The organism is Streptomyces sp. NPDC091377 (genome assembly GCF_044757045.1).
Lineage (GTDB): Bacteria > Actinomycetota > Actinomycetes > Streptomycetales > Streptomycetaceae > Streptomyces.
Map to the genome: position 1 here is coordinate 113,114 of NZ_JBIVUE010000012.1, position 56,656 is coordinate 169,769.

At 73.4% G+C, this 56,656-nt stretch carries 50 protein-coding genes and 1 pseudogene (2 of these 51 cut by a window edge); 29 read left to right on the forward strand and 22 right to left on the reverse strand.

Annotated features, from left to right (window positions below; genetic code table 11):
- Window positions 1-948 carry the 5' portion of an ABC transporter permease gene (locus ACIQNG_RS25070; protein ID WP_401487934.1) on the reverse strand. The gene continues 714 nt to the left of window position 1, outside the view, so only the first 948 of its 1,662 coding nucleotides appear in the window; its start codon is at window positions 946-948; its stop codon lies off the left edge, out of view.
- Window positions 945-1,841, reverse strand: coding sequence for an ATP-binding cassette domain-containing protein (locus ACIQNG_RS25075; protein ID WP_401487936.1), 897 nt, complete (start codon window positions 1,839-1,841; stop codon window positions 945-947). The genes ACIQNG_RS25070 and ACIQNG_RS25075 overlap by 4 nt, the downstream gene beginning before the upstream one ends.
- A 140-nt stretch (window positions 1,842-1,981) precedes the next feature.
- Between ACIQNG_RS25075 and ACIQNG_RS25080 the strand changes: the two genes are divergently transcribed.
- On the forward strand, window positions 1,982-2,602 hold the full coding sequence (locus tag ACIQNG_RS25080; RefSeq protein WP_401487938.1) for a GbsR/MarR family transcriptional regulator: 621 nt from the start codon (window positions 1,982-1,984) through the stop codon (window positions 2,600-2,602).
- Between the two features lie 118 nt (window positions 2,603-2,720).
- Here ACIQNG_RS25080 and ACIQNG_RS25085 read toward each other — a convergent pair whose 3' ends face one another.
- Complete coding sequence (locus ACIQNG_RS25085; RefSeq protein WP_401487940.1) at window positions 2,721-3,749, reverse strand: diacylglycerol kinase family protein; 1,029 nt, start codon at window positions 3,747-3,749, stop codon at window positions 2,721-2,723.
- 206 nt (window positions 3,750-3,955) lie between these two features.
- Between ACIQNG_RS25085 and ACIQNG_RS25090 the strand changes: the two genes are divergently transcribed.
- Window positions 3,956-5,239 (forward strand): adenylosuccinate synthase, encoded by a 1,284-nt coding sequence (locus ACIQNG_RS25090; RefSeq protein WP_401436163.1) that lies wholly within the window; start codon window positions 3,956-3,958, stop codon window positions 5,237-5,239.
- Window positions 5,240-5,338: 99 nt separating this feature from the next.
- Here the strand turns inward: ACIQNG_RS25090 and ACIQNG_RS25095 are convergent, their stop codons facing one another.
- Window positions 5,339-6,016: an ABC transporter permease gene (locus tag ACIQNG_RS25095; RefSeq protein WP_401487942.1), complete on the reverse strand. Its 678-nt coding sequence runs from the start codon at window positions 6,014-6,016 to the stop codon at window positions 5,339-5,341.
- On the opposite strand from ACIQNG_RS25095, the pseudogene ACIQNG_RS25100 reads away from it, so the two are divergent.
- Window positions 5,940-6,149, forward strand: a pseudogene (locus ACIQNG_RS25100) (response regulator transcription factor); the annotation flags it as partial. The gene ACIQNG_RS25095 and the pseudogene ACIQNG_RS25100 sit on opposite strands and share 77 nt — an antisense overlap.
- A gap of 10 nt (window positions 6,150-6,159) precedes the next feature.
- Here ACIQNG_RS25100 and ACIQNG_RS25105 read toward each other — a convergent pair.
- From ACIQNG_RS25105 to ACIQNG_RS25115, 3 genes are all read right to left on the reverse strand, one after another.
- The gene (locus ACIQNG_RS25105; protein ID WP_401487944.1) at window positions 6,160-6,810 is read right to left on the reverse strand and encodes a hypothetical protein; all 651 of its coding nucleotides are present in this window, start codon (window positions 6,808-6,810) and stop codon (window positions 6,160-6,162) included.
- A 213-nt stretch (window positions 6,811-7,023) separates the two neighbouring features.
- Entirely contained in the window at window positions 7,024-7,725 is a 702-nt protein-coding gene (locus ACIQNG_RS25110; protein ID WP_401436155.1) for a GntR family transcriptional regulator, read from the reverse strand.
- A gap of 222 nt (window positions 7,726-7,947) precedes the next feature.
- The gene (locus tag ACIQNG_RS25115) at window positions 7,948-9,312 is read right to left on the reverse strand and encodes an aspartate aminotransferase family protein (RefSeq protein ID WP_401436153.1); all 1,365 of its coding nucleotides are present in this window, start codon (window positions 9,310-9,312) and stop codon (window positions 7,948-7,950) included.
- A 183-nt stretch (window positions 9,313-9,495) separates the two neighbouring features.
- Here ACIQNG_RS25115 and ACIQNG_RS25120 point away from each other — a divergent pair, with 183 nt between their 5' ends.
- Genes ACIQNG_RS25120 through ACIQNG_RS25130 form a run of 3 tightly spaced genes read left to right on the forward strand, consistent with a single transcriptional unit; the run spans window position 9,496 to window position 11,876 of the window.
- Window positions 9,496-10,131 carry a DJ-1/PfpI family protein gene (locus ACIQNG_RS25120; RefSeq protein WP_401487947.1) on the forward strand — a complete coding sequence of 212 codons (636 nt, stop codon included), beginning with the start codon at window positions 9,496-9,498 and terminating at the stop codon, window positions 10,129-10,131.
- Window positions 10,128-10,598: a MarR family winged helix-turn-helix transcriptional regulator gene (locus ACIQNG_RS25125; protein ID WP_401487949.1), complete on the forward strand. Its 471-nt coding sequence runs from the start codon at window positions 10,128-10,130 to the stop codon at window positions 10,596-10,598. Before ACIQNG_RS25120 ends, ACIQNG_RS25125 begins: the two co-directional genes overlap by 4 nt.
- A gap of 27 nt (window positions 10,599-10,625) precedes the next feature.
- Window positions 10,626-11,876, forward strand: coding sequence for a helix-turn-helix transcriptional regulator (locus ACIQNG_RS25130; protein ID WP_401487951.1), 1,251 nt, complete (start codon window positions 10,626-10,628; stop codon window positions 11,874-11,876).
- 23 nt (window positions 11,877-11,899) lie between these two features.
- Here the strand turns inward: ACIQNG_RS25130 and ACIQNG_RS25135 are convergent, their stop codons facing one another.
- On the reverse strand, window positions 11,900-13,144 hold the full coding sequence (locus ACIQNG_RS25135; protein WP_401487953.1) for a helix-turn-helix domain-containing protein: 1,245 nt from the start codon (window positions 13,142-13,144) through the stop codon (window positions 11,900-11,902).
- Window positions 13,145-13,295: 151 nt separating this feature from the next.
- Here ACIQNG_RS25135 and ACIQNG_RS25140 point away from each other — a divergent pair, with 151 nt between their 5' ends.
- The 3 genes from ACIQNG_RS25140 (at window position 13,296) to ACIQNG_RS25150 (ending at window position 17,250) form a co-directional block, all read left to right on the forward strand.
- Window positions 13,296-13,850: a DUF6415 family natural product biosynthesis protein gene (locus tag ACIQNG_RS25140; RefSeq protein WP_401487955.1), complete on the forward strand. Its 555-nt coding sequence runs from the start codon at window positions 13,296-13,298 to the stop codon at window positions 13,848-13,850.
- An 85-nt stretch (window positions 13,851-13,935) separates the two neighbouring features.
- A complete protein-coding gene (locus tag ACIQNG_RS25145; protein WP_401487956.1) occupies window positions 13,936-15,708 on the forward strand; it encodes a protein kinase in 1,773 nt (590 codons plus the stop codon).
- A gap of 72 nt (window positions 15,709-15,780) precedes the next feature.
- Complete coding sequence (locus tag ACIQNG_RS25150) at window positions 15,781-17,250, forward strand: M20/M25/M40 family metallo-hydrolase (protein ID WP_401487958.1); 1,470 nt, start codon at window positions 15,781-15,783, stop codon at window positions 17,248-17,250.
- A gap of 116 nt (window positions 17,251-17,366) precedes the next feature.
- On the opposite strand, the gene ACIQNG_RS25155 is transcribed toward ACIQNG_RS25150, so the two are convergent.
- A complete protein-coding gene (locus ACIQNG_RS25155; RefSeq protein ID WP_401436135.1) occupies window positions 17,367-18,116 on the reverse strand; it encodes an SLATT domain-containing protein in 750 nt (249 codons plus the stop codon).
- 253 nt (window positions 18,117-18,369) lie between these two features.
- Between ACIQNG_RS25155 and ACIQNG_RS25160 the strand changes: the two genes are divergently transcribed.
- The 7 genes from ACIQNG_RS25160 (at window position 18,370) to ACIQNG_RS25190 (ending at window position 25,023) form a co-directional block, all read left to right on the forward strand.
- A complete protein-coding gene (locus ACIQNG_RS25160; protein ID WP_401436133.1) occupies window positions 18,370-18,714 on the forward strand; it encodes a YbaB/EbfC family nucleoid-associated protein in 345 nt (114 codons plus the stop codon).
- Between the two features lie 57 nt (window positions 18,715-18,771).
- The gene (gene recR / locus ACIQNG_RS25165) at window positions 18,772-19,371 is read left to right on the forward strand and encodes a recombination mediator RecR (RefSeq protein WP_401436131.1); all 600 of its coding nucleotides are present in this window, start codon (window positions 18,772-18,774) and stop codon (window positions 19,369-19,371) included.
- Window positions 19,364-20,026 (forward strand): DUF5063 domain-containing protein, encoded by a 663-nt coding sequence (locus ACIQNG_RS25170; protein ID WP_401436128.1) that lies wholly within the window; start codon window positions 19,364-19,366, stop codon window positions 20,024-20,026. Before recR ends, ACIQNG_RS25170 begins: the two co-directional genes overlap by 8 nt.
- A gap of 203 nt (window positions 20,027-20,229) precedes the next feature.
- Entirely contained in the window at window positions 20,230-21,507 is a 1,278-nt protein-coding gene (locus tag ACIQNG_RS25175; protein ID WP_401436126.1) for an aspartate kinase, read from the forward strand.
- Entirely contained in the window at window positions 21,504-22,589 is a 1,086-nt protein-coding gene (locus ACIQNG_RS25180) for an aspartate-semialdehyde dehydrogenase (RefSeq protein ID WP_401436124.1), read from the forward strand. Before ACIQNG_RS25175 ends, ACIQNG_RS25180 begins: the two co-directional genes overlap by 4 nt.
- Window positions 22,590-23,014: 425 nt before the next feature.
- Window positions 23,015-23,686: a SigE family RNA polymerase sigma factor gene (locus ACIQNG_RS25185; RefSeq protein WP_401487960.1), complete on the forward strand. Its 672-nt coding sequence runs from the start codon at window positions 23,015-23,017 to the stop codon at window positions 23,684-23,686.
- Window positions 23,683-25,023 carry a hypothetical protein gene (locus ACIQNG_RS25190; protein WP_401487961.1) on the forward strand — a complete coding sequence of 447 codons (1,341 nt, stop codon included), beginning with the start codon at window positions 23,683-23,685 and terminating at the stop codon, window positions 25,021-25,023. The genes ACIQNG_RS25185 and ACIQNG_RS25190 overlap by 4 nt, the downstream gene beginning before the upstream one ends.
- A gap of 72 nt (window positions 25,024-25,095) precedes the next feature.
- Here the strand turns inward: ACIQNG_RS25190 and ACIQNG_RS25195 are convergent, their stop codons facing one another.
- Window positions 25,096-25,896, reverse strand: coding sequence for an SURF1 family protein (locus ACIQNG_RS25195; protein WP_401487963.1), 801 nt, complete (start codon window positions 25,894-25,896; stop codon window positions 25,096-25,098).
- 173 nt (window positions 25,897-26,069) lie between these two features.
- On the opposite strand from ACIQNG_RS25195, the gene ACIQNG_RS25200 reads away from it, so the two are divergent.
- Window positions 26,070-27,920 carry a S9 family peptidase gene (locus ACIQNG_RS25200; protein ID WP_401487965.1) on the forward strand — a complete coding sequence of 617 codons (1,851 nt, stop codon included), beginning with the start codon at window positions 26,070-26,072 and terminating at the stop codon, window positions 27,918-27,920.
- Between the two features lie 68 nt (window positions 27,921-27,988).
- Here ACIQNG_RS25200 and ACIQNG_RS25205 read toward each other — a convergent pair whose 3' ends face one another.
- The 3 genes from ACIQNG_RS25205 to ACIQNG_RS25215 all read right to left on the reverse strand — a co-directional run bounded on the left by ACIQNG_RS25205 (window position 27,989) and on the right by ACIQNG_RS25215 (window position 31,328).
- Window positions 27,989-28,321, reverse strand: a complete 333-nt coding sequence (locus ACIQNG_RS25205) for a DUF6191 domain-containing protein (protein ID WP_401487967.1) — start codon at window positions 28,319-28,321, stop codon at window positions 27,989-27,991.
- 136 nt (window positions 28,322-28,457) lie between these two features.
- Window positions 28,458-29,249: a class I SAM-dependent methyltransferase gene (locus ACIQNG_RS25210; protein WP_401487968.1), complete on the reverse strand. Its 792-nt coding sequence runs from the start codon at window positions 29,247-29,249 to the stop codon at window positions 28,458-28,460.
- Between the two features lie 69 nt (window positions 29,250-29,318).
- Window positions 29,319-31,328 (reverse strand): NAD-binding protein, encoded by a 2,010-nt coding sequence (locus tag ACIQNG_RS25215; protein WP_401488223.1) that lies wholly within the window; start codon window positions 31,326-31,328, stop codon window positions 29,319-29,321.
- 220 nt (window positions 31,329-31,548) lie between these two features.
- On the opposite strand from ACIQNG_RS25215, the gene ACIQNG_RS25220 reads away from it, so the two are divergent.
- From ACIQNG_RS25220 to ACIQNG_RS25235, 4 genes are all read left to right on the forward strand, one after another.
- Window positions 31,549-32,040 (forward strand): GntR family transcriptional regulator, encoded by a 492-nt coding sequence (locus tag ACIQNG_RS25220; protein WP_401487970.1) that lies wholly within the window; start codon window positions 31,549-31,551, stop codon window positions 32,038-32,040.
- Entirely contained in the window at window positions 32,027-32,956 is a 930-nt protein-coding gene (locus tag ACIQNG_RS25225) for an ABC transporter ATP-binding protein (protein ID WP_401487972.1), read from the forward strand. Before ACIQNG_RS25220 ends, ACIQNG_RS25225 begins: the two co-directional genes overlap by 14 nt.
- On the forward strand, window positions 32,953-34,011 hold the full coding sequence (locus ACIQNG_RS25230) for an ABC transporter permease (RefSeq protein ID WP_401436103.1): 1,059 nt from the start codon (window positions 32,953-32,955) through the stop codon (window positions 34,009-34,011). The genes ACIQNG_RS25225 and ACIQNG_RS25230 overlap by 4 nt, the downstream gene beginning before the upstream one ends.
- A gap of 82 nt (window positions 34,012-34,093) precedes the next feature.
- Complete coding sequence (locus ACIQNG_RS25235) at window positions 34,094-34,894, forward strand: class I SAM-dependent DNA methyltransferase (RefSeq protein ID WP_401487974.1); 801 nt, start codon at window positions 34,094-34,096, stop codon at window positions 34,892-34,894.
- A 141-nt stretch (window positions 34,895-35,035) separates the two neighbouring features.
- Here ACIQNG_RS25235 and ACIQNG_RS25240 read toward each other — a convergent pair whose 3' ends face one another.
- Window positions 35,036-35,680 (reverse strand): TetR/AcrR family transcriptional regulator, encoded by a 645-nt coding sequence (locus ACIQNG_RS25240; protein WP_401436098.1) that lies wholly within the window; start codon window positions 35,678-35,680, stop codon window positions 35,036-35,038.
- 105 nt (window positions 35,681-35,785) lie between these two features.
- Here ACIQNG_RS25240 and ACIQNG_RS25245 point away from each other — a divergent pair, with 105 nt between their 5' ends.
- From ACIQNG_RS25245 to ACIQNG_RS25260, 4 genes are all read left to right on the forward strand, one after another.
- Window positions 35,786-37,696: an ABC transporter ATP-binding protein gene (locus tag ACIQNG_RS25245; RefSeq protein ID WP_401487977.1), complete on the forward strand. Its 1,911-nt coding sequence runs from the start codon at window positions 35,786-35,788 to the stop codon at window positions 37,694-37,696.
- Window positions 37,697-37,820: 124 nt separating this feature from the next.
- Window positions 37,821-38,339 carry a hypothetical protein gene (locus ACIQNG_RS25250; protein ID WP_401487979.1) on the forward strand — a complete coding sequence of 173 codons (519 nt, stop codon included), beginning with the start codon at window positions 37,821-37,823 and terminating at the stop codon, window positions 38,337-38,339.
- A 46-nt stretch (window positions 38,340-38,385) separates the two neighbouring features.
- Window positions 38,386-38,583, forward strand: coding sequence for a ferredoxin (locus ACIQNG_RS25255; protein WP_401436090.1), 198 nt, complete (start codon window positions 38,386-38,388; stop codon window positions 38,581-38,583).
- A 41-nt stretch (window positions 38,584-38,624) separates the two neighbouring features.
- Complete coding sequence (locus ACIQNG_RS25260) at window positions 38,625-39,524, forward strand: FkbM family methyltransferase (RefSeq protein ID WP_401436468.1); 900 nt, start codon at window positions 38,625-38,627, stop codon at window positions 39,522-39,524.
- 30 nt (window positions 39,525-39,554) lie between these two features.
- Here the strand turns inward: ACIQNG_RS25260 and ACIQNG_RS25265 are convergent, their stop codons facing one another.
- Together ACIQNG_RS25265 and ACIQNG_RS25270 are read right to left on the reverse strand one after the other, a co-directional pair.
- Window positions 39,555-40,304 (reverse strand): glycosyltransferase family 2 protein, encoded by a 750-nt coding sequence (locus ACIQNG_RS25265; RefSeq protein WP_401487981.1) that lies wholly within the window; start codon window positions 40,302-40,304, stop codon window positions 39,555-39,557.
- 207 nt (window positions 40,305-40,511) lie between these two features.
- The gene (locus tag ACIQNG_RS25270) at window positions 40,512-44,750 is read right to left on the reverse strand and encodes an AAA family ATPase (RefSeq protein ID WP_401487983.1); all 4,239 of its coding nucleotides are present in this window, start codon (window positions 44,748-44,750) and stop codon (window positions 40,512-40,514) included.
- Window positions 44,751-45,529: 779 nt separating this feature from the next.
- On the opposite strand from ACIQNG_RS25270, the gene ACIQNG_RS25275 reads away from it, so the two are divergent.
- The 4 genes from ACIQNG_RS25275 to ACIQNG_RS25290 all read left to right on the forward strand — a co-directional run bounded on the left by ACIQNG_RS25275 (window position 45,530) and on the right by ACIQNG_RS25290 (window position 49,758).
- On the forward strand, window positions 45,530-46,249 hold the full coding sequence (locus ACIQNG_RS25275) for a hypothetical protein (protein ID WP_401487985.1): 720 nt from the start codon (window positions 45,530-45,532) through the stop codon (window positions 46,247-46,249).
- A gap of 116 nt (window positions 46,250-46,365) precedes the next feature.
- A complete protein-coding gene (locus tag ACIQNG_RS25280; protein ID WP_401487987.1) occupies window positions 46,366-46,968 on the forward strand; it encodes a copper resistance protein CopC in 603 nt (200 codons plus the stop codon).
- On the forward strand, window positions 46,958-49,006 hold the full coding sequence (locus ACIQNG_RS25285; protein WP_401487988.1) for a cytochrome c oxidase assembly protein: 2,049 nt from the start codon (window positions 46,958-46,960) through the stop codon (window positions 49,004-49,006). The genes ACIQNG_RS25280 and ACIQNG_RS25285 overlap by 11 nt, the downstream gene beginning before the upstream one ends.
- Window positions 49,007-49,074: 68 nt before the next feature.
- The gene (locus ACIQNG_RS25290; RefSeq protein ID WP_401488225.1) at window positions 49,075-49,758 is read left to right on the forward strand and encodes a DsbA family protein; all 684 of its coding nucleotides are present in this window, start codon (window positions 49,075-49,077) and stop codon (window positions 49,756-49,758) included.
- Window positions 49,759-49,767: 9 nt separating this feature from the next.
- Here ACIQNG_RS25290 and ACIQNG_RS25295 read toward each other — a convergent pair whose 3' ends face one another.
- The 6 genes from ACIQNG_RS25295 to ACIQNG_RS25320 all read right to left on the reverse strand — a co-directional run.
- Entirely contained in the window at window positions 49,768-54,159 is a 4,392-nt protein-coding gene (locus ACIQNG_RS25295) for a trypsin-like peptidase domain-containing protein (RefSeq protein WP_401487990.1), read from the reverse strand.
- 43 nt (window positions 54,160-54,202) lie between these two features.
- On the reverse strand, window positions 54,203-54,511 hold the full coding sequence (locus tag ACIQNG_RS25300) for a trypco2 family protein (protein ID WP_401487991.1): 309 nt from the start codon (window positions 54,509-54,511) through the stop codon (window positions 54,203-54,205).
- 54 nt (window positions 54,512-54,565) lie between these two features.
- On the reverse strand, window positions 54,566-55,426 hold the full coding sequence (locus tag ACIQNG_RS25305) for a hypothetical protein (protein WP_401487993.1): 861 nt from the start codon (window positions 55,424-55,426) through the stop codon (window positions 54,566-54,568).
- Between the two features lie 264 nt (window positions 55,427-55,690).
- On the reverse strand, window positions 55,691-55,909 hold the full coding sequence (locus ACIQNG_RS25310) for a DUF397 domain-containing protein (RefSeq protein WP_401487995.1): 219 nt from the start codon (window positions 55,907-55,909) through the stop codon (window positions 55,691-55,693).
- Between the two features lie 34 nt (window positions 55,910-55,943).
- Window positions 55,944-56,081, reverse strand: coding sequence for a DUF397 domain-containing protein (locus ACIQNG_RS25315; protein WP_401487997.1), 138 nt, complete (start codon window positions 56,079-56,081; stop codon window positions 55,944-55,946).
- Window positions 56,038-56,656, reverse strand: partial view of a Scr1 family TA system antitoxin-like transcriptional regulator gene (locus ACIQNG_RS25320; protein WP_401488227.1) — the 3' portion only. The gene runs 296 nt beyond the window's last position; the window shows 619 of its 915 coding nt (coding positions 297-915); the start codon falls outside the window, past its right edge; it ends in the stop codon at window positions 56,038-56,040. Before ACIQNG_RS25320 ends, ACIQNG_RS25315 begins: the two co-directional genes overlap by 44 nt.

Sequence of the window (56,656 nt, forward strand, 5' to 3'; positions counted from 1 at the left end):
CCAGGCCAGGGCGCCCGCCGTGGCGAGCCGGCCCACGGGCGGGCCCGGCCGGGTCGGCAGGAAGCTCATGCCGACATCGCGGCGGCCGGTCAGCTCGTACGCCACCGCTCCCTGGACCACGACCGCCCCCGCGATCAGCGCCGCCACCCACCAGCGTTCGCCCGCGAACGGGCGCAGATTCTCCAGCCAGCCCAGCGGGGAGAGCCAGGTCAGCACGGACGAGCCGTCGGTGCGCGCCGAGTCGCCCGCCGCGCGCAGCACGAACGCCGCGCCCAGCACGGCGGCGGTCAGCCCCCGGGCCAGCCGGGCGCTCTCGGTGAGCTGGGCGACGATCGCCGCCGCCGTCGCGAACAGCATGCCGGTCCCGGCGATCCCGAAGCCGAGCGCGAACGCGCCGCCCGCGCCCTGTCCGGACAGCCCGGCCGTGACGATCAGGGCGAGGACGCCGTTGGCGAGCGCGGCGGCCAGCAGGGCGGCCGTGAGGGAGGCCCGGCGGCCCACCGTCCCGGAGGCGACCAGTTCGTGCCGGCCGCTCTCCTCCTCGTCACGGGTGTGGCGTACGACGATCAGCAGGCTCATCACCGCGGCGAGCAGCCCGGCGTAGAGGCCGACGCGCCAGGCGGTCAGGGCGCCGAGCGACTCGCCGAAGACCGGGCCGATCAGGGCCCGCAGGGAGGCGTTGGTCTCCATCTGCCGCACCAGGTCGGCGCGTTCGGCGGGCGTGGCGTACATCGACTCCAGGGTGCCCGGCATGGACAGCACCATCACCGCGTTCACCGCGACCCAGACCGGGATCATCACCCGGTCGCGGCGCAGGGCGAAACGCAGCAGGGTCCCGGTGCCGGCCAGCGGGCGGGTGCCGCGGACGCGGGCCGCGCCGGAGGGGGCGGAGGTCACCGGGGGCGCGGGGCTCGGGGAGGTCCCGGGGGTTGGGGAGGTCGGGGTCATCGGGCCGGGACCTCCTCCTGGTAGTGGCGCAGGAACAGTTCCTCCAGGGTGGGCGGCGTCGAGGTCAGGGACCGTACGCCGGACTCGGTGAGGCGGCGCAGGACGCCGTCGAGCCGGTCGGAGTCGACCTGGAGGCGGACCCGGTTGCCCTGGACGTCGAGGTGGTGCACCCCGGGCAGCTGCGCGAGGCCGTCGGGCGCGGTGGCCAGTTCGGCGGTGACGCTGGTGCGGGTGAGATGCCGCAGGTCGGCCAGGGAGCCGGTCTCCACGGTCTGCCCCTTGCGGATGATGCTGACCCGGTCGCACAGCTCCTCGACCTCGCCGAGGATGTGGGAGGAGAGGAGCACCGTACGGCCGCGTGCGCGTTCCTCGGTCACACAGCGCTGGAAGACCTCCTCCATCAGGGGGTCCAGGCCCGAGGTGGGCTCGTCGAGGATCAGCAGGTCGACGTCGGAGGCGAAGGCGGCGACGAGGGCGACCTTCTGCCGGTTGCCCTTGGAGTACGTACGTCCCTTTTTGCTCGGGTCCAGCTCGAAGCGCTCGACCAGTTCCGCGCGCCGGGCCGGGTCGAGACCGCCGCGGAGTCGGCCGTAGAGGTCGATGACCTCGCCGCCGGAGAGGTTGCGCCACAGGGTGACGTCGCCGGGGACGTACGCGATCCGGCGGTGCACCTCCACGGCGTCGGCCCACGGGTCGCGGCCGAGCACCTGGGCGGCGCCGGAGTCCGCGCGCAGCAGGCCCAGCAGGACGCGGATGGTGGTGGACTTGCCCGCTCCGTTCGGGCCGAGGAAGCCGTGCACCTCACCGGCTTCGACCACGAGGTCGAGTCCGTCGAGCGCGCGGGTCCGTCCGAACGACTTGTGCAGCCCGGAGACGCTGATTGCCTTCGCCATATTGCTGAAGCTACGGTAACTTCACAAATTTGTGAAGTTAAGAAAGCGTATGAAGGGCGGATACGCTGAGAGCGGGGGCGTGAGCTGGGCCGATGCTGTGACGCGGCGGGAACAAGGGTGGCAGGGGAGATGATCGGGCGATGAAGGAGACGCGGCGGACGAAGGAGCCGGTACCGGTGCCGGAGCCGGTGCCCGTGCCGGAGCCGGTGCCCGTGCCGGAGCCGGAGCCCGTGCCGGAGCCGGAGCCGGTGCCCGTGCCGGACGCGGGGCGGGATCCGGAGACCGTCTCGAAGTTCGTGGAGGCGTTCGCGGCCCAGCTGGTCGAGGCGGGGATGCAGCGCATGCCGGCCCGGGTGTTCGCCGCGCTCCTCGCCTCCGACGCCGGGGCCATGACCTCCGCCGAACTCGGCGAACAGCTCCAGGTCAGCCCCGCCGCGGTCTCCGGCGCCGTGCGCTATCTCGCCCAGGTGCACATGGTCGGCCGGGAACGGGAACCGGGGTCACGGCGCGAGCGGTACCGGGTGCACAGCGACCAGTGGTACGAGGCGCTCACCAGCCGGGACGCCATCCTGAGCCGCTGGCGGCGGACCCTGCACGAAGGCGTCGAGAGCCTCGGCCCCACCAGCCCGCCGGGGCGCCGCCTCGCCGAGACCGTCGCCTTCTTCGACTTCCTGGAGGGAGAGCTGGCGGCCCTGATGGAGCGCTGGCGCGAGCACCGGCAGCAGAACTTCGGCAACCAGGACCCGCCCCAGGCCCCTTGACCGCCGCCCTTTGACCGCCAGCCCCTTCACCACCCGCCCTTTGACCGCCCGCCCCCGTCACCACCCGCCCCGTCACCACCCGCCCCGTCACCACCCGCCCTTTGACCGCCCGCCCCCGTCACCCCGGCAGCGTGAGCCCCAGCGCCCCGCCCCGTACCGTCCAGGTCCTGCGGCGTACCGGACCGGAGGTCTCCGCGTCGGCCCCGTAGTGGAAGTCCGCGCCGGTGACAGTGACCCGGCGGGCGACGGCCCGCAGCGGGGACGCCTCCGCGCCCACCGAGACGGGCCGGATGACGATACGGGCCGCGCCCGTGCCGTCCGGGGTGATGGAGACCTCGGAGACGGGCTGGTCCAGGTCGATCAGGGTGGTGCCGTCGGCCTCCACCCGCAGCCGGGTCGGTGCCGTCGCCCCCGTGCCCATGAGCCGGGCCGGGCGCGCGGGCACCAGGGTGCGGACCAGGGAGCGGCAGGAGCGCAGCCAGAGGGCCCGGGCGGGCGCCGGGGCACAGTCCCCCGCACCCGCACCCGCACCCGCACCCGCACCCGTCCCACCCTTACCCGGCATACCCCTATCCGTCCCCGTACCCGTCGTCCCCGTCCCCGTGCCCGCACCCGTCGTCTCCGTCCCCGTACCCAGACCCGGCGTCCCCGGCCTGCCCGCCCCCGGCGGGACCGCCGTACCGGACAGGACCGCCGCACCGGACAGCGGCGGGATGGTCAGAGCCCCCAGCACCACCCCGTCACTGTCGTCCACCAGCAGGTCCACCCGGCGCGGGGCGCCCAGCAGCACCGCGCGGGCGGCCGTGACGGCGGTCGTCGGGACGCCCAGAGCCGACGCCAGAGTCAGCGCACTGCCCACGGGAACCACGGAGAGTACGCAGTCGGTCAGCTCACGGCGACGGTGCAGCAGCGCCACCGCCCGCAGCAGGGCGCGGTCGTCGCCGATCACCACCGGCCGCCGCGAGCCGCGCCGGGCCAGGGCGCGGGCGAATTCCTCCGGCCCGTCCGGGAGGCACACCTTCGTCGCCGCACCCGCGCTGAGCACGTCTTTCGCGATTCTCACGGACTCCCCGTCCGTCTGCCGTGCCGCCGGATCGATGACCACAAGCAGCTGCTCGGACGTCGCGGAAGTCGCCACCTCGGCCATGCCTCGCTTCCTCGGGTAGCATCTTTGTGCAAGAGCCCCTTGCGCTATTGCGCCAGGGGCTTCGTCTATTCCGGGGCATCCGGTCCGACGGTTCTGACGGTTCGCGACCCGCACAGGTCGTGGCCGGTGGTGGTGCACGCGGCGGAAACGCCCACCGTGCGCGCCCCTGACCTTGGACATGCCCCGCCCGGAAGGGGTGTACGCGCGTGCCCGCACTTGTGCTGCTCGGTGCTCAGTGGGGTGACGAGGGCAAGGGGAAGGCCACCGACCTGCTCGGTGGCTCCGTCGACTACGTGGTCCGATACCAGGGCGGCAACAACGCCGGCCACACCGTGGTCGTGGGCGACCAGAAGTACGCCCTCCACCTCCTCCCCTCCGGAATCCTCTCCCCAGGCTGTACGCCGGTCATCGGCAACGGCGTCGTCGTCGACCCGTCGGTCCTGCTCTCCGAGCTGAGCGGTCTGAACGAGCGCGGCGTCGACACGTCCAAGCTCATCCTCAGCGGTAACGCGCACATCATCACGCCGTACAACGTCACCGTCGACAAGGTGACGGAACGCTTCCTCGGCAAGCGGAAGATCGGCACGACCGGGCGCGGTATCGGACCCACCTACGCCGACAAGATCAACCGGGTCGGCATCCGGGTCCAGGACCTCTACGACGAGTCGATCCTCACCCAGAAGGTCGAGGCCGCGCTCGACGCCAAGAACCAGATCCTCACCAAGCTCTACAACCGCCGCGCGATCGCCGTCGACCAGGTGGTCGAGGAGCTGCTGGGCTACGCCGACCAGCTCAGGCCGTACGTCGCCGACACCGTCCTGGTCCTCAACCAGGCGCTGGAGGACGACAAGGTCGTGCTCTTCGAGGGCGGCCAGGGCACCCTGCTGGACATCGACCACGGCACCTACCCGTTCGTCACCTCCAGCAACCCCACCGCGGGCGGCGCCTGCACCGGCGCCGGGGTCGGCCCGACGAAGATCAGCCGGGTCATCGGCATCCTCAAGGCGTACACCACCCGCGTCGGCGCCGGGCCCTTCCCGACCGAGCTGTTCGACGAGGACGGCGAGGCGCTGCGCCGGATCGGCGGCGAGCGCGGCGTCACCACCGGCCGGGACCGGCGCTGCGGCTGGTTCGACGCGGTCATCGCCCGCTACGCCACCCGCGTCAACGGCCTGACCGACTTCTTCCTCACCAAGCTCGACGTGCTCACCGGCTGGGAGCAGATCCCGGTCTGTGTCGCGTACGAGATCGACGGCCGGCGCGTCGAGGAACTGCCCTACTCGCAGACCGACTTCCACCACGCCAAGCCGGTCTACGAGATGCTGCCCGGCTGGACGGAGGACATCAGTGGCGCCAAGACCTTCGCCGAGCTGCCGAAGAACGCCCAGGCGTACGTGAAGGCCCTGGAGGAGATGTCCGGCGCGCCGATCTCCGCGATCGGGGTCGGTCCGGGCCGGGACGAGACGATCGAGATCAACTCGTTCCTGTAGGCCCGTGGACGGGTTTGCCGAGGGGGTGTCCGCACGGGCACCCCCTCTCGCCGTCCCTCCCCGGCAACCCGTCCCTGGCAACCCCTCCCCTCCCCCTCCTCACTCCGTCCGCAGGGCCCGTGCCGCGTCCGTCCGGGCCGCCCAGCCCGCCGGGGCCAGCGCGCCCGCCACGGCGATAACGAGGCCGCCGAGGGCGAGCAGCGCGAGGACGGGCGCGCTGTGCACGTCGATGAACGAGTCCGGCAGGTCCATGCCCACCGCGTCGCCCATCATCGGGGCCACGAACCGGTGCAGGGCGAGGCCCAGCGGCACTCCGGCGGCCCCGGCGACCAGCCCGACCAGGGCGACGGAGGTGAGGACCATCCCGACGGTCTGCCGGGGTGTCATCCCGAGCGCCTTGAGGACACCGAGGTCATGGACGCGGTCGCGGGTGTCCAGGACCACCGTGTTGAGCACCCCGAGGCCCGCGACCGCCACCAGCAGCAGGGTGAGCATCGCGATCAGGGTGTTCATGGCCACGATCACGCTGGAGGAGCCTTCGCTGTTCGGGTGGGCGTAGGCGCCCGAGTCCTTCAGGGACTCCGTGAGCGCGGACAGGTACGCCGCCTCGGAGGTACCGGCGGCGGGTTCGGCGTAGAAGCGGACCCGGTCGGTGTCGAGGCCCAGCGCGGTGAGGGTGGCGGCCCCGGTGAGCACGGCGGGGCTGAGCAACGGCGAACTCGCCGCCCGGTTCGCGCTCAGCGAGGCCACGGTCAAGACGCATGTGGCGCGCATCATGGCCAAGTTGCGGTTGCGCGACCGGGCGCAGGCGGTGGTGGTGGCGTACGAGACGGGACTGGTCCGGGCGGGTGGAGGGGGCGGGAGCGTGGGGAACGCGGGCCTCGGCGGTGGCCGGGATCCGCTGGGCTGAGGACGATCCCTCAGCTGAAGACGATCATCGAGCCCTGCGCGAGGCTGCGGGTCGCCGCCGCGTGCAGTCCCAGCCAGACATGGCGTTCCCGGGCGAAGGGGCTGGGGTCGTAGGGCGCGGGGACCGCGGGCTCCTCCAACTCCGTCGGGGCGAGCGGGGCCTGGGGCGGCGCGGGCGGGTTGGCCGGGTCGATGCCGATGGCCGGGGCGACGGACTCCAGCTCCCTGAGCAGGGTGTGGGAGGAGCCCAAGGGGCCGCCACCGGCGAGGAGTTCGTCGTTGGCGAGCGGATGCGGGAAGTCGACGGGGACGTAGGCGCCCGCGTGGTCGTAGTGCCAGACCAGATGGGACTGCTGGGCGGTGCTCTCGAACATCTCCAGGAGCTGCTCGTAGTCGCCGCCCAGGGCGTCGACCGGGGTGACCGGAAGCCCGCAGACCTGGAGCAGGTAGGCGCGGCGCAGGAAGTGCAGCGCGTCGTAGTCGAATCCGGCGACCGGCGCCACATCGCCGGAGAGCCCCGGCATGTACTGGTACACGGGCACCGGAGGCAGTCCGGCCTCGCCCAGCACCGCGTTGTACTGGGCGAGTTCCTCGGCGAAGGGGTTCTCGGGGGTGTGGCACAGAATGTCCACGAGCGGCACCAGCCACAGGTCACAGGCCAAAGGAAGGCTCCTCCACGGACAGCGCGCGACGGCACGATGGTCAGGGCAGCGTAATCGGTACGGGCGTACGCGGGCTCCCCCCGTGCGTACGTTCGGTGCCTGACACCTACCCAGTCCGTGACACCGGGACCCGGCAGGACCCGTCGGGAGCTGTCGGGACCCGGTAGGGCATGGCGCGGACCGGGGTCGTTGCACCGAGCGGTCCTCGACGGCTCACTCCACCGACAGGTTCTCGATCAGCGCCAGCGAGTGGGCGTTGTACGCCGCCACCACGGCCCCGGCCCGTTCGATGTCCCGGCAGGTCAGCGCGGTGACCAGCTCGGAGTGCCCGGCCCACAGCAGTCCGCGCAGATCGGCGAGGGGGCGCAGCCGCTGGACCGCGCAGACCCAGGACTGCACCCGCAGCCGGTGCAGGAAGTCGGCGAGGTAGGCATTGCCGAACAGTGTGCTCAGTTCGCGCCAGAACCGCAGGTCGTAGCCGATCAGTACGGTGAGATCGCCGGCCCGGGCCGCCCGCTCGGCCTCCTCGCCGCGCCGCCGCACCCCCGCGAGCGCGCCCGCCGTACGGGGGTCGTCGGGGTCCCGGAAGCCGTGCCGTCCGGCGGCGAGGGCGTGGAACATCCCCTCGGTGACCAGCGCGCGCGCCTCGACCAGTCCGTGGAAGTCGGCGACCGAGTACTCCCGCACCCGGAACCCCCGGTGCTGGTCGGCCTCCAGCAGCCCCTGCGCGGAGAGATCGACCAGTGCCTCGCGCACCGGCGTCGCGGAGACCCCGTACTGCTCGGCGATCTCCTTGACGGTGAACGCCTGCCCCGGCGGGAGCCGTCCGGCCAGCACCTCGTCGCGTAGCGCGTCGGCGATCTGCTGCCGCAGGGTGCTGCGGGTCACCGCGCCGTTGCCGCTGCTGCCGGGCATGGTCGGGGCGTCCTCTCGACGGTACGCGGGTGGCGTGCTCGTACGTGTGTCTACGAGCACGTCACCTTACGCGTTCAGGCCCCGACGGACCCATATGCGAAGCCGTGTACCGGCCCGGACCGGACCCCTGGCCCGGACTCCTGACCGATACCGACCCGTTGTACCGGTTGTACCGGCCTGCGTCAGCCGGTGTGAGCCGTGTCGACTGTGCGGGCCGTTGTCTCAGCCCGTGTGCCGGTCGGCGACCGTGAGCGCGTCGTCCAGCGCGGCCAGCCCCTCCTTCAGTTCGGCCTCGGTGACATTGCAGGGCGGGACGACATGGGTGCGGTTCATGTTCACGAACGGCCAGATACCGCCCGCCTTGGCCGCCGCCGCGAACTCGGCCATCGGGGTGTTCGCCGCACCGGCCGCGTTGTAGGGCACCAGCGGTTCGCGGGTGTCCTTGTCCTTCACCAGCTCCAGGGCCCAGAACATGCCGGTCCCGCGTACCTCGCCCACGCAGGCGTGCCGTGCGGCCAGTTCGCGCAGGGCCGGTCCGAGGACGGTCGCGCCGAGCCGGTCGGCGTTCTCGACCACGCCCTCCTCCGCCATGACCTCGATGGTGGCGACGGCGGCGGCGCAGGCGAGCGGATGCCCGGAGTACGTCAGCCCGCCCGGGTAGGGGCGCCGGCCGAAGGTGTCGGCGATGGCGGGGGAGATGGCGACACCGCCGAGCGGCACGTACCCGGAGTTCACGCCCTTGGCGAAGGTCAGCAGATCGGGTACGACGTCGAAGTGGTCGGCGGCGAACCAGCGCCCGGTCCGTCCGAACCCGGCCATGACCTCGTCGAGCACGAACACGATCCCGTACCGGTCGCACAGCGCGCGGACGCCGGCGAGGTAACCGGGGGGCGGCACCATGATCCCGGCGGTGCCGGGGATGGTCTCCAGCACGATCGCGGCGATGGTCGACGGCCCCTCGAAGGCGATCGTCGTCTCCAGGTGCTCCAGGGCGCGCGCGCACTCCTGCTCCTCGCTCTCGGCGTAGAAGCGGGAGCGGTAGGGGAAGGGTCCCCAGAAGTGCACGACCCCGGCGGCGCCGCTGTCGCTGGCCCAGCGGCGCGGGTCGCCGGTGAGGTTGATGGCCTGCTGGGTGCCGCCGTGGTAGGAGCGGTAGGCCGAGAGCACCTTGGGGCGGCCCGTGTGCAGCCGGGCCATGCGGACGGCGTGCTCGACGGCGTCGGCGCCGCCGTTGGTGAAGAAGATCTTGTCCAGGTCGCCGGGGGTCCGCTCGGCGATCAGCCGGGCCGCCTCGGAGCGGGCCTCGACGGCGAAGGCGGGCGCGAAGGTGGACAGGGTTGCGGCCTGTTCCTGGATCGCGGCGACGACCTTGGGGTGCTGGTAGCCGATGTTGGTGTAGACGAGTCCGCTGGTGAAGTCGAGATAGCGGTTGCCGTCGTAGTCCCAGAAGTACGACCCCTCCGCGCCGGCCACGGCGAGCGGGTCGATGAGCTCCTGGGCGGACCAGGAGTGGAAGACATGCGCGCGGTCCGCCGCCTTCACGGCGGCGCCGGTCTGGGGATCGGGCTGGATGGACTGAGGGGTCATGCGGCGAGCGTAAATGTCCGGGATGCGGGCGCGGTATCGGCGTCCTGTCTGTGGTCCAGGGGTTTCCGCGACAGGTTGTCGAAGGGCGGGCGGGGAGGGAAGGGCCGTCGACCTCTTGACAGCAAACTGCCTAAATGACAGTCTACTGTCATAAGGGTGCGAGGAACGACGAGGGAGCAGCCCATGACCACGGACGACAGGACGACGACCCGGACCGTCCACCTGGGGGTCTACGACACCCTGGCCGACTGGGAGACGGGCCACGCGACGGCGTTCCTGGCCCGCGCCGGGTACGAGATCCGCACGGTCGGCCCGACGACGGCGCCGGTCACCAGCATCGGCGGGCTGCGCATCACCCCCGACCTGGCCCTGGACGACGTAAGGCCGCAGGACTCGGCCCTGCTGATCCTGCCGGGCGCGGACCGCTGGGACACGGGGGACGACCTGGCCCCGTTCGCGGCGAAGGCGCGGGCGTTCCTGGAGTCCGGGACTCCGGTGGCGGCGATCTGCGGGGCGACGGCGGGACTGGCCCGCGAGGGCCTCCTGGACGACCGCGACCACACCGGGGCGGTCTCCTTCTACCTGGCGGCGACGGGCTACGGGGGCGGGGAGCGGTACGTCGAGAAGGACGCCGTGACGGACACGGCGGCGGGCGCCGCGCTGGTGACGGCGGGACCGACGGAACCGGTGGCGTTCGCCCGCGAGATCCTCAGCCTGCTGGGCGTGTTCGAGGGCGAGGTGCTGGACGCGTGGTACCGCCTGTTCCACGACTCGGACGCCGAGGCGTACGGGGTGCTGGCCGAGGCGGGCGCGGCGTGAGCGAGGAGCGGCAGTCCCTGCTGAGCAGGGCGGCGCTGGGGACGTTCCGGCTGAACGGCCAGTTCCTGGCGGTCGCCGACGAACTGGCCCGTCCGGCCGGGCTGTCGGCGGCGTGGTGGCAGGTCCTCGGCGCGGTGCTGCGGGAGCCGTTGCCGGTGTCGGGCATCGCCCGCGCGATGGGCATCACCCGCCAGAGCGTGCAGCGCGTCGCCGACCTGCTGGTGGAGCGGGGCCTGGCCGAGTACCGCCCCAACCCGGCCCACCGCAGGGCCAAACTCCTGGCCCCCACGGAGGCGGGCCTGGCCGCCGTCCACCGCATCGACCCCGGCCACGCCACCTACGCGGACCGCTTGGCCCAGGCATTCGGCGAGCCCGAACTGGCAGAGGCGGTACGGCTGCTGGAACGGCTGTCGACGGTGCTGGACGAGGTGGGCCTCCCGGAGGAGGGGGCCCTACCCTTGCAGTGACGAAGCTGCCAGGAGGGCGAGGCCGTGATGTCCGAAGACGCTAGCCCGGACCCGTACACCGAGCCGATCCGGTTCGGCCAGCGCGCGCAAGTACTGCGTGAGCGCAGGGGCATGACACAGACGCAGGTCGCGGACCTGCTGGGGGTGTCGCCGCACACGTACCGGAAGATCGAGAACGGGCAGCAGAAGGCTCCGGGGCTGGAGACGGTGCTGCGGATCGCCGAGGTGCTGCGGGTCCGGGATCTGGCGGAACTGACCGGCCACCCGGACGCGCGCGTCGATCTCTTCATCGGCCCCGGTCACCCCCGCCTGGCGGCGGTGAAGGCCGCCATCGACAGCTTCGCCCTCACAGCCGGTGCCGAGCCGCCGGCACCGGCGCATCTGGAAGCGCGGCTGCGCGCCGCCTGGACGGCCCGGCACGCCGCCAGGAACCACCGGGAGGTCATCGGCAGGCTGCTGCCGGACCTGATCCGGGACGCGCGGGCGCTGGTGCGGCACACCGACAGTGCCGCCGACCGGCGCGTCGCCCAGTCCCTTCTCGCCCAGACCTACAGCCTCAGCCAGTTCTTCATCGCCTACCAGCCCGACGCGTCGTTGCTGTGGCGGGTCGCGGAACGGGGCATGGTCGCGGCGCAGGAGAGCGAGGACCCGCACACCATCGGTGTCGCGTCCTGGCTGCTGGCGCAGGCCCACCGCGACAGCGGGTTCCGGCACTACGACGCCGCCGACGCGGTGAACCTCGAAGCGGTCCGGTTCCTCGCCCCCCTCCTGCCGGAGGCGACGGACGAGGTGCTGGCGATCGCCGGTGCCCTGGAGTTCGAACTCGGCTACACCGCCGCCCGCCGCAGGGACACCGGCACCGCGTGGCGGCACTGGGACAAGGCCAACGACATGGCCGAGCGGCTGCCCGGCGCGTACTGCCACCCGGTGACCAGCTTCGGCAGGGCGGTGATGGGCGCGCACGCCGTCACCGTGGCCGTCGAACTGCACCAGGGCGGGGAGTCCGTGCGCCAGGCCGCCAAGGCGGACGGAAGAGTCATCACGTCCCGCCCCCGGCGCGCACGTCATCGCATCGAAGAGGCCAGGGGCTACCAGCTCGACAACCAGCGGGACGTCGCCGTCGCGTCCCTGGAGAAGGCGTACGAGGCCGCGCCGGAGACCATCCGCTACAACGGCTACGCCAGATCGATCCTGCTGGAGGAGATCGAGTCCCCCCAGGCACCCCGCCGCCGCCGCGCGGCCCTACTCGCCGACAGGGTCGGCATTCTGACGGCCTGAGGGTATCGGGAAGCCGGACGCCGTCAGTCGTGCTCGCGTAGGGCGTCCACCAGTTGGCGGCCCTCCGGGGTTCCTCGGCGGAGCAGGAGGGCGGCTGTGGTGTGGAGTTCGTCCCAGGAGTGGGGGCGGCCCACTGCGGCGGCGTCGGGGAGGCAGGCCAGAGCCACGGACAGGGCCTCGGTGGCTTCCCCCGTCCCTGCCAGTGCGTGGGCCAGGCAGGTGCTGAACCACGCCCTGTCGCGGCGGTACTCGTCCGGCAGGGCACCGAGGCCGGTCGTGAGCTGGGCGACGGCCGCGGGCCAGTGCCGCAGGTGCATCGACGCCATGCCCCGTTGCAGGGTGAACCAGTTCTCGCCGTAGAAGTACATCCAGGGCGGCTCGTCCTCCGGCCGCTCCGCCGCACCGCTGATCAACGCCTGTGCCTCGTCCAGGAGCCGCTGGGCGGCGGCGCCGTCGCCGTCGAGGGCGTGGCCACGGGCCGCCATCTGCGCCGCCATGCCCTGCACCCCCCGGGAGGTCCCCGGCGCCGACCAGCGCGCCGCCTCGGCGAGGCGGACCGCCCGGTCCCCGTGCCCACCCGACCACGCCAGGTGCGCCTTCATGCTCAGGGTGGTGGCGGCCATGTCGGGGCTGCCCGCCTCCAGCGCCCACTCATGGCTGCGGTCGTACCAGGCCAGCGCGGCGGCCGTCTGCCCCTGGTCCTGGGCCATCCAGGCGAGGAACTGCGCGTGCTCCGACGCGAGTCGCACGACACGGTCCGTCAGCGGGCCGCGCGCGGCCGAGTACAGGTCGACCACGGTCCGCAATTGCTGGCGCATCACCCCGATGAGGGGCCGGGAGCCGATCTCGTCCTCCGCCCGGCGGTGCTCGGCGAGCAGCCGGTCGAGCCAGTCCAGCGTGGGTGTGTCCACCCGCTGTCCGCCCGTGACCACGCTGGTCACCCGGGTCAGAAGATCCTCGTCGGGCCCTGGACCTGACATCGCCAGGGCGGCGACGGGGGCAGGGGAGGGGGGCTGTCGGGTTCTCAGCTGCGGCGGGACGTCCAGGCCGGCGAGGATGCGCTCCTGCACCTCGGCGGAAGCCACCCGGCGCCGCCCCCGCTCGATGTCGGACACGTCCGGCTGGACCAGCCCGACGCGCTCACCGAGCTTCGTCTGACTCGTTCCCGTGAGCTTCCGGTAGGTGCGGAAGACCGCGCCCCAGTCCCGGTTCGCGACGGCCGCAGCCAGTTCCGGATGGGACCAGAAGGTGATGTGGGAATCCCCCATAGCTCCAATATAGGGCGCCGCCATAGGGCGCGGGGATGGTCGCAACGGCCGCCGGTCGAAAGGCTCGTGACCCAAGGACCCCGGCGGCCGAGCGAACGGCCCCGGGGCGTGGCCAACGCTCGGACCCATGAAGGAGCGAGGGAGCGTCGACGTGACGAACCGTGCCGACCGAATCGAACAACGTCCGCCCGGACCCAAGATGACCATCGAGATCTACAAGGTGGCCCCGGACGGGACCAGGCTGTCCGCTCCGCGGGCCGCCGTCGTCGTCCCGTACGGGAATGAGCCCCTCCGCGACCCCCTGGGGCCCCAGTTGGCGCCGTGCGCCTGCCCCCTGCACCGCGGCGCCGCCCACCCCGTGGACCTCGCGGGGATGCGGGAGACGGCCCGGGCGCTGCTCGGTCCCGACGCCCCGCCGGCCGACGCCCACCGAAGCGCCGCACTCATCGACACCCTCCACGCCCACCTCGACCTCCTCGTCCCGGAGGTCGAACGCCTCGCCCGCGGCCGGGACGTGGACAGCATCCCCCGCTACTGCGCCCTCGTCTGCGTCAGCGAGGCCGGCCGCAAACGCCGGGCCCGGCCCGGACCCGGCGCCTACGGTGCCGCCGCCCACGCCCGTCGGCTCGCCCGCGCCCTCGTCGCGCTCTGCGGGCACTACGAGAGCCTCCGCGGCCACCCGTCCCCCGTCGTTACGAAACCGTAGGCGAACCGGTTTGAAACGGTCCGCTGACCACCCCTCCGGCCCAGGACTATGGTCGGTTCATCGCACGAAGGGGGCAGCGCGGCCGATGGACCAGCTCGGGGTGGGGGACCCTCAACATATCGGCGGATACCGGCTGCTGGGGCGGCTCGGCGCCGGTGGCATGGGCCAGGTCTACCTCGCCCGCTCGGACCGCGGCCGTACCGTCGCCGTGAAACTCGTCCGCGAGGAACTCGCCGCCCAGGAGGAGTTCCGCGCCCGCTTCCGCCAGGAAGTGCAGGCCGCGCGCCGGGTCGGCGGGCACTGGACCGCCCCCGTCCTGGACGCCGACACCGAGGCCGCCGTCCCCTGGCTCGCCACCGGATACGTCGCCGGACCCAGCCTCCAGCAGATCGTCGGCCGCGACCACGGCGCCCTGCCCGAGCGGTCGGTCCGTATCCTCGCCGCCGGGCTCACTCACGCGCTCAAGGACATCCACGCCGCCGGGATGGTCCACCGCGACCTCAAGCCCTCCAACATCCTCGTCACCATCGACGGGCCCCGCGTCATCGACTTCGGTATCGCCCGCGCGCTGGAGACCGTCACCGACGGCGGCCTCACCCGCACCGGCGCCCTGGTCGGCTCGCCCGGCTTCATGGCCCCGGAACAGGTCCGCGGCGACGGCATCACCCCGGCCTGCGACGTCTTCTGCCTCGGCTCCGTCCTCGCCTACGCCGCCACCGGCACCCTCCCCTTCGGCGGCGCCGACAGCGGCGTCCACGCCCTGATGTTCCGCATCGCGCAGGAGGAACCCGACCTGGAGCGGGTGCCCGAGGGCATCGCCGACCTGGTCCGCGCCTGCCTCAGGAAGGACCCGGCCGCCCGCCCCACCCTCGACCACATCCTGCACCGCACCGGCGCCGAGAACACCGTCGCCGACGGCCGCGCCCTCGACCCCTGGCTCCCCGGCGCCCTCGTCGCCCAACTCGGCCGCCACGCCGTACGACTGCTCGACGCGGAGAACCCCGAGAACCCGGATAAGCCGGGGGACCTCGGGAAGCCTGCGCATCCGGAGGGCCACGACCACGCCGCCGGGCCGCCGCACCACCCGCCCACCGTCGTCAACGCGCCCACCCCGCACCCCGCCTACGGCACCCCACCGCAGCCCGTCGGGTGGCAGACGCCCGTGCCCGGAGCCCCGTACCACCCCTACGGCTCCACCCCGTCCTACGGTCCAACCGTCCCGCCCCAGCCGCCCTACGGCGACCCGGACGGGGCCCGGCGGCGCAACGGGCGGGGGGCCACCGCCGCGCTGATCGCCGTGGCGCTGGTGGTCGCCGTCGCGGCCGGCGGTTCGGTGTACGCGCTGATGAACGGGGGCGAGGCCGACCCCCGCGGCGGTGGCGGCGAGAGCCCCGCCCCGACCGCGTCCGCCCCCGCGGGCGCCGGCGAACCGCAGGCCCCGACCACCCCGGCCACCCCGACCTCGCCCCCCGGCACCTCACCCGGCTCCTCCGCCCCGGCGGACGGCGTGATCCCCGAGGCGTTCCTCGGCACCTGGACGACGACCATCGACAACGCCGACGGGGTGAACGACCGCCGCCTCACCATCGAGCAGGGCGAGGTGGGCGACACCGTGCTCTCCCTCGTCGCCGACGGCCCGACCGGCGGCGGCACCTACCACTGCGTCTTCGAGGCGGACCTGGCCGAGAGACCCGACCCGGACGGCCCGCTGCGGATCGGCCCCTCCACCGTCACGACCGGCCGCCCCAGGTCGTCCTGTAGTCCCGGCGAGGCCACCGTCGTCACCCTCCTCCCGGACGGCCGGCTGCGCCGCGAGAAGACGGGCTCGGGGGAGTCACTGACGTATACCAAGCAGTGAGACAGGGCCCTTCAACCGGCGGCCCTGGCGGGCCTCTTGCCCCTCCGTGACACCTGTCTGACGATGGGACGCATGGGTCCCACGCGAAGGACACTCCTGACCGCGACCGCGACCGCGGCGGTGACCGGGTCGACCACGGCGAGCGCGTGCGCGGCACCGCCGGGCGCCGCCCCCGCGGCCGACTCCGTCTCCACCGTCTCCACCGTCACCGCCACCGGCCCCGCGGCCAACCGCCCCGACCGCACCGACCGCCCCGCCACCCATCAGCCCCCCGGCCGCGAACTCCGCGCCCTGCTCCGCGAGATCGACCCGGACCGGATCGAGGCGACCGTCCGCAAACTGGTCTCCTTCGGCACCCGCCACACCCTCTCCAGCCAGGACGACCCGAAGCGCGGCATCGGCGCCGCCCGCGACTGGCTGCTCGCCGAACTCCGGTCGTACGCGGCCCGGTCCGGCGGCCGGATGACCGTCGCACTCCAGTCGTACGTCCAGGAACCCGCCTCCCGCATCCCCACGGCCACCCGGATCACCAACGTGGTCGCGACCCTGCGCGGCTCGGTCGCCCCGGACCGGATCCAGGTCGTCTCCGGCCACTACGACTCCCGCGCCTCGGACGTCATGGACGCCACCTCCGACGCCCCGGGCGCGGACGACGACGCGTCCGGGGTCGCCGTCGTCCTGGAGCTGGCCCGGGTGATGGCGTCCCGCCGCCCGGCCGCGACGATCGTCTTCGCCGCGGTCGCGGGGGAGGAGCAGGGGCTGTACGGGGCCGCGCACCTGGCCGGCCGCTTCACGGCGGACGGCGCGGACGTGCGCGCCATGTTCACCAACGACATCGTCGGCAGCCCCACCGCCGACGACGGCACCCGCGACCCGCACACGGTCCGGCTCTTCGCCGAGGGCGTCCCGTCCTCCGAGACCCCCGAGGAAGCCGCGCTGCGCCGCTCGGTCGGCGGTGAGAACGACTCGGCGACCCGCCAGCTCGCCCGGTTCGTCCGGGACGTGGCCGACAACGACGCCACCGGCATGCGGGTCCGGGTCGTGCACCGCCGCGACCGCTACCGCCGGGGCGGCGACCACATCCCGTTCCTCGAACGCGGCTTCGCCGCCGCCCGCTTCACCGAACCCGCCGAGGACTACGCCCACCAGCACCAGGACGTCCGCGTCGAGTCGGGCAGGCAGTACGGGGACCTGCCCGAGTTCTGCGACTGGCCGTACATCGCCCGGGTCGCGCGGGTCAACGCGGCCACCCTCTGGACCCTCGCCCAGGCCCCCGACGCCCCGCGCGACGCCCGGATCGTCACCGCGAACCTCACCAACTCCACCGAGCTGACCTGGCGCCGCGGCACCGAGCCCGACCTCACCGGCTACGAGATCGTCCGGCGCGAGACGACCTCCCCGGAGTGGACCCATGTCGTGCCGGTCGGCGATGTCACCCGCCAGGTGATCGACCTGTCCAAGGACAATGTGTTCTTCGGGGTACGGGCGGTGAACCGGGCGGGACTCAAGAGCCCGGTGACCTTTCCTTCACCATCGAACTGAAGCCGCCATCGAACTGAAGTCACCGTCGAACTGAAGTCACCGTCGTACTGAAAGTCACCGTCGAACGGAAAGCCGGGCAGCCGGGCCCGGCCCCGGCCGGGAACCCTCCCCGGCCCTCACCGTGTCTCCGGCGGACGCTGCCGCGGCATGTTCGGCCGGGCCGGGCCCAGCGGGGGAAGCGGGATCCGGCCCGGCGCCCCCACCCCTTCCCGGGGACCGCCCGGCACCGCCGTCTGCATGCCCAGCGGCGCGGTCCCGGTGCGGAACTCCACCATCCAGTCCGCCGTCTCCGCCCGCACCAGCTCGGTCACGTCCTCGGAGAACCTCCGCAGCACCCCGAGACACCGGTCCGCGGCGTCCCCGGCCGTCCCCTCCGTCGGCCCCAGCACCTCCCGCACGCTCTCCGCGGCCCAGTCGAACTGGAGCAGCTGCAACCGCCGGGCCACCGCCTGCGCGGTCGCCACGTCCCTTATCCAGCCCGAGGTCACCCCGAAGAACCGGTCCGTCCCCACACAGGCCACCGCGAGCAGCAGCCCCAGACACCCCCAGGGGGCACCACCGGTCAGGACGCCGGTCAGGTCCAACAGCGGCAGCGTGGTCCCGGTGACCGCCCCGACCGCCGCCCCGGAGCGCAGGACACGCGCCCCCCGCCGCTTCCACACCCGGTCGGAGAGGTACCAGGAGGCCGTCTGGAGGGCCCCGCGCTCCACCCAGCGGTACAGCTCCTCCAGCCGTTCCGCGGGCTCGTCCCAGCCGCCGGACGGGAAGGCCCGCCCGGTCAGATCGCCCGGGCGCGGTCCGGCCGCCCCCTCGCCGCCCCGACCGTCCTGCGGCGGCCCCTCGGGCTGCATCTCCGGCTGACCCACCCGGCACTCCCTACTGATCACGGTGTGTGACGCTGGCGGCACGGAAACTCCTGATGCTGATGCGCCGGGACCTTTACTACCGCCCAATGGGTGGCGAAGAGGACGGTTTCACTGCTTTTCCGCCTGGAAGTGGGCCTTGATCAGGTATAGGACTCCCGGCGCCCTCACTCGAAAGAGTGCCGGGGCGATGGCCGCGCCGACCACGTAGGCTCGTGCCGAACGGGAAAACCCGTACCGAGAAGGAGAGCCGATCGTGATCCCCGGTGGTGGCCAGCCCAACATGCAGCAGCTGTTGCAGCAGGCGCAGAAGATGCAGCAGGACCTCGCGAAGGCGCAGGAGGAGCTGGCGCAGACGGAGGTCGAGGGGCAGTCCGGCGGCGGCCTGGTGACGGCGCGGGTGACCGGCGCCGGTGAGCTGCGCGGTCTGGAGATCGACCCGAAGGCGGTGGACCCGGAGGACACCGAGACCCTCGCCGATCTGATCGTGGCGGCCGTGCACGCGGCCAATGACAACGCCCAGGCGCTCCAGCAGCAGAAGCTCGGCCCGCTGGCCCAGGGCCTGGGCGGCGGCAGCGGCGTCCCCGGTCTGCCTTTCTAAAGCGGCCGGGCGCCGTCTACCGTACGTACCAGGCATTCCAGGAAGGACGGAAGTCCGTTGTACGAAGGCGTGGTCCAGGACCTGATCGACGAGCTGGGGCGGCTGCCCGGCGTCGGTCCCAAGAGCGCCCAGCGGATCGCCTTCCACATCCTCCAGGCGGAGCCGACGGACGTACGGCGCCTCGCGCAGGCCCTCATGGAGGTCAAGGCGAAGGTCCGCTTCTGCGCCGTCTGCGGCAATGTCGCGCAGGAGGAGCGGTGCGGCATCTGCCGTGACGCCCGCCGCGACCTCGCGGTGATCTGCGTGGTGGAGGAGCCCAAGGACGTCGTGGCGATCGAACGCACCCGTGAGTTCCGTGGCCGCTACCACGTGCTGGGCGGCGCGATCAGCCCCATCGAGGGCGTCGGCCCCGACGACCTGCGGATACGGGAACTCCTCGCGCGGCTGGCCGACGGGACGGTCACCGAGCTGATCCTGGCCACCGACCCCAACCTGGAGGGCGAGGCCACGGCGACGTACCTCGCCCGCATGATCAAGCCCATGGGCCTCAAGGTCACCCGCCTGGCCAGCGGCCTCCCGGTGGGCGGCGACCTGGAATACGCGGACGAGGTCACGCTCGGCCGCGCCTTCGAGGGGAGACGACTCCTAGATGTCTGACGCCACGCTGCACGCAACGACCCAGGACCCCGACGACTTCGCGGTGCAGATCGCGGACCAGATCGAGAGTTTCCTGGTCGCGGTCACCGAGGTCGCGAAGGGCGACGAGCCGGACTCGGCGGTCCCCTTCCTGCTCCTGGAGGTCTCCCAGCTGATGCTCGCCGGAGGGCGGCTCGGCGCGCACGAGGACATCCTCCCGGACGAGCGCTACGAGCCCGATCTCGGCCCCGAGCCCGACGCGGACGGCCTGCGCGAGAACCTCGCCCGGCTGCTGGAGCCGGTCGACGTGTACTCCGAGGTCTTCGACCCCTACGAGCCGCGTACGGCGCCGGTCCCGGCCCGGATCTCCGACGACCTCGCCGATGTCATCACCGATCTGCGCCACGGCATGGCCCACTACCGGGCGGGCCGGATCACCGAGGCGCTGTGGTGGTGGCAGTTCTCGTACTTCTCCAACTGGGGCTCCACCGCCTCGGCGACCCTGCGCGCCCTGCACTCGGTGCTCGCCCACATCCGGCTCGACCAGCCGCTGCGGGAACTGGACGGGCTGGACACCGACGAGGCGCTGATGGGGGACGAGACGCTGGAGTTTGAAGCCGGCCAGGTGATGGCCGAGGAGATCGCGGGGCCGCTGGGCCTGCGCTCGGCCAAGTAGCGGCGCCGGAACCGGCCGTCCCCTGGGCCACTCCTGTGATGCCCGGCACTTTTCCGAGTGCGCGGGGTGCGCCGGGGGCATGTGCCCTGCGGAACGGGCGGCACGGACGGCCGGACCGGGTGTCTCACCATGCGATATCCGGACGGTCGTTTTCGGCCGCTCGTTAGACTGAGCCGACACAACGGATTGAGCGAGGAGCGCACGTGGGCCTTGTCGTGCAGAAGTACGGAGGCTCCTCCGTAGCCGATGCCGAGGGCATCAAGCGCGTCGCCAAGCGGATCGTCGAGACCAGGAAGAACGGCCACCAAGTGGTCGTCGTGGTCTCGGCGATGGGCGACACGACGGACGAGCTGATCGATCTCGCCGAGCAGGTCTCCCCGATGCCTGCCGGGCGCGAGCTCGACATGCTGCTGACCGCCGGAGAGCGGATCTCCATGGCGTTGCTGGCCATGGCGATCAAGAACCTGGGGCACAAAGCCCAGTCGTTCACCGGCAGCCAGGCGGGAGTCATCACCGACTCGGTCCACAACAAAGCCCGCATCATCGACGTCACGCCGGGGCGGATCCGCACCGCGCTCGACGAGGGCAACATCGCGATCGTCGCCGGGTTCCAGGGCGTCTCGCAGGACAAGAAGGACATCACCACACTGGGCCGCGGCGGCTCCGACACCACGGCCGTGGCGCTCGCCGCCGCCCTCGACGCCGAGGTCTGCGAGATCTACACCGACGTGGACGGCGTGTTCACCGCCGACCCGCGGGTGGTGAAGAAGGCGAAGAAGATCGACTGGATCTCCTTCGAGGACATGCTGGAGCTGGCCTCGTCCGGTTCCAAGGTGCTGCTCCACCGCTGTGTGGAGTACGCCCGCCGCTACAACATCCCGATCCACGTCCGGTCCAGCTTCAGCGGGCTTCAGGGCACCTGGGTCAGCAGCGAACCGATCGATCAAGGGGACCAGAAGGTGGAGCAGGCCATCATTTCCGGTGTCGCGCACGACACCTCCGAGGCCAAGGTCACGGTCGTCGGCGTCCCGGACAAGCCGGGCGAGGCCGCCTCGATCTTCCGCACCATCTCGGATTCCGAGATTAACATCGACATGATCGTGCAGAACGTGTCCGCCGCCTCCACCGGGCTGACGGACATCTCCTTCACCCTGCCGAAGAGCGAGGGCCGCAAGGCCATCGACGCACTGGGCAAGGCCAAGGGCACCATCGGCTTCGACTCCCTGCGCTACGACGACCAGATCGGCAAGATCTCCCTGGTCGGCGCCGGGATGAAGACCAACCCCGGGGTCACCGCCGACTTCTTCACCGCGCTGTCCGACGCGGGCGTCAACATCGAGCTGATCTCGACATCCGAGATCCGTATCTCGGTGGTCACCCGTGCCGACGACGTCCCGGAGGCCGTCCGCGCCGTGCACAGCGCGTTCGGACTGGACTCCGACAGCGACGAGGCCGTCGTCTATGGGGGCACCGGACGATGACCGGCCGACCGACGCTCGCGGTCGTGGGAGCGACCGGGGTGGTCGGCACGGTCATGCTCCAGATCCTGTCCCAGCACGCGGACATCTGGGGCGAGATCCGACTCATCGCCTCCCCGCGCTCGGCCGGCCGCAAGCTGACCGTGCGCGGGGAGGAGGTCGAGGTCGTGGCCCTCAGCGAGGGGGCCTTCGACGGCGTCGACATCGCCATGTTCGACGTCCCCGACGACATCGCCGCCCGCTGGGCGCCGATCGCCGCCGCCAAGGGCGTGGTGGTCGTCGACAACTCCGGCGCCTTCCGCATGGACCCGGACGTGCCCCTCGTGGTGCCCGAGGTCAACGCGCACGCCGTACGGATGCGCCCGCGCGGCATCGTCGCCAACCCCAACTGCACCACCCTCTCGATGATCGTGGCCCTCGGCGCGCTGCACGCCGAGTTCGGCCTGCGCGAGCTGGTGGTCTCCTCGTACCAGGCGGTCAGCGGCGCGGGCCGGGCCGGTGTCGACGCGCTGCGGCGCCAGCTGTCCCTGGTCGCCGGTACGGAACTGGGCACCGCCCCCGGCGATCTGCGCCGGGCCGTCGGCGACGGCACCGGGCCGTTCCCGGAGCCGGTCGCGCTGAACGTCGTACCGTGGGCCGGGTCGCTGCGGGAGGACGGCTGGTCCTCGGAGGAGATGAAGGTGCGGGACGAGTCCCGCAAGATCCTCGGACTGCCCGGCCTCCCCATCGCCGTGACCTGCGTCCGGGTGCCGGTGGTCACCACCCACTCCCTCACCGTGCACGCCCGCTTCCAGCGCGAGGTCACCGTCGCCGGGGCGCGCGAGATCCTCGCCACCAGCCCCGGCGTCGTCCTGGTCGACGATCCGGCCGCCGGGGAGTTCCCCACCCCCGCCGACGCGGTCGGCACCGACCCCACCTGGGTGGGCCGGGTCCGGCGCGCGCTGGACGACCCGACCGCCCTCGAACTCTTCGTCTGCGGTGACAATCTGCGCAAGGGCGCCGCACTCAACACCGCCCAGATCGCGGAACTGGTCGCCGCCGAGCTGGCCCCTGACCTGGGCGGAGACGGTCCTGACGGCCCGTGAGGCCCGGGTGCCGAAGAATATCCGCCGCCATGACGACGCATAACCGCTCCGACCTTGGCCGGATCCCTTTGTAGGATCTGTGTTCGGCGTGTGAGCCGGACGACAGTCCGGACCACTTGAACGGTGGCCGTCCGGCGATCGAGGATTTCCTCCCGCCCTCCGCAACCACGTGGAGGGCGGGAGGCGTCTATGCGGTCGCCCTTCCGGGTGCGGAGACGCATTGAGGCCGGCGTGGGGACGCCGTGCTGCGGGCGTGGGGACGCCCGTTCCATTGTGGGACATAGGGGAAGAGCGGGACGCATGTGGTCAACTGAGGCACCGTCAGTCGTGCTGTCCGGCGGAAGCACGTCGTCGGCCCGGCACATCGGCGCAGAAGTGACGCCCGGCACGTACAACCCTGACGGGGGGAAGTGTGTCCAACTGGCGTGGCAGAGGTACTCGACTTCACATCGGCTGCGCGCGGCACCGCGCTGCGCCCGCCCGTTCCGCGCCGTCGGCCGAGATCAGCCGGCGGGACCGGTGGCATGCCGGTGATCGCGCCCATGCCCGCGACGCAGCCCACCCCGCTTCCCGGCCAGCGTGACGGTACCGAGGAGATCGCGGCGGGGACCACGGTCGACCATCTGACCGAGACCTACCGCACCCACTACCGCTCCCTGCTCGGCCTCGCCGCGCTCCTGCTCGACGACACCGCCTCCTGCGAGGACGTCGTCCAGGAGGCGTTCATCCGCGTCCACTCGGCCCGCAAACGGGTCCGCGACCCCGAGAAGACACTCGCCTATCTGCGCCAGACCGTCGTCAACCTCTCCCGCTCCGCGCTGCGCCGCCGCATCCTGGGCCTCAAGCTGCTCTCGAAGCCGATGCCGGACATGGCGAGCGCGGAGGAAGGGGCGTACGACCAGTTGGAGCGCGACTCCCTGATCAAGGCCATGAAGGGCCTCCAGCGCCGTCAGCGCGAGGTGCTGGTGCTGCGCTACTTCGCCGACATGACCGAGGCGCAGGTCGCCGAGACGCTCGGCATATCCCTGGGCTCGGTGAAGGCGTACGGTTCGCGCGGCATCGCGGCCCTGCGGGTGGCGATGGGAGCCCCGGCATGAGCGAGCGGACCGAACGGCCGGACGGCGAGGCCCCCGAGCCACTGGGCGGCGACGAACGCCGCCGCGGTGAGCACCCCGCCCCGCCCCCGCGGGACGCTCACGCGGCCCCGGACGACGGGTCGCCGGACGACGGGCCGGTGGACGGTGGGTCGGCGGACGCTGGGTCTACGGACGACGGGTCGGTGGACGAAGGACCGGTGGAACGCCGGGGGCGATGGCGTCGTCTTTCCGGTCCCGAGGGGCGGGCGCACCGCCCCGAGGACACCTCGAAGCAATCGCACACTGGGAACGGAACCGTGAACGACCGTCTCGACGACCAGGGCCCCCAGGGGCTCGACTCGGACGAGCTGGCACTGCGCAGGCTGCTGCACGACGCCGTGCAGGAGATCGAGCCGCGCGAAGGCACGCTGGACCATCTGCGCCGCGCCGTGCCCGCCCGACGTACCCGCAAGCGGCAGGCCGTGGTGGGCATGGCCGCCGCCGCGCTCTTCATCGGCACCGCCGTGCCCGCCCTGGTGCATGTCTCCAACTCCGCCGGGCCGGGCGCCAACCCCTCGATCGCCGGACTCGGCGAGGAGGCCCAGGGCGGCTCCAGCCAGGGCGAGGAGTCCGGCAACGGGTCCAGCGCCTCCGGCGGCTCCACCGGCGGCGGCCAGGACAAGGAGGCCGGCGGCGACAAGGAGAAGGACGGCGGCGACGGCTCCGAGCCCGGTGACCCGCCCGGCACGCCCTCGGGCGGCCCCGCCGCCTCCGCGCCCTCCGCGGCGTCCCCGTGCACGGCCGCACAGCTCGGCGGGGCCAGTGCGAGCGCGGCCGTGCCGGACTCCGCCGGGACGGTGTACGGCGCCTTCCGGATCAGCAATGTCTCCGAGGAGAGCTGTAGCGTCTCCGGCGACGGCACGGTGACCCCGGTCGCCCAGGGCGCGGCCGACGCCACGAAGATCAGCGTGGCCCAGCACACCCCCGGCGGTGCGGCCTCCGACCTGCCCGACACCTCGGTGCGGGCGGGACAACTGGTCCTGCTGCCCGGCGCCGCCTACGAGGTGCGGTTCGCGTGGGTGCCGTCCGAGACCTGCCCCGTGGAGGGCGGGAACAACGGCGGCGACAACGGCGGCCCGTCCCCCAACCCGACGCCCAGCCAGGACCCGGCCGTCAGCGGAGGCTCCACCACCGGCGACACCGGCACGGGCGCCCAACTGCTCACCGGGGACGGCACGGCCGACGGCAGCGTGCAGGTGTCGTACACACCGGAGGCGGGCTCCCCGTCGGTGGGGGTCACGGTGCCGGACGCGTGCGCCGGGACGGTGTACCGGACCGGGGTGCTGGCGGGATCGTAGAACCTGGGATCGTAGAACCCGGGATCAGGGAACCCAGGGGTCAGGGAACCCCGCACTCGGGAGACCCCGGGGTCAGGGCGCGGTGAGGGAAGGGCTCGGCTCGGCGGGGGTCTCGTCCGGGGCGAGCCCGAGTTCGGCGTCGCGCAGGGTCTCCACCTCGCGGCGCAGCAGCCGGAACCACATGAAGACCACGAAGCCCGCGAAGACGAACCACTCACCGGTGTAGCCGAGGTTCTGGAACGCCTTCAGATCGAGCCCCGTGTCGGCGGCGAGGCCCGCGGGCACGGCACTCATCCCGGCGTCGCCCTCGTTCAGGGTGACCCAGCCGTCGTAGAGGTCGTACGGCACCAGGTTGACCAGTGAGGCCGCGCTGATCGCGCCGGTCTGGCCGGCGGGCAGACCGCTGGTGGCGGCGACGCCGTTGCTGCCCGGGGTCTCGGACGCCTGGAGCGCGCCGGTGACGGTGATCTCGCCGGTCGGCGGGGCGGGGGCCTTCGCCGCGTCGGCGGTGCCGGGCAGCCAGCCGCGCACGACGGGCAGGGACCTGCCGCTGTCGGTGCGCAGGAGGGTGAGGACGTAGAAGCCGTCACGGTCGTCGAGCGTGCGCCCGGGGACCAGGAACTGGTCGGTGTAGCGGCCGGTCGCGGTCGCCTGCTCGCCCGAGGTCGCCTTGGTGACCGGCAGCAGGTCGTCCAGCGGCCGGGCGGCCCCGCGCTCGTCGGGGTCGGAGCGCGCGCCGGCGTCGCGGTGGGTGTCCATCCGCTCCTCGAACCGGCTCAGCTGCCAGGACCCCATGGAGATGCAGAAGGGGATGGCCAGCAGCACGAAGACGTTGATCCCCCACCATCGGGGAGTCAGCAGGAACCGGTACACGCCGTCCACGGTACGGGGCGCCGCCGCGGGCGCCGGGCGCGGGGGTCGGATACCGGGGGCGGGTGTGTCGGGACGTGGGCGGAAGAGACGCTTCCGTGTGTGGTTGGGCAAAGTTATCCACAGGCTGGGGGCCTCGGGCGCGCGATACCGCCCGGGGCAGGCAGTATGGGGCCATGACTGAGAGCAACGGGTCCGTCTCGCCGGATCATCAGCACAGCGCGTCCCTGCCGGACTGGGAGAAGCGGTTCAGGGCGCCGCGGGTGTCACTGCCCGACTGGGCGGAGGATGCGCCGCACCGCTCCCTGTTCGTGTCCAACGCGACGGGGACGTACGAGCTGTATGCGTGGGACCGGTCGACCGGTGCGCAGCGCCAGGTCACGGACCGGCCGAACGGCACGACGGACGGAGTGCTCTCCCCGGACGGCACCTGGGTCTGGTGGTTCGACGACAAGGACGGCGACGAGTTCGGGGTGTGGCGTCGCCAGCCCTTCGAGGGCGGCCCGGACGAACCGGCCACGCCCGGCCTTGAGCCGTCGTACCCGGCGGGTCTGGCGCTCGGCAGGGACGGTCGTACGGCGGTGGTGGGCCGTTCGACGGACGAGGAGGGTACGACGATCCATCTCGCCCGGCAGGGCGAGGAGCCGGTGGTGATCTACCGGCACCGGGAGTCGGCGGGGGTAGGCGACCTGTCGCACGACGGCACGCTGATCGCCGTGGAGCACACGGAGCACGGCGACGCGATGCACGCCGCGCTGCGGGTGCTGGACCGTGCCGGTGCCACGGTCGCCGAGCTGGACGACACCAAGGGCGGCGCGGTCGAGCTGGGCCTGGAGGTGCTGGGCTTCGCCCCGGTGGACGGGGATCCGCGGCTGCTCATCGGCCATCAGCGGCGGGGCCGCTGGGAGCCGCTGGTGTGGGATGTGCGCACGGGCGCGGAGACCGAGCTGGCGGTGGACCTGCCGGGCGATGTGAGCGCCGAGTGGTACCCGGACGGGACGGGGCTGCTGATCGTCCACAGCTTCGAGGCGCGCAGCGAGCTGTTCCGCTACGACCTGGCCGGGGGGAAGCTGGAGCGCGTCCCGACCCCGGCGGGCACGGTGTCGGGGGCGACGGCCCGGCCGGACGGCACGGTGGAGTTCCTGTGGTCGTCGGCCGCCGAGCCGCCGGCGGTGCGGTCGACGGCGGGCGGGGTGGTCCTGGACCCGCCCGGGATGCGGTCGCCGGGCTCGGTCCCGGTGGAGGACGTGTGGGTGGAGGGGCCCGGGGGCCGGATCCACGCGCTGGTGCAGAAGCCGGCGGGGGCGACCGGCCCGCTGCCGACCGTCTTCGACATCCACGGCGGCCCGACGTGGCACGACAGCGACGCCTTCGCGGCGGGCCCGGCCGCGTGGGTGGACCACGGGTACGCGGTGGTCCGGGTCAACTACCGGGGCTCCACCGGGTACGGGCGGGCCTGGACCGACGCCCTGAAGCACCGGGTGGGGCTGATCGAGCTGGAGGACATCGAGGCGGTCCGCGCGTGGGCGGTCGCCTCGGGGCTCGCCGACCCCGCCCGGCTGATCCTCACCGGCGGTTCGTGGGGCGGGTACCTCACCCTGCTCGGGGTGGGTACGCAGCCGCAGTCGTGGGCGCTGGGCATCGCGGCGGTGCCGGTCGCGGACTATGTGACGGCGTACCACGACGAGATGGAGGCGCTGAAGGCGATGGACCGCACCCTGCTGGGCGGCACCCCGGAGGAGGTCCCCGAGCGCTTCGAGGCGTCGTCGCCGCTGACCTACGTCGAGCAGGTCAAGGCCCCGGTGTACATCTCGGCCGGGGTCAACGACCCCCGCTGTCCGATCCGGCAGATCGACAACTACGTCAAGCGTCTGGAGGCCCGGGGCGCCACCCACGAGGTCTACCGCTACGACGCGGGCCACGGCTCGCTGGTGGTGGACGAGCGCATCAAGCAGGTCCGGCTGGAGCTGGACTTCGCGCGCCGGTACGTGGACGGGCCGGTGGACGCGGTGACGGTGGCGGGGTGAGGGCCGCGCGGTGAGGGCCGTGGTGAGGGCCGGGTGGTGACGGTCGCGCGGTGACGAGGGGGGCGCCCTCAGCTGCTGGGGGCGCCGGCGGACGGTGGCAGGCGGACGACCGCCACGCCGCTCTCCAGATCCACCCGGGTCCGGTGCGGGGGTGCCCCGTCCTCCTCGTCGTCCCTGAGCAGCAGGGAGGACTGGCGTTCCTTCAGCTCGTGCGCCTTGCCCGCGGACAGGGCGCCGTGCAGCTGCTCGAACCCGGTGGCGGAGACCTGCCCCGCGCGGGCCCCGTTGCGCCAGGGCAGCAGCCCGGCCCGGCCCATGCGCAGCAGCAGTTGATCGACGAAGGCTATGGCCGTGAGCAGGATGACCAGTCCGGGGAGGGTCACGAAAACGGCGAATTCCATGGGCCCAGTGTGCGGGGGGAAGGCGGATCGCGGGAAGGGATCGGCGAAGCCGAGGGCGCCGAGGGCGCGGGGGCGCGGAAGGCGCCGAGAACGCCGTGGGCGCGGAGGGCGCCGTGGGCGCGGAGGGCGCTGCGGTCTACGGCTCCGGCCGCTCGGGCGGCTGCCGTTCCTCGCGGCGGCGGGCGAGGTGCACGGTGAGGTGGGCGGAGACCTCGACCGTGTCGGGCAGGATCGCGGCGATGGCGCGGAACGCCCGGTCGCGCACGGCGGGCGGCAGGACCAGATAGGCGGAGACGGTGGAGAGCTGACCGAGGTAGTCGGGGGCGGTCAGGGTCAGCGGGCGCTCCAGCCGGGACTGCCGGATATCGGTGAACCACCCGGACGTCAGGAGTTCGGTACCCGGCCACTGCATGTCCTGGTCATGGGGTGTGCCGTCCGGGGAGGGGATCTCGTCGGTCTCCAGACAGGGCGCCCGCGCCGTGCGCACCGCCTCCGCCAGCGCCGGGTCCGCGAGGCGGAAGGGCCCGCCGAAGGAGGCGAAGACCCCGCCGGGTTCGAGCAGCGCCGCCACCCGTGACCAGCGGCTCTCGGGGGCGGTCCAGTGCAGGGAGGCCGCCGCGTAGACGAGGTCGTACGGTGCGCGGGGCCGGACCTCCTCGAACGTGGCCCGCACCGCGCGCACCGAGTCCGGTACCCGTCGGCGCAGTTCGGCGAGCATGGCCGGGTCGGGTTCGGTCGCGGTGACCGCGATGCCGCGCCGGGCGAAGAGCCGGGTGGCCTTGCCGGTCCCGGCCCCGATCTCCAGCGCCGTACGGATCGGACGGCCCGCGTACGCCGCCACCTGGTCGGCGAGCGCCTCTGGATACCCCGGCCGGTACCGCTCGTACGCCTGCGCCACCGTCCCGAAGCTCATCGCCCGCTCAGTCATGCGGCGCATCCTGACACGCCTTCGGGCTTCCCCGCAGATCCCCCTGCGGGGGCCGCTTCTGCGGGTCCGTCAGCTGCCCACCCTGCGGCGGCCCAGCAGTTCGGCCAGGCCCCTGCGGGTCGCCGCCAGGATCACGCGGTCGCCGGACTTGAGGACGTAGGTGTCGGGGAGGTCCCAGATGAGGGAGGAGGGGGCGTCCCGGGCGGCGGCGGTGTCCGGGGCGGGGGCGGTGGGGGCCGTGTCCAGGGCGAGGATGCGCCAGGCGCCGGGGCGGAACGCCTGGGCGAGGGTGCGGCCCTCCAACTGGGGCTGCCCGGCCACCTCCAGCGCGGCGAAGAGCAGCACCCGGCGTTCGACGGGGATCGCGCCGAGGAGCTGGCGGCCGAACATCGCCGAGGCGAAGGCGGGTGCCGCGAGGTGGGAGACGCTGCGGCTGCGGGTGAGGGCCCCCGGGTACGCGGCGCGCAGGGTGCGGTACACGGCGGTCGCGAAGTCGTCGTCGTAGACCCGCAGCACGACCCGCAGCCGGGCGCGCAGGGAGCGGGCGTACAGCGCCGCCTCCAGGTTGGTGCTGTCCACGCTGGTCAGCGCGAGCAGGGCGTGCGCGCGATGGACCTTGGCCGCTTCCAGGACGCCCTCCTGGGTCACATCGCCCAGCACCACCGGCACCCGCAGCCGCCGGGCCGTCGCCATGCCGCGCGCCTCCGGGTCGGCCTCGACGCAGACCACCGGGATGTCCAGTTCGCGCAGCCGGGTCAGCACCCGGGTGCCGACCTTGCCCAGGCCCAGCAGGACCACATGCCCGCTCAGCCCGCGCGGCGGCTTGCGCAGGGACGACGCCGTACGGAAGGTGCCGAGCGCCTCCAGGGCCGCCGCCAGCAGCACCGGGAGCAGCAGCAGGCCCACCAGACCGGACAGGAGCTGGAGGATCTGCTGGGCGGCCGGGGCGTCCACCGCCGGCTCGTTGATCGCGAACAGGTCGAGCAGGGTGATGTAGGTCGCGTGCAGGGGGTGGTCGTCGGTGACCAGGATCAGCGCCACCGCCAGCGCCACCACGCACGCCACCAGCCCCGCCAGCGACCAGCGCAGCCGCCGGGAGAACAGCGAGGCGAAGGGCGGGCCGCCGCGCCGTGCGGGCAGTGAGGGGCCCGAGTACGACACCTGCTCCAGGACGATCGTCGCCCGGCCGGTCGCCGCCCCGACCTCCTCCGCGCCCGGCAGCAACTGCGGCCCCTGCGCCCCGCTGTCCTCCGCGCCCTCCGCGCCCGCCGGGTCGTTGCTCGTCGCCGACAGCAGCGCCAGGGTGGCGAGACCGGGGTCGGCGACCTGGCCGGGCCGCGGCGGGTCGCGTTCCACCGCCCGCAGCAGCAGACCGTCCGTCTCGACGACCTTGCTGGTGCCGGTGAGCGCCGTCGCCGCGAGCGCGGGCGCGGCCGTGTCGGCGTCGGAGAGGACCACGGTGGAGGGGCCGGGCGCGTCCGCTGCCCCCGGTGCTCCCGCCGTTCCCGGTGCTCCCGCCGTTCCCGGTGCTCCCGCCGCCCCCGCTGTTCCCGGTGCCCTGGCCGTTCCCGCCGCTCCCGGTGGCTGTGCCGCCAACGTCGATGCCTGGTCGAGGAGTTCCTCGATGTGCTGGCCGAGACGCCGGTTGTAGAGCCGCAGCACCAGCCGCAGTCTCGGGTTGAGGCGGCGGGCGGTCAGCGCGGCGCGGATGTTGGTCTCGTCGTCGTCGTGGACCAGCGCCAGGGCCGTCGCCCGGTCCACGCCCGCCTCCGCCAGCGCCGACTCGTTCGGTTCGGCCGCCTCCACGGTCCGCTCGCCCGCGCCCCCGCCCGCGCTGATCCCCGCGCCGTCGGTGTCCGCCGCCCCGGCCCGCGCCCCCGCGCCCGCCGCGCCGCCCCGGCCGACCACCGCGCCCATCCGGTCCAGCAGGGCCGCCGACGCCGCGCGGGCCCGGCCGACCACCGGCTGACGCAGACGGGGCCCGGTGGGCGGGACGACGAGGGTGACCTGTTCGCCGTAGACACCACGCAGTTCGGCGGCGAGCCGATGGGCCAGCGCGTCGTCGCCGCACACCACCATGTGCCCCGCCGCGACCCCTGCCGACCCTTGCCCCGGAACGCTCGCCACGAGGGACAAGACTGCCTCGGCGCGCCCGCCGGTTCCAGACGGCACGGCCCTCGTTTGACATCCTCCCCGCCTCCCTTCCATGCTTGTGCTAATTCATTAATGGAATGGTTTGAAGTAGGGATCGTGGCAGGCGTCATGGCAGCACCTGGAACCAGGAAAGAGCGATGGTGACGTGGTCGAGTACCGGATCGACCGTGGCAGCGGCGTCCCGGCCTATGTGCAGATCGTCGAACAGACCGAACGGGCCCTGCGCATGGGCACGTTGAAGGTCGGCGACAAGCTGCCCACGGCGAAGGAGGTGGTCGCGGCCACCGCCGTCAACCCCAACACCGTGCTGCGCGCGTACCGCGACATGGAGGCGGCCGGGCTGGTGGAACTCCGCCGCGGTCTCGGCACCTTCGTGACCCGCTCGCTCGCCCGGCCCGGCGCGGAGGACGACTCCCCGCTCCGCGCCGAGCTGGCGGACTGGACGGCCCGCGCCCGCCGCACCGGACTGGAGCGCGCCGACGTACTCGCCCTGATCACGGCCGCCCTGGACGCGTACGACGCCCAGGGCGCCGGCACCGCGCCGGACGCCCACGACACCCAGGGCGGCGGCACCGGGGGACACCCCGCCCCGCCCGCCCCCCGCACCACCATCAGGAGGACGCATGACCGGGCCTGACGCGCCGGCCGCGCTGCGCGCCACGGGACTCGGGTTCCGCTACCGGGCCCGTGGCGCATGGGCCCTGCGCGACTGCGATTTCACCGTGCCCCGGGGCCGCATCACCGCCCTGGTCGGCCGCAACGGCGTCGGCAAGAGCACCCTGCTGCACCTGGCCGGCGGGCTGCTGCGCCCCGGCGCCGGAGCGATCCGGGTGCTGGACACCGAGCCCGGCACCCCCGCCGCCCGCACCCGGGTCGCCCTGGTCACCCAGGACAAGCCGCTCTACCCGCGCTTCACCGTCGAGGAGACCCTGCGCCTGGGCGCCCGGCTCAACCCCACCTGGGACCGCGCGGCGGCCGAGCGGGTGGTCACCGAGGGCGCGATCGCCCTCACCGACCGGCTGGGCGAGCTGTCGCCGGGCCGCCGCACCCGGGTCGCCCTCGCCCTCGCCCTCGGCAAACGCCCTGAACTGCTGCTCCTGGACGAACCGATGGCCGACCTCGATCCCGTGGTGCGCGGCCGGATCATGGCCACCTTGATGACCGAGGCCGCCGAGCACGGCACCAGCATCGTGCTCTCCTCCCATGTGCTGCCCGAGCTGGAGCAGACCTGCGACTGGGTGCTGGTGCTGCGGGACGGACGCGCCGCGCTGTGCGAGGACGCCGACGCGCTGCGCGAGTCCCACGTCCAGATCACCGGCCGCGCCGACCAGGAGGCCGACCTCGCGGACCACACCGTCGTACGGCGTGGTGTCAGCGGCCGTCAGCTCACCGCGCTGCTCCGGCGGCGGGGGCCGCTGCGCGGCGACTGGCATGTGACCCGGCCCCGCCTGGAGGAGGTGCTCATGGCCCATCTCGCCGACGAAGAGCCCCACGCGCCCGGCAGCGGGCCCGGCAGCGAGCCCGGCAGCGCCTCGGCGGAGGTGGCCGCGTGAGCCGCTCACCCGCGGGCAGCACCCTGGACAGCGCACCCCCGGACGCGCGGGGCGGGGCGCGGGACCGCGCACCGGACGGCTCCGCCCGGCTGCTCCTCCTGGGCTCCCTCTGGCTGGCCTGGCGTCAGGCGCGGCTGCTCGTCACGGTCGGGGTGGCCGGACTCCTCGCCGCCGTCGCGGTCGCCGCGTACTCCCGGGCGGGCATGCTCGATGAACTCCGCAGCGGGATCTACGACCACTGCGACCCCGGCCCGCTGCACTGCTCGAAGCCCGGCGACGGCACCCCGATGCTGCTCGACATCGCCCCGCTCCAGTACCTCGGCCTGCTGAACATCGCGCTGCCCGTGCTGATCGGCGTCTTCTGGGGCGCCCCGCTGCTCGGCCGCGACCTCGAACTCGGCACCCACCGGACGGTGCTCTCCCAGGGCATCAGCCGCGCCCAGTGGTTCACCGCCCGCTTCGGTCTCGCCGCGGTCAGCACCATCGTCGTCTCCGGACTGCTCGCCACCCTGTTCGCCTGGTGGCGGGAACCGGCCGCCGACCACAGCTACGGGCTGTTCTGGTACGAGACCACCGCCCTCAGCGGCTCCGGCCCACGGGTCGTCGCGGGTGCCCTCTTCGGGCTCGCCGCCGGCACCCTGATCGGGCTGCTCGCCCGCCGGGTCCTCCCGGCCATGGGCCTGACGCTCGCCCTCACCGGGGCCACCGTCGTCCTGCTCGAACTCGCCCACAAGCTGCGGACCTTCGTGACCCCCCGGTCCTACCTCAGCGCGGGCGACACCCCGAAGCCGCCGATGGGGGAGAAGTGGTCCGCCGGCACCTATGGGCTGATCACCGCCGACGGCCGCCGTGACGATGTCATGAACTGCCCCTACCCGTCCGGCGCCGAGCTACGGGAATGCATGGGGAAGAACGGGTACGTCTCACGCTTCTACGAGGCCAACCCGCCCGGCGACTACTGGAGCTTCCAGTGGATCGACACCGGCATCCTCGGCGGCGCGGCGCTGCTGCTGACCGCGGCGACGCTCCTGGTGCTGCGGCGCAGAGCGGCCTGACCGCCCCCCCCGACCAGCCACCCCCCCCCACTCCTTACGCCCTTCACATCGACACCGCTCATCGCACGGAGGTCCCCCAGCCATGCCCGCAGACGCCAAGTCGCCCAAGAAGCTGGCCAGCAACCGCTCCGCCCTCACCCACAAGGCCGGGTACGCCCTGCGCAACCCCGCCAAGGTGGTGCCGTACGTCCGCCGGGCCACCCGGGACACCTGGCTGCGTCTCAAGCACCCCGACCACGTGGGCTACTACCGCGCGGTGATGGCCTCCGACACCCGCCGCAACCCGGAGGCGGCGGTCGGCAGCCAGACCCATGACCGCTGGCTGGCGCTGGGCCAGATGCAGTTCGACTACCTCCGCGAGCACGGGCTGAGCCCCGCGCACCGGATGCTCGACATAGGCTGCGGCAATCTGCGCGGCGGCTGGCGGTTCATCGACCACCTCGGCACCGGCAACTACTACGGCATCGACATCTCGCCGGACATCCTGGTCGCCGCGAAGAAGACCCTCACCGAGCGCAACCTCCAGGACAAGCTCCCGCATCTGACCATCACCGGCGATCTGACGCTGGACTTCCTGCCCGACGGCCACTTCGACGTCGTCCACGCGCACAGCGTCTTCTCGCACTCGCCGCTGCACGTCATCGAGGAGTGCCTCGCCCACGTGGGCCGCGTGCTCGCCCCGACCGGCTTCTTCGACTTCACCTTCGACCGCACCGAGGGCACCGAACACCAGGTCCTGCGCGAGGACTTCTACTACCGCACCGAGACCCTGCTGGCCCTCGCCCGCAAGCACGGGCTGCACGCCCGGTTCATGGAGGACTGGGAGACCCGGCCGCACGGCCAGTCGAAGATCCGCGTCAGCCGCTCGCCGCTGCCCGGCTGAGCGAGCGGCGATACGTCTCAGGAACGGGGGTCAGGAAAGGGTCAGGAAAAGGGTCAGGAAAGGGGGCCGGTCTCCGCGAGCGCCTGCGTGACCAGCGCGTTCGCATGACCGTGCCCCCTTCCGTGCTCTCCTTCAGCAGCTTCACCCCGCCGCGCCCCGCGTCACATCCCCCGCCTCCCGTGCGAGGACCCCGCCCTCGAACGTGCGGATCACCTGGGCCGTCACTCCCGGGCGCGGCACCGTGCCGTTGCGGGCCGCCTCCGCGCCCGCGTACACCAGTGCCCACATCACCTGCATGATCCAGGTGGCCGAGACGCCGCTGTCGAGGACGCCCTCCCGCTGGCCGCGCTCGATCAGGTCGAGGATCAGCCGCTCCACGGGGTCGTCGGCGCCGCCCTGTTCGTTCAGCTCGTCCAGGATCTGCTGCTCCCCGTAGGCGAACAGCATCCGGTCGCCGAGGCCGACCACCGCCGTGATCAGCCGGTGCACCCCCTCCAGCGGGGTCCCCTGCTCGGTCGCCGCGTCGCCCACCGCCCTGTCGATCAGCTCCAGGGAGTCCAGGACGGCGGCCCGCAGCAGCTGATCGCGGTCCGGGAAGTAGCGGTGCAGCGTACTGCGGCCCACATCGGCGGCCTTGGCGATCTCGGCGAGGGTCGCCCTGCGGTCCCGGCCCAGCACCGAGGCGGCGGCGTCGAGGATCGCGCGCCGGGTGCGGTTGCGGGTGCCGGATTCCTGCGGTGCGGGGGGCGCGGCGGGCGCGGCGGCCGACCCGGGCATCGTGCTCATGCCCCAAATATAGCGTTGGACAGTCCGACATGGACTCGGCATACTCGATAATGAGACATTGACGTCCCATAAATAAGAGCGAACATGCCAAGGGGAGAGCCCGCTGTGCCGACCACGGAAGTAGAAGAGCCGGAGAAGGCTCCCGTGCTGCCCAATCTGCGGCTGCTGTGGGCCTTCGTCCGCCCGCACCGCATGAAGCTCGCGATCGGTCTGGTCCTCGGGTTCTTCGTCACCGCGACCACACTCGCCACCCCGCTGGCCACCAAGTGGGTGCTCGACGGACTGGCCGAGTCCCGCTCGATCGCCCCCGCGGTCGTCGCGCTGTCCGCGCTGATCGTGCTCGGCTCGGTGATCCAGGCCGTGCAGTGGATCCTGCTCGGGCGGATGGGCGAGTACGTGGTGCGCGACGCGCGCAGGTCGATGATCCGCCGGCTGCTGCGGCTGCGGATCGGCGAACTGGGCGGCCGGTCCAGCGGGGAACTCGTCACCCGGGTCACCTCCGACACGGTGCTGATGCGCGAGGCCGCCACCTCCAGCCTGACCCAGCTCGTCAACGGCGTCATCGGCCTGGTCGGCGCGCTGACCCTGATGGCCGTGCTGGATCTGGTGCTGTTCTCCGTCACCCTCGGCAGCCTCGCCGTCGTCGGGGTGCTGGTCGCGCTGCTGATGCCGAGGGTCGCCAAGTCGCAGCGCGCCGCGCAGGAGTCCCTGGGCCGGCTGGGCGCGGCGCTCGACGGGGCGCTGCGGGCGATCCGTACGGTCAAGTCCGCGCGCGCCGAGGAGCGCGAGTCGGTACGGATCGTGGCCGAGGCCGACGCGTCCGCCCGGCACAGCATCAGGGCGGTGCACATCGACGCCGCGGTGTGGTCGATCACCATGGCCGGGGTGCAGGTGGCGATCCTCGCGATCCTGGCCCTCGGCGCGTTCCGGGTGGACTCGGGCGCGCTGGCCGTGTCCACCCTGGTCGCCTTCCTGCTCTACGCCTTCCAGTTGATGGACCCCGCCACCGAACTGGCGGGCCAGTTCTCCCAGTTGCAGTCCGGCGTGGCCGCCGCGGCCCGCATAGCCGAGTTGCAGAAGCTGGAGCTGGAGGAGGGCCACACCCGCGAGGCACCCGCCCGCCCGGTCCCGCAGCCGGTACAGCACCCGGCCCCGCAGCCTGTGTCCCGCCCGGTCCCGCAGCCGGCCCGGCCGTCGGCCGCCGAGACCACCCCGCACGTCCTGGTCTTCGACGACGTCACCGCCTGCTACGCCCCCGACGGCCCCCCGGTCCTCGACGGCGTCTCCTTCGCCGTCCCGCGTCACGGCCACACCGCGATCGTCGGCCCGTCCGGCGCGGGCAAGACGACCGCGTTCTCATTGATGCTGGAGTTCCTGAGCCCGCAGCGGGGCCGGCTGGTCCTCGACGGTCTGCCGCTGGAGGAGTGGCCCGCCTACGAGACCCGCCGCCGGATCGCCTACGTCGAGCAGGACACCCCGCTGCTGCCCGGCACCCTCGCCGACAACCTGCGCTATCTGCGCCCGGCGGCGACCGACGCCGACCTGTGGGCCGCGCTGGACGCGGTCGGTCTGACCCACCGGGTCCAGACCCTGTCCGAGGGCCTCGGCACGGTGCTCGCGGGCTCCACCGTCTCCGGCGGTGAGCGTCAGCGCATCGCGCTGGCCCGCGCGTTCGTCGCCGATCCGGAGATCCTGCTGCTGGACGAGGCGACGGCCCAGCTCGACGGGCTGACCGAGGCGGCCGTACAGGCGTTCATCCGGGACCGGGCCGGGCGCGCGGCCGTGGTGACGATCGCCCACCGGCTCTCCACGGTGGTGGAGGCGGACCGGATCATCGTCCTGGAGAAGGGCCGGGTCCGCGCGACCGGCACCCACCGCGAACTCGTCGCGAGCGACCAGCTCTACGCGGACATGGTGGCCGCGCTGCGGCTGTCCACCCAGGAGGAGCAGGGGGAGCAAGGGGAGGGGAGCGGGGAGCCCCTGGGGGAGCCGCAGGAGACCGCCGGGGTGGGATGAGCCGCCCGGCTCTGGATATCTGACGGCCCGTCAGCTACGTTTCCTGCGGCACGCCCCGCCACGGACCTGGACCCCGACACCACCCCCGTCACGGCCGACGGGCCGACGGAACGGAACGGATGAGGTGAGCGCAGTGGAGAACAGCCCGCAGCCTCCCGGCACCCCGCGCTGGGTCGCCATGTTCTACGAACCCGCCTCCGCCTCCTGGCGGATCGGCGCCGAGTCCCCGTACCGCGCGCCGGTGACCTACGCGCTCGGTGAGATGGCCCAGACCCTGCGGGCCCGCGGCGAGTCGGTGACCGTCTCCCTGTGGGGCCCGGAGCGGGGCGGCTGGCGGTGCCACGACTCCCCGCTCGCCGCCCCGGATACCCCGCTCGCCCCGGACGCCCCGCTCGCCCCGGACACGACGGAGGCCCCCGCCACCCCCACCGCCCCCGAGAGGCCGATCGTGGCCGGTTCCGCCAAGCTCGCCGAGCGGATGACCGACCGCCGTCAGCAGGTGCTGCTCGCCGGGCTGGGCCAGGCGGGGGTGTACGACCTGACGCCGGAGGACGAGGCGGCCGTGGCGGAGATCGTGGACCGGCTGGACGAGACCGCCGTGCGCCGACTCGCCCACTGGCTCGCCCGCCCGGGCGCCCAGTAGCCTGCGGGGCGGGAAGGCCCGCCCGAGCGACAGGGGAGTGCGACACATGAGGATCTCGGTGGACCCCGACCAGTGCTACGGCTCGGGTGACTGCGCCTACCGGGCCCCCGAGGTCTTCACCGTGGTCGACGGCTTCGGCTCGGTCCGGCCCGGACGTGAGGGCGCGTACGACGATCCGCGCGTCCGGGAGGCGATCGAGGGCTGCCCCTCCCAGGCGATCGCCCTCCGGGAGCCGGGGGCCTAGCCGTGGGGCACGGCCCGGTGCCGGGTCCGCTCGCGGAGACGCTGGTCACCCTGGGCCGCCGGTACGTCCGGGACGCCCCGGGGACCTGGGGCAAGGGGCTGCTCGCCGAGCGCTGGCTCAACCCGTCCCTGCGGGACCACCCGCGGCGCCGGGTGGTGGAACTGGCCTCCGGCGACCGGTTCGCCGTCGACACGCGGGATCTGATCCAGCGTTATCTGTATCTCTTCGGCGTCTGGGAGCCGCATCTGACGGGCTGGCTCCGGCGGCGGCTGCGGCCCGGTGACACCTTCGTGGACGTGGGCGCCAACATCGGGGTCTTCAGTGTGCTGGCGTCCCGGCTGGTGGGCCCCGCCGGACGGGTCGTCGCCGTCGAGGCGTCCCCGGACTTCCACCGCCTCCTCCTGCGACAGGCCGCGCTCAACGGCTGCCGCAATCTGCGGGCCGTCAACGCCGCCGTCTCCGACACCCGCGAGCCCCTGACCTTCGTCCTGGCCAGCCCGCACAACCTGGGCGCCAACAGCGTCGTCCCGTACGACGGTCCCGCCGAGTCGGTGTTCGAGACCGAGGCGGTCCCGCTGCCCGAACTGCTCTCCGCCGCCGAACTGGCCGGGGCGCGGGTGATCAAGATCGACGTGGAGGGCGCCGAGGGCGCGGTGGTGCGCGGACTGGCGCCGGTGCTCGGGGAGTTACGGCCGGACGCGGAGATCACCGTGGAGGTGACCCCCGAGCGCATGGCCGCGCTCGGCGACCGCGCCGAGGAACTCCTCGACCTCATGCGCGGCGCCGGCTTCCATGTCTACCGGCTCCCCAACGACTACGCGGCCGGCGGATACCCGCCCGCGATCAGCGGCCCGCGCCGGGTCCCGGTCCGGCTGCGCGGCCCCGTGCGGGGCGAGAGCGATCTGGTGTTCTCCCGGGTCGACGCGGAGTCACTGCCTTGACGCGGAAGGGGATTCAGGGGCGTTCGGGCCCTATGTCTGTTCCGGTCGGCGCTGGGCCAGGGCCCGTGCCCGTGCCTCCACCACCGTCATACGGGCCGCCCGTTCGACGGGGTCGGTGTGGGCGGACTGGCCGGTGACCTGGCCCGGCCACTTGCGGTAGTGCAGGCCGGTGTCGGCGGTGAACCAGCCCCGGCTCACCGCGTTCAGCGCCAGCAGCAGCCCGGTGTCCTCGGAGGCGGGCAGGGCCATCCAGCCGCCGAGGGCGAGCAGCAGGTCCCGGCGGACGAAGAGGGTGGCCGGATGGACCGGGGCGCGAAACCCCCCGCTCTTCCAGGGGTCGAGCAGCGCGCCGGGCTCGATGGGCCCGTGCCGGGGGTCGCCGGGGAAGCCGGCCGTCGTGCCGTCCGGGAGCAGATCGAGGACCCGGGAGGTGGCCCAGCCGAGCGTGCGGTCGGCCTCCAGGGCGGCCAGGTCCCGGGCGAGGGCGCCCGGGGTGAGCAGGTCGTCGGCGTCCAGGACCTTCACGTAGGCGCCGTCGGCGTGGGCCAGGGCCATGGTGCGGGCGACTCCGGGACCGCCGGGGCGGCCCTGGTGGAAGGAGACCCGGGGGTCGTCGGGGACCCGGGGGAGCACCTGGTCGGTGCGGCCGTCCTCCTGGATCAGCCAGTGCCACTCCCATCCCTCGGGCAGCCGCTGGGCGCGCAGGGAGTCCCAGGCGTCGGGCAGATACCGGGCCGAGGGGGCGTGGACGGCGGTGAGGACGATGATGCGCCGCGGCACGCGGCACCTCCGGGCTGTGGGGGGCGGGGGCGGCGGTGCGGGAGGGGCGGTACGGGAAACGCGAACGCCCGATCGCTGGCGACGGGGGATGCACCAGCGATCGGGCTATGGCCAAGCCTAACAAGGCTGTTGGTGCTGGGGGCCGACTTCCGGGCTGGGGCAAGGTGGTGTGACGCGGATCACATCAAAAAGGGGGGCTGGGCCGCTCTACGGATCGCACGGAGGCTCGTAAGAGAGCCGCGGGAGGTATTCGTCCCACTTGTCCCGGGTGAGTACGTCGTGCGTGGCGGCGCAGATGTGCCGTTCGGCCTCACCGACGTCCAGGTCCCACAGCCGGACCGTGCCCGCGCCGCTGGACACCCCGAGCATCCGGCTGCCGGGGCTGAAGGAGAGGAAGTTGCCGGTCTTGGCGTTGGGGCTCATGGAGTCGCCGATGCGTGAGGTGTCGGAGGGCCGCGAGACGTTCCACAGCCGGACCGTGTCGTCGTTGCCGCCGCTGGCGAGGGTGCGGCCGTCGCGGCTGAAGGTCAGCGACACGATCGCCTCGGTGTGCCCGGTCAGCGCGGCGCCCAGCGGCTCCGTCCGCGCCGGGTCGGCCGTGTTCCACAGCCGTACGGTGTTGTCCTCGCTGCCACTGGCCAGGGTGACGCCGTCCGGGCGGAAGGCGAGCGTGTTGACCGCCCCGCGATGGCCCCGCAGCGGCGCCCCGAGCCCGGTGGGGCGCGCGGGGTCGGTGACGTTCCACAGCCGGACCGTGGTGTCCGCGCTGCCGCTGGCCAGGGTCCGTCCGTCGGGGCTGAAGACCAGGTGGTTGACGTACCCGGTGTGGCCGGTGAGCGGCGGGCCCAGCGGGCGGGGCGCGGCCGGGTCGGTGACGTTCCACAGCCGGATGGTGCGGTCGTCGTAGGCGGTGGCGAGGGTACGGCCGTCGGGGCTGTAGGCGAGGGCGTCGGGACCGGCGTAGCGGGTGCGCAGGGTGACCGGCGGGCCGTGCCGGACCGGCTTGCCCGGATCGCTGACGTCCCACAACTGGACCCCGCTGCTGCCGGTCAGCGCCGCCAGGGTGCGGCCGTCGGGGGAGAACACCATCGACTTCACTTCCCCCTTGTCGGGGAGGAACGGCTCGCTCAGCCGCACCGGACGCTCGGGCCGCCGTACGTCCCACAGCCGGATGCTCTGGTCGCGGGCCGCGGTGGCGAGGACCCGGCCGTCGGGGCGGAAGGCACCGACCCGGCCCACCATGTCCGAGGTGGGCAGCGTCCACAGCCGGACCCGGCCGTCGCCGTTGCCGGTGGCCAGGGTGCGGCCGTCGGGGCTGAAGCCGAGCGCGAACATCTCGCCGCTGCCGCCCGCGAGCGGCTCGCCGATCTGGGAGGGGAAGGCGGGGTTGCTGACGTTCCACAGGCTGGCGGTGCTGTCGGCGCTGGCGGCGGCGAGGGTCTCGCCGTCCGGGCTGAACGCCACCGACCAGATCGGCCCGGTGTGCCCGACCAGCGGCGCCCCGAGCGCCTTGCCCCGGCGCACGTCGGACACGTTCCACAACTGCACGGTGTCGTCGGCGCTGCCGCTGGCCAGGGTCCGGCCGTCGGGGCTGAACGCCACGGAGTGCACCAGGGCCCGGTGCCCGGTCAGCGGGGCGCCGAGCGCCTCGGGGCGGCGCCGGTCGGCCACGTCCCACAGCCGGATCGTGGTGTCGTCCCCGGCGGAGGCGAGGGTGCGCCCGTCCGGGCTGAACGCCACCGACCGCACGGCGGCCGTGTGCCCGCGCAGGGTGGCCAGCGCGCGCGGCCGGGCGGCGTCGGACAGGTCCCACAGCCGGACGACCCGGTCCTCGGTGGCGGCGGCGAGCGTCCGGCCGTCCGGGCTGAACGCCAGCAGGTAGACCGTGCCGTCCTCACCGGTCCAGGGCGCGGCCACCGCCTTGGGGCGGCTCGGGTCGCTGATGTCCCACAGCCGCATCGTGCCGTCGTCCGAGGCGGTGGCGAGATGGTCGCCGTCGGGGCTGAACAGGGCCGTGCTGACCCAGCTGCCGTGCCCGGACAGCGCACCGCCGAGCGGTTTCGGACGGCTGCGGTCGCGGATGTCCCACAGCCGTACGGTCCGGTCGTAGCTCGCGCTGGCGAGGATCCGGCCGTCCGGGCTGAAGCTGGTGAGGTAGACGGCCCCGGTGTGCCCGGCGAGCGGGGTGGCCAGCGGGGCGTTGACGATGGCGATGAGCCGGTTCCAGGTGTCCTCGTCGCCCGGGCGCAGCCGGTGGGCCACCAGATCGATCTGCGCCGACATGGAGGGATCGGAGTCGCGCACCCGGTCCGCCTCGGCGAGGACCTGGGCGAACACGGCGTCGTCGCGCTGCTGCCAGGCGATCACCGCCGAGCCGACCGCCAGTACCGCCAGTGCCACCAGCATGGCCACCGCGCCCCGGCTGAGCCAGACCGTACGGCGGCGCAGCCGCACCGACGCGGTCAGGAACTCCCCGGCGCTGCGGGTGAGCGCGGTGTCCCCCACCCCGGTCGCCCAGGTGTGCGCCTGCTCCAGCCGCGAACCCCGGTACAGCAGCGCCGAGTCCCGGCCGCCCGCCTCCCACGCCCGGCCGTCCTCCTCCAGGCGCTGGCGCAGCAGATGGCCGCCCCGGTCCTCGTCTATCCAGTCGCGCAGCCGGGGCCAGGCGTGCAGCAGGGCCTCATGGGTGATCTCCACGGTGTCCGCGTCCAGCGTCACCAGCCGGGCGCGGACCAGCGCCTCCAGGGACTCCTCCGTCTTGCCCGGATCGGCGGACTCCTCCGCGAGCTGACGCCGGGTGGCCCGGCGCCGGGTCGCCGCGGTGTCCTCACCGAGCCGCACCAGCCGCAGCAGCAGCAGCCGGGCCGCCGTGCGCGCGGCCGGGTCCAGCGCCGACCAGGCCCGTTCGGCGGTGGCCGCGACCGCGCCCTGGATGCCGCCCGCGCCCCGGAACCCGGACAGGGTCAGCCGGCCGCCCTTGCGCCGCTGCCAGGTGGCGAGCAGCGCGTGCGACAGCAGCGGCAGCACGCCCGCGTCGTGGGCGCCGCGCGGGCCGTCCACGCTGACCTCCCGCACGATCAGCTCCGCGAGCCCCGCCTCCAGCTCCAGCCCCACCGCCCGGGCCGGCCCGGTCACCGCGTCCCGCAACTCGGCGGTGGTCAGCGGCCCGAGCACCATCGTCCGGTGCTGGAGCGCCTCGGCCAGCTCCGGATGGCCGAGGCACTGCTCGTAGAAGTCGGCGCGGATGCCGAGCACGACGAGAACAGGGGGGTCGGTGGGGCTGGTGGGGCCGGCGGGGACAGCGGGGTCGGTGGGAGCGGTGGGGGCGGCGGGGACAGTGGGGGCGGCGGGGTCGGTCGGGATGCCAGGGGTGCGGGGGCCCATGTGCTCGACGCCCCCGGCCTGGGACTGGGGCTCGGCGCCCCCGGCCTGGGACTGGGGCTCGGCGCCCCCGGTCCGGGACTGGGGCTCGGCGTTCCCGGTCCGGGACTGGGGCTCGGCGTTCCCGGTCCGGGACTGGGGCTCGGTGTTCCCGGCCTGGGCCGCGGCGGCGTGCAGTACCTGGATGAACGTACGGCGGTCGTCCTCGTCCGAGCAGAGGGTGAACACCTCCTCGAACTGGTCCACGATCAGCACCGGAGGGGCGGGCGGGCGCCGCGCCCAGCGCACCAGGGACTCCCGGACGCACTCCTCGAAGGACGCCGAGCCGGGATCGAGCGCGAGGGCGTCGGTCAGCTCGGGTATCTGCCGCACCAGCTCCTTGAGCGGGTCGTTGCCCGGCACCAGCCGCAGCACCGCACGCTCCTGCCCGAGGACACCGCTCTCCAGCGCGGGCAGCAGCCCGGCGTTCAGCAGCGAGGACTTCCCCGCGCCCGACGCCCCCACCAGCATCACCAGCCCGCCGCGGCGCTCGGCCCGGCGGAGCTGGGCGACCAGCGCGGTGGTGCTGCGCTCCCGCCCGAAGAACCAGCCGGCGTCCTGCTGCCGGTAGGAGGCCAGCCCGCGGTAGGGGCACACACTGTCCGGCACGGCGGCCGGGGCGTCGTCCTCCGCGGCCCGCTCCCCGAGCGGATCGGCGAGTGCCAGTTCCCAGAGCCGCTGCCACTGGGCGAGGTCGTACAGCCCGGCGGAGACCGGCGCCGGTCGCGCCCGCCGGGCGGCGGGTATCAGGACGTGCAGCACGGCCGCGAGCGCGGCGAACTGAGCCGGTACGTTCTTGGCCCGCCGCCAGTCGCTGATCCGCTGGGCGGAGACCCGGACCGCCCGCCCCCGCTCGTCCACCCGCTGCAACCGCACCACCGCGTCCGCCACACTCTTGAGCGGAGGGTTCCCGGCCTCCTTGTACAGCAGCGCCAGCCGCTCGGCGAAGGCGGAACGTGCCGCGGACTCCCCGGACTCCCCGGAACCCAACGCCTTCACCTCCTCGTGCTGCTGGTGCCCCGCCACCGGCCGGCGGATGGCCGGGGCGACGGTCCGGCGCCCGCTCGGACACCGGTGGGCGGCCTGCGGGACGCGGTTCCGGACGGGTGGAACGTCCGGACCGGAAAACTCACCTTATACGGCTGACCTGCGGCGAAGCCGGTGTCCGGAGACCGGATACTCCTCCTCGGGAGCGTCGGCTGGCAGGATCACGACGCAACAACGCACCCACGGTGCGTAGCCAGGGCAGGTCACCAGCGCAGCGCTTCCGAGAGGCAGCCGATGCCGCCGCATGATCTGGGTCAAATTCCGCCAACGTTCCGAGCGCCACGCGCCGCCCCGGCCACCGCCCCCTGAACCCGGCTCCCGATTCCGCCCCCCGCGCCTCCACCCCTCCGGATCCCCCCGCCACCGTCGGCGGCACGGATCCCCTCAATTCGCGTCGTTCGGCACCGGTCTCCACGTGGGGAGGGACCGGGGCCGAACGACGCGGCGCGGGGGCAGGCCCCGGCTCGGCCGGGGACCTGCCCCGCCGTACCCGGCGGCAGGGCGGCCATCGGGCGGTGGGTACGCTGCCGAGGACACCGTCCCGGGAGACCTGGGGACATCCGGGTGCACCTGTGGACGAACGGGGGCACCCGGGGACGCCCGGGGACACCAGGGCACCCGGGGACACCAAGCGACACTTAGGGACACCAAGGGACACTTGGGGACGCCCGGGGACGCCCGGGGACGCCCGGGGACGGTCCCCGGACCCCGAGGGACGCCTCCGTCACCCCCGCCGACCCACCCGTAAGGCCCGCCCCATGCGACCGCCGCGATCGCCGCGACCACCGCGCTCCACCGGTACCGCCTCCCCGGCGTCCGGAGCGCTGCGCGGGATGCGGGCCGGGACGCTGGCGACGCTGTGTGTGCTGCTCCCGCTGGCCGGTCATGTGCTGGCCCGCTGCCACGCGCCCCGCTGGATCATCGTCGCCGCGGTCGCCGCCGTCGCCGTGCCGGGCGCCGCGCTGCTGACCCGGCGGCGGCTGACGGACGCCCAGGTGCTCGGCGCCCTCGCGGCGGCCCAGATCACCTCGCACCTGGCGTACACCCTGCCGGGCGCCTGCCAGGCCATGGCCGGGCAGCGGACACCGACCGGGGCCCTGCTCGCCCTGGTCGAGCGGCACGGCACCGTCGCCGAACCGGGCCCGCCCGCCGGTGTCCTGCTCGCCGGGCACCTCATCGGCGTCGTCATCGCGGCCCGGCTCCTCGGCGTCGGCGAACGCCTGCTGTGGCAGAGCGGACCGGCGCTGGCCGCGCTGACCGCCGTACGCCGTCTGCTGCTCTTCGTGTGGCCACGGCTCGGCCCGCCGCGGGGGACCGGCCCGCGCGTCGTCGTCCGGGAGCGTTCCGCGCCGCCGCGCTCCGCCCCGCCGGTACGGCGTCACGCGGGCAGGGCACCGCCGAGAGGCGGGCGGCTCACCCCCGCCCCTCTCCTCGCGCCCTTCCGGCCCTCGCCGACCGGCGGCCCGGTCCTGCTCTGACGCGGCTCTCCCGACAGCCGCGCCGACCGACCCGGCCGACCCGGCCGACCGCGGGGCCGGGCCCTCCCGTCCGTCGCCCCGAGGGCTGACGGAGCCACAGGAAGCCCGACCCACTCATGCCCGCAGCAGACAGGCGTGCCGCCCGCACGGCGGCCCGCGTCCTCGTCGTACCCGCCGCCGCGCTGGCGGCCCTCACCGCGACCGTCCCGCAGGCCGCGGCCCACACCGGCCTCAGGACCACCACCCCCACCGCCGACACCACCCTCCCCGCCCCGCCCCCGGAGGTACGGCTCACCTTCAGTGACCCGATGAGCGAGAAGTACGCCCAGGTCGCCGTCACCGCCGCCGACGGCTCGTCGGCGGCCGAGGGCGAGCCGCGGGTCAGCGGCAGCACGGTCACCCTCACCCTCGCCGCCGGAACCCCGGCGGGCCGGTACACCGTGGGGTACCGGGTGGTGTCCGCGGACGGCCACCCGGTGGAGGGGTCGTACGCCTTCACGGTCCGGGGCACGGGCACACCCGCGAGCCCGAGCGCCAGGGCCACCCGGGACCAGCGGGCCGAGCCGGAAGCCGAAGAGACCGCCGCCGACTCCTCCGCCTCCGGAGACTCGGCCCTGCCCCTCGTCGCCGGAGCCGCGGCGGTGGTGGCCGTCGTGGGCGCGGGCGGCATGACGTACGTGCTGCGGCGGCGGCAGAGGCGGTCGGGCCATGACGGCTGAGCCGAAAGCCCGGCCGCGCGGCCTGCCCCTGCTCCTTTCCTCGGCGGCGGTGGTGGCGGTGACCGTCGCCCTGATCGCCGTAGGGACCGGCGGGGGAGCGGGGACGCCGGGCGCGGCACCGGTCCCCGGCATCGCGAGCGCGGGCCCGCTGACCGACTGGGGCCTCCCGGTGGCCCGCACGCTCATGGACGCCTCGGCGGTGGCGACGATCGGCGCGCTGCTGCTGGTCGTGGTCCTCCTCCCCGGCGGACGCCGACTGGGCGGACCCCGGCTCCGCTACCTGGACTGGGCGTGCGCGGCGGCGGCCGTCTGGGCGGTGACGGCCCTGGCCACCCTCCTCCTCACCCTCTCCGACCTGTTCGCCGTCCCGGTGGCGGAGGTGGCGACCCCCGCGACGGTGGCGGACTTCGTCGCGACCGACCCCCAGGGCCGCGCGTACGCGATGTCGGCCGGGACGGCGGCGGTCCTCGCCACCCTGTGCGTCGGCATCGGCTCGGCCCGCTGGTCCCGGGTGGCCCTGCTGCTCGCGCTCGCGGGCCTGCTGCCCCCGGCGTTCACGGGCCACTCCGCCGCCGCGGCGAACCACGACGCGGCGGTCATCAGCCTCGCCCTGCACCTCCTCGGGGCGGCGGTGTGGGTCGGCGGCCTGCTGTTTGTGCTGATCGCCGCGGTGCGCGGGGAGCCGGGGACGGCCGATGCCGTACGGCGCTTCAGCCCACTGGCCGGCGGGGCACTGCTGACGGTGGCGGCGAGCGGCCTGGTCAACGCGGCCGTCCGCCTCCCCTCCCTCCCGGACCTGTTCACGAGCGGGTACGGCGTCATGCTCCTCGCCAAGACGGCGGCGCTCGCGGCACTGGCGGCGCTCGGCCACACCCACCGCCGCCGCACCCTCCCGGCGCTGCGCGAGGGCGGCCGGCGGGGCCCGTTCGTACGGCTGGCGGCGGGCGAACTCCTCCTCATGGCGGCGGCGACGGGCCTGGCGGTGGGCATGTCCCGCACCCCGGCCCCGGGCGCGCGGACGTCGGGCCTGACGCCCGCCGAGGAACTCCTCGGCTTCGCCATGCCCCCCGACCTGGGCGACTTCCCGTGGACCCCGCTGTTCACCGAGTGGCACTTCGACCCGCTGTTCGCCTTCGGTACGGCAGCGGCGGCGGCCCTCTACCTGGCGGGTGTACGCAAGCTGCGCCGACGCGGCGACGCATGGCCGGTGGGCCGCACGATCGCCTGGCTGCTGGGGCTGGCGGTGGCGGTCCTGGCGACCATGAGCGGACTCGCGGTGTACGGGAAGGTGCTGTTCAGCGTCCATATGGGCCAGCACATGATCCTGGCGATGACGGTCCCGCTGCTGCTGGTCCTGGGCGCCCCCGCGACCCTGGCCCTGCGCGCCCTCCCACCCGCGCCGAAGGACTCCCCCGGCGGCCCCCGCGAGTTCCTCCTCAAACTCCTCCACAGCCGCTACGTACGCGTCCTGTCCCACCCGGTGGTGGCGAGCGTCCTCTTCGTCGGCAGCGCCTTCGCGGTCTACTACACCTCGCTGTTCGAGACGCTGATGCGCAACCACCTCGGCCACATGGTCATGCTGGTGCACTTCCTGGCCGTAGGGCTGCTGTTCTTCTGGGTGATCATCGGTATCGACCCGGGCCCGCGCCGCCCGCCGTTCCTGGGCCGCCTCTTCGTCCTCATCCTGACGATGCCGTTCCACTCCTGGTTCAGCATCTCCCTGATGAGCAGCACGGCCCTGATCGGCGAGGGCTGGTGGTCCCTCCTGGACCGTCCTTGGGTGAGCGACCCGATGGAGGACCAGTACGACGCGGGCGCCATCGCCTGGGCCACCGGGGACATCCCCGTCCTCATCACCACGATCATCCTCTCCGTCCAATGGGTCCGCGCGGACCGCCGGGAGGCGACGCGCCTGGACCGCCGTATCGACCGCGGCGACGGAAACGACCCGTTCACCGCGTACAACGCGTACTTGGCGAGCCTGCACGCCAGGGACGCGGCCCCTTCCGACCCCCGAATGGAGCAGGAGCAGCCATGACCAGCAGGAAAGCCATGACCAGCAGGAAAGCCGTGACCAGCGGGAAAGCCATGACCAACAGGACCGACATGACCCACATGACCAGGGTGAAGAAGCAACTGATAGCGGTGGCGGTACTGGTGGTGGGCTTCGCCGCCGCCTACGGCTCGTACCTTCTCCTCTCCCCCGACAACAGCCCCCGGAGCAGCCTGGACGTGAAACCGGCGGCGGAGGCGATGCCGGTACGCCCCGACAGCCACCGCCTGAGCGATCCGGAGCGCAGCGAGCTGACCGTCGTGGAGTTCCTGGACTTCGAGTGCGAGGCGTGCGGGGCGTACTACCCCGCGGTCGAGAAGCTCCGCGAGGAGTACGGCGACCGGGTCACCTTCGTGGCCCGCTACTTCCCGATGCCGGGCCACCGCAACGGCGAACTGGCCGCCCGCACCGCCGAAGCGGCGGCCCAGCAGGGCAAGTTCGAGGAGATGTACAGCAAGCTCTTCACCACGCAGAAGGAATGGGGCGAGTCCCAGGACTGGAAGGAGGACGTCTTCAGGGGCTACGCCGAGCAACTGGACCTGGACATGAAGGAGTTCGACGCCGCCCTGAACGACCCGAAGACGGCGGGCCGGGTCCTCGACGACCAGCGCGACGGAGTCGCCCTCGGCGTCCAGGGCACCCCGACGTTCTTCTTCGACGGCAAGAAGATCGACAACCCGGCCACGTACGACGAGTTCAGGGCGCTGATCGAGAGCCATCTGTCGGACACGGACTGAGGCCGGCTGTCAGTCGTCCAGGCCGAGGTGCTCGAAGACGACGTCCCGCATCGAGAGGACGACTTCAGGGGCCAGGTCCGCGAAGACCGGTGCCGTCAGGTGCCAGCTGTGGTGGGTGAGAGCGTCCATCAGCAGGTAGAGGGCGAATTCCCGCCGCGCGGCCGGGTCGTGGGTCCGCCCTTCGCCGGCGATGTCCACGGGCCGGTTGTCGGCCGGTATCAGGAGTGAGGCGAGGCGTCGGAGCAGGGACAGCTCCGCGGAGGCCCCGACGGTGCCGCCGAACACGGGGGTGCTCCGCACATCCGTGACGTAGGCCGCGAGTTCCGTGAACACCTCGGCACGTGCCCAGCCGTCGACGCCGCCCTGGGACATCGTGTTCAGGGCGGTCTGACGGTCACCGAGGGCCGCGCGGACGAAGGCCAGGCACGCGACGCCCCAGCGGGTCGAGGAGCCGGCCTCCAGCAGGGTCTCCGCCTGCGCCAGCCACTCCTCGGCGCCACCGGGATCGGCGGCGGCGGTGAGGACGCTCATCACCAGCGCGTCCTGCGGCCTTCCTCCTTGGTGGTAGCGGCTGTCGGGGGCTCCGGCCCCGAGGGCCCGCTTGCGCCACGCGGCCCGGTGCGCGTACTCCGCGAGCCGCCGACCGCGTTCGGGGTACAGGTGCCCGACGGCCACCATGAGGCCCGCGTAGCCGACGACGGGGCCCTCAAGACCGGCGTCGCCGCGCACGAAGCGTCCCTCCACGGTGTCGACGATCGCGGTGGCGGCGGCGGGTTCGTAGGCCCAGAGGCCCATGGCGGCGGCCATGAGGGCCTCGTCATGGGCCTGGCCGGCCCGCGACCACGGGTGGTCCCGGGTGTGGGCGAGCCGCATCGCCCGCTCGGCCGCCCCCGCACACCCGAGGGCCTGCGCGACGGCGACCCGGGCATCGTCCAGGAAGGGGGTGTCGGTGAGGTTCTCGATGATCTCCGCCGCGGCGCACGCCAGCCGCAGGGCGTCCGGGTCCTCCGCTTCGGCGCAGGCCATCGCCAGGCCGGCCAGCGCCCAGGCACGCACGCTGGGGGTGCCGACGGCGTCCGCGAGCCGTTCGGCGTCGTCGGAGTGGCCGAGGTCCGCCAGCGCGGTCGCCAGCACCGCGAACTGGATGTCCTGGTCCGGGTTGCCCGCCTCGCGGCTGGACCTCCTCGCCACGGACTCGGCCTCCCGCATCAGATGCGCGGCGTGTTCCGGGCCGTCTGCGGTGTGTTCCGGGGCGTCTGAGGCGTGGTCCGGGCCGTCCAAGGCGCGTTCCGGACCGCCTGCGGTGTGTTCCGGGCCGTCTGCGGCGTGGTCCGGGCCGTCCAAGGCGCGTTCCGGACCGTCTGCGGTGTGTTCCGAGTCGTCCGCGGCGCGTTCCCGGTCGGCCGCGGCGTGGTGTCGCGCCAGTGCGGCGAGCCCTTCGGCCGCCGCCCATGGATGGCGGGCCGCGGCCGAGCGCAGCAGCGCCTCGGCCTGTCGCCCGCGCCCCGCGCCCGCCAGCGCCCTGGCCACCGCCGCGGCACCCACGGGATGCCGCTCATCCTCCGGCGATCTGCGCCAACTCGGTTCCAGAACACGCCAGGCCGCCTCCGCATCCCCCGCGCGGGCCCGGCACAGGGCGATCGCCCGCCGCTCGTCCTCCAAACCTCCGGAGAACGGGTCACTCGGTTCCGACTCTTCCGTCAACCGCTGGGCCTCGTCCAGCAAGCCGCCGGCGATCAGTGCCGCGATGCAGGCGAGCGTACGGTCGTAGTTCGGCACGTGATCGGGGCCGATGTACTCCGCTTCCTGCCGCCACGTGTCCTGTTCACTCCGCACCTCGTCCAACGCGCGCTCCGCGAGCCGTGCCGCCTCCTCGGGCCGGACGTCGCGCAGCGCCACGGCGGCGGCCGTCAGCACCGGCATCGTCGCGTCCGCCCCGGCGAGGCGCAGGATCGCGGTGTACAAGGCTTTCTCCCGCGCCGGATCGATCGTGGTGTACGCCCCGGCGATGACACCCAGCGCCTCGACCGCCTCGTCGGGCCACAGCTCACCGGCCATCGCGACCGCCTCGCGCAGCAGCCGGTCGGCCCGGTCGGCGGCCCGGGGGTGAGCGGCCACCGCCAGCGTGACCCGGGTCCTGATCGGGGAGAGGGGGTCGCTGTCGTGGGGGGAGTCGACCCGGGCGAACGCCTCGTCCATCCTGTCCGGGGTGGTCTCCCGGCTCGCGGTGATCAGAACCGCGGCGGCCGTGCGCATCGTGTCGTCGGTGCTCGGCATCAGATCCCAGCGGCCCGACTCCGCGAGGTCCACCATGCGCAGCGCCTCCGCGGCCAGCTCGACGGCCCTCGGGTCGCCGTCGGCGGCGAGCACCTGGGCCACCCCCGCCAGCGCGATGGCCCGCTCGTCCGGCCGCAAGACAGTGCGCGCGCACGCCACGGCCCGGGCGGTGTGCCCCAGTTCGGCCAGCGCGATCGGCACCTCGGGGGGCAGCGCTCCGTTGCGACGGGCCAGCAGGCCGCTGACGACCGCCAGGGGGGCCAGGTCGCTGAAGTAGATGAAGGACCGAGCCAGCAGCAGTTCGTGGACCATGTCGATCTCGGCGAGCGCGGCGGTGTCGCCACCGGTCACCTCACGCATACGGTCATGGCGGCGGACGTCGACGACCAGAGCCGTCGCCCGGTCGACGTCACCGAGGGACGCGACCATGCGGACGTAGAACCGCAGCAGGTAGGCCGGTGTGTCCGCGGGCCATCCGGCTCCGGCGTACCGCTCGGCCCAGGTGTGGACGCGCTCGCGATAGTGGTCCAGGTCCGCACCGAACGCCTCCAGCGCCGCGGCGAACAGGGTCTCGTGGGCGAACAGGAGCCCACGGCCCTGGGCGGCGGGCGGCGCCTCCGGATCCGTGCCCTGCTCCCGCAGGACGCGCCCGAACGTGCCCTCCAGCCGCCGCGTCACCGTCAGATGCCGCTGTCCGGTGAGTTCCCGCAGGTCGGAGATGGTGAGGCTGCCGTGGGCGGCGGCCAGCAGTCCGACCAGGTCGCGTCCGAGGTCGTCCCCGTGCAGCGCGGCGGCCAGGTCGTACGCCGCCTCGTGCTCGGTGTGGCGGGCGGCGGCCGTGGCGTCCAGCTCCCACCCGGCGCAGTGGCGCAGCGGATGGTCGCCGGGGACGTCCGCCGGGACACCGGGGCTCGGTCGGCTGGTGACGAGGACACGGACGTTGGGCGGCGGCTGTCGGGGGAGCAGGGAGGCGATGCTCGGGCCGCTGCCACCCGGTCGGCCGGACCGGTCCTCGTCCAGGCCGTCCACGACGAGCAGCAGGGTGCCGCCGTCGTCCGCGACCCGGCGCGCGGCCTCGTCCAGCAGGTGCCGGCGTTCGCCGTCGCGGGCGGTCGGATCGGTGTGCCGGACCGGCTCACGACCGGCGATGACGGCGAGTTGCTGGACGAGCGCGTCGGTGCAGGCGGCGCTGTCGGCCTCACCGGCCAGCCGTGCGGTGACGAAGAACCACACGGGCACCACCCCGCGCGGCGGGTGCAGCGCGAACCACGCGGCCAGCGCGGTCTTGCCCGCCCAGGGGCGGGCCCGTACCCACAGATACGGCTCCGGTCCGTCGCAGAACTCGACCAGCCGCCGCAGTTCGGTGTCACGGTTCTCCAGCGCCGGGGGCGCGAGGTCGCGCAACTGCGCCTGGTAGGCCCCGTTGGCCCGCCCGTCGCCCCCGACGACATCCGGCAGCGCGCCGAAGTCGAGCGAGCACCCCAACAACCTTTCCAAGTACCCTAGTTGCTGGCTCGTGAGGTGCTCGCCCCAGCGGTCGACCCGGGTGGCGGCGAGTCGGCCGGCGCCGTCGTGACGGTGGTGCCGTGCGACGACACCGACGATCCGGCCCCCGCTGAACACGGCCGCGCCCGACATGCCCTCCCAGGGGGAACCGTCCGGGTCCGGGTCCGGGGCGTCGGCCGGAGGCGTCACCTGGAGATCCAGGGTCCCTTCCCGGCGGTTGGACAGCACGGCGCACGTCCCGTGGACATGTTCGGCGTCGCGGTAGCGCGTCCCGTCGGGATCGGTGCGCAGCTTGAACCGCGGAAAGCCCAGGGCGGTACAGCGCAGTACGGCGTCGTACTCACCGACCCGCCCGAAGCGGGCCCCCTCCACCGCCTCCGGCCCTGCCGGAACGGCGAGTACGGCCGTGTCGGTCCCGTCGTGCCGCCACTCCACGGTGGCCTCGACGGTCCGCTCACCCGGCCGGTCGGCGTCGAACCGCACCCGCACGGCAGTGGCGTCCGCGACGACGTGCGCGGCGGTCAGTACCCGCCCCGCCGTCACCAGATAGCCCGAGCCGCGACGCCCTCCGCCGCCCGGCAGCACGGTCATGACCTCGGCGACCCGAGCGGCGCGCACCCCGGCCTCCCATGCCGTGCCCCGGCCCGGGTCCCGGCCCCGGTCAGCGTTCCCCGTCGACCTCGCCACCCGAGATCAGGGCGCTCCGCGGGGTCCCGTCCGGGCCCACGGCCACCGGCTGGAGGGTGAGCGTGATCCGCTGGGTCCGCGACCGCGTGTCCTTCCCGCCGCCCTCCGCCTCGACCACCCAGAAGCGGACCTTCCCGCTCCCCTCGGCGGCACGCTCCACCGCCACGGTCGCCTCGATCTCCACCGGCCCCAGCTCGAAACGCACCGCCTCACCGACGCCGTCGGCCATCGCGGCCCCCAGCTCGCGCCGCAACTCCCGTACCATCTCGGCCAGTTCGATCACGCGCACCCCCTCAGCACAGTGACGCGAAATGCTACACGCGGCATGCCTACGCGCTCAGCCGGCGGTAAGAAGCCGTTCCCCCTGTCCTCTGTGTCCCCTGTGTTCCCGGCACTGTCGGCAGTGTCCGGGCGACGGTGAGCGGAAGGCGCGTTCGCAGCCGTCGCAGGTCTGGAACGGCAGCACGGCCGGGCGCTCGGCGCGCGGGGGCAGGGGTGCCGGGGGCGGCGGGGCGGGCAGGAGCGTGTCCCGCAGCCGGAAGGCGAGAAGGCTCGCCGGGCGGGACCGGAAGCGGTCGGGGAGCCGTACGGTCAGCAACTCGGTGATCTCGCGCGGCCCGACACCGGCCGCCAGCCACTCGGCGACGGCCGGAGCGAGGCGGGCGGCCTCCCGCTCGGAGAGGACGAGCCGTGCGTCGACCCGGCGCAGCGAGGCCAGTACGGCGACTGCCTGCGGGTCGGCGTCGGCGAGCGAGGCCGCCGAGTCCGGCGGAACCTCCGGAACGGCGGCCGGTTCCCGGGGCCTGGGTGGCTCAGGCGGCTGAGGTGGCTCAGGCGGGCTGTCCCCGCCGCCGGGCAGGTCGTAGAAGAACGTCCGGGTCCGGATCCGCCCGGTGGGAGTCCGCTCGCGGCGGCGTTCCAGATATCCGGCGGCTTCCAGTTCCCGGAGCGCCCGGGAGATCAGGATCTCGCCCTCGCTGAAGTGCCGGCAGAGGGCGCTGATGCTCACGGGGGCGCCGTCGGGCAGCGAGAGGATGTACACCGCGACCCCGACTGTGACGGCACTGCCGCGCCGCTGGGCGAGGGCGTTGGAGACCACGGTGAAGTCGGCTGTCAGCCGGGTGCGGACATGGATCACGCCGGAGGTCGGAGCTGCGGCGCGGGCGCGCGAGGGCGCGTTAGACTGCGATTCAGCCATCGGGAAGGGGTCTTGCTTCCTGATCGGTTAGGCCCTCGATCGGGATGCCAGTCCCGGCCGGGGGCCGCACGTGTTTGCGGTTGTCGCGGCGAACGTAACCGTCCGTATCCCACCCCTGCAAGCCGGTCACCCGCACGGGTGATGCGCGCCTCGCGGCGGGGAGGGTGGGTGGGCGGGAAGTTCTTTCCCCGGTTCTTTGAGGGGTCCGGTGGCCCACCGGATCCCGGTGGACCGGGACCCGGTGAGCCTGGAGGACGGCCCGGCTCAGCGCCGGTCGAGTCGGCTCTTCAACTCGCCTATGAACGCGGTCCATGAGGCGTTCTCGAAGCACAGCGCGGGTCCGTGCGGAACCTTGCTGTCACGGACGGGGACGACGGCCGGGAACCCGTCGGCCACCTCGACGCAATTGCCGCCCTCGTGGTTGCTGTGGCTGCTCCTGCGCCAAGCGGCGCCGGTCAGATCGGGACGGGACCTTGGCTCCACGGTGGTTGACCTCCATCACGGATCGGATCAGGTCTCAGTGCCGGTCGAGTCGGCTCTTCAACTCGCCTATGAACGCGGTCCATGAGGCGTTCTCGAAGCACAACGCGGGTCCGTGCGGAACCTTGCTGTCACGGACGGGGACGACGGCCGGGAACCCGTCGGCCACCTCCACGCAATCGCCGCCCTCGTAGTTGCTGTGGCTGCTCCTGCGCCAAGCGGCGCCGGTCAGATCGGGATGGGACTTTCGCTCCACGGTAGTTGTCCTCCATCACGGATCGGATCATGTCGAGAGACATGAGCGGGGGCAGGGATACCGCCCTCAGTCGATCGTAGGCCAGTTCAAAGCCCCTGATATCGGCCGGTTCTTCCACGAGTTGGCCGTAGTGAGCACCCTCCGTGTAGGCGATCTTCGAGCCGTCCGGCATGTCGAGCAGGGACAAGGCGCCACCCATGAAGTCGTGCTCGTTCTGGTCGAACGGCACCACCTGAAGGGTGATGTGGGATTCCTTGGCGCGTTCGAGCAGCCTGGCCAACTGCTCACGCATCGCCACCCGACCGCCGATCGGACGCATGAGCACGGCCTCGTCGAGGATCACCCACAGCGCAGGGCGATCAGCAGCGGTGAGCCGTTCCTGTCGCCCCATGCGAAGAGCGATTCGCTCTTCCAGATGCTCGTGACCGGCGAGCGTTTGCCCGATGCTCAGCACTGCTCGTGCGTACGTCTCCGTCTGGAGCAGACCAGGCACC

Excerpts from the sequence above, each read along its gene's own strand:
- ACIQNG_RS25075 (WP_401487936.1), bottom strand. The coding sequence starts at position 1,841 with ATGGCGAAGGCAATCAGCGTCTCCGGGCTGCACAAGTCGTTCGGACGG.
- ACIQNG_RS25080 (WP_401487938.1), top strand. The coding sequence starts at position 1,982 with ATGAAGGAGACGCGGCGGACGAAGGAGCCGGTACCGGTGCCGGAGCCG.
- ACIQNG_RS25085 (WP_401487940.1), bottom strand. The coding sequence starts at position 3,749 with ATGGCCGAGGTGGCGACTTCCGCGACGTCCGAGCAGCTGCTTGTGGTC.
- ACIQNG_RS25095 (WP_401487942.1), bottom strand. The coding sequence starts at position 6,016 with ATGATGCGCGCCACATGCGTCTTGACCGTGGCCTCGCTGAGCGCGAAC.
- ACIQNG_RS25110 (WP_401436155.1), bottom strand. The coding sequence starts at position 7,725 with ATGCCCGGCAGCAGCGGCAACGGCGCGGTGACCCGCAGCACCCTGCGG.
- ACIQNG_RS25115 (WP_401436153.1), bottom strand. The coding sequence starts at position 9,312 with ATGACCCCTCAGTCCATCCAGCCCGATCCCCAGACCGGCGCCGCCGTG.
- ACIQNG_RS25120 (WP_401487947.1), top strand. The coding sequence starts at position 9,496 with ATGACCACGGACGACAGGACGACGACCCGGACCGTCCACCTGGGGGTC.
- ACIQNG_RS25130 (WP_401487951.1), top strand. The coding sequence starts at position 10,626 with ATGTCCGAAGACGCTAGCCCGGACCCGTACACCGAGCCGATCCGGTTC.
- ACIQNG_RS25135 (WP_401487953.1), bottom strand. The coding sequence starts at position 13,144 with ATGGGGGATTCCCACATCACCTTCTGGTCCCATCCGGAACTGGCTGCG.
- ACIQNG_RS25145 (WP_401487956.1), top strand. The coding sequence starts at position 13,936 with ATGGACCAGCTCGGGGTGGGGGACCCTCAACATATCGGCGGATACCGG.
- ACIQNG_RS25150 (WP_401487958.1), top strand. The coding sequence starts at position 15,781 with ATGGGTCCCACGCGAAGGACACTCCTGACCGCGACCGCGACCGCGGCG.
- ACIQNG_RS25170 (WP_401436128.1), top strand. The coding sequence starts at position 19,364 with ATGTCTGACGCCACGCTGCACGCAACGACCCAGGACCCCGACGACTTC.
- ACIQNG_RS25180 (WP_401436124.1), top strand. The coding sequence starts at position 21,504 with ATGACCGGCCGACCGACGCTCGCGGTCGTGGGAGCGACCGGGGTGGTC.
- ACIQNG_RS25190 (WP_401487961.1), top strand. The coding sequence starts at position 23,683 with ATGAGCGAGCGGACCGAACGGCCGGACGGCGAGGCCCCCGAGCCACTG.
- ACIQNG_RS25200 (WP_401487965.1), top strand. The coding sequence starts at position 26,070 with ATGACTGAGAGCAACGGGTCCGTCTCGCCGGATCATCAGCACAGCGCG.
- ACIQNG_RS25205 (WP_401487967.1), bottom strand. The coding sequence starts at position 28,321 with ATGGAATTCGCCGTTTTCGTGACCCTCCCCGGACTGGTCATCCTGCTC.
- ACIQNG_RS25210 (WP_401487968.1), bottom strand. The coding sequence starts at position 29,249 with ATGACTGAGCGGGCGATGAGCTTCGGGACGGTGGCGCAGGCGTACGAG.
- ACIQNG_RS25215 (WP_401488223.1), bottom strand. The coding sequence starts at position 31,328 with ATGGTGGTGTGCGGCGACGACGCGCTGGCCCATCGGCTCGCCGCCGAA.
- ACIQNG_RS25225 (WP_401487972.1), top strand. The coding sequence starts at position 32,027 with ATGACCGGGCCTGACGCGCCGGCCGCGCTGCGCGCCACGGGACTCGGG.
- ACIQNG_RS25235 (WP_401487974.1), top strand. The coding sequence starts at position 34,094 with ATGCCCGCAGACGCCAAGTCGCCCAAGAAGCTGGCCAGCAACCGCTCC.
- ACIQNG_RS25240 (WP_401436098.1), bottom strand. The coding sequence starts at position 35,680 with ATGAGCACGATGCCCGGGTCGGCCGCCGCGCCCGCCGCGCCCCCCGCA.
- ACIQNG_RS25255 (WP_401436090.1), top strand. The coding sequence starts at position 38,386 with ATGAGGATCTCGGTGGACCCCGACCAGTGCTACGGCTCGGGTGACTGC.
- ACIQNG_RS25275 (WP_401487985.1), top strand. The coding sequence starts at position 45,530 with ATGCGACCGCCGCGATCGCCGCGACCACCGCGCTCCACCGGTACCGCC.
- ACIQNG_RS25280 (WP_401487987.1), top strand. The coding sequence starts at position 46,366 with ATGCCCGCAGCAGACAGGCGTGCCGCCCGCACGGCGGCCCGCGTCCTC.
- ACIQNG_RS25285 (WP_401487988.1), top strand. The coding sequence starts at position 46,958 with ATGACGGCTGAGCCGAAAGCCCGGCCGCGCGGCCTGCCCCTGCTCCTT.
- ACIQNG_RS25290 (WP_401488225.1), top strand. The coding sequence starts at position 49,075 with ATGACCCACATGACCAGGGTGAAGAAGCAACTGATAGCGGTGGCGGTA.
- ACIQNG_RS25305 (WP_401487993.1), bottom strand. The coding sequence starts at position 55,426 with ATGGCTGAATCGCAGTCTAACGCGCCCTCGCGCGCCCGCGCCGCAGCT.